This is a genomic window from Streptomyces sp. NPDC059743 (assembly GCF_042732975.1).
GTDB lineage: Bacteria > Actinomycetota > Actinomycetes > Streptomycetales > Streptomycetaceae > Streptomyces.
Genome location: NZ_JBHWGS010000007.1, coordinates 57,672 through 115,342, shown reverse-complemented (window position 1 = coordinate 115,342; position 57,671 = coordinate 57,672). Strand labels below are relative to the sequence as shown.

General features: G+C 69.2%; 41 protein-coding genes (1 of these 41 only partly in view). 9 read left to right on the top strand and 32 right to left on the bottom strand.

Annotated elements, in window-relative coordinates; genetic code table 11:
- Nucleotides 1–2,336, top strand: the 3' portion of a protein-coding gene (locus ACFV6H_RS15045) for a DNA topoisomerase (ATP-hydrolyzing) subunit A (RefSeq protein WP_384985389.1). The gene continues 115 nt to the left of window position 1, outside the view; the window shows 2,336 of its 2,451 coding nt (coding positions 116–2,451); the start codon falls outside the window, past its left edge; the stop codon is at nucleotides 2,334–2,336.
- A 46-nt stretch (nucleotides 2,337–2,382) separates the two neighbouring features.
- Here the strand turns inward: ACFV6H_RS15045 and ACFV6H_RS15040 are convergent, their stop codons facing one another.
- From ACFV6H_RS15040 to ACFV6H_RS15010, 7 genes are all read right to left on the bottom strand, one after another.
- The gene (locus tag ACFV6H_RS15040; protein ID WP_385541744.1) at nucleotides 2,383–3,552 is read right to left on the bottom strand and encodes a CobW family GTP-binding protein; all 1,170 of its coding nucleotides are present in this window, start codon (nucleotides 3,550–3,552) and stop codon (nucleotides 2,383–2,385) included.
- 250 nt (nucleotides 3,553–3,802) lie between these two features.
- Nucleotides 3,803–5,395 (bottom strand): glycoside hydrolase family 13 protein, encoded by a 1,593-nt coding sequence (locus tag ACFV6H_RS15035; protein WP_385541742.1) that lies wholly within the window; start codon nucleotides 5,393–5,395, stop codon nucleotides 3,803–3,805.
- Between the two features lie 76 nt (nucleotides 5,396–5,471).
- On the bottom strand, nucleotides 5,472–6,422 hold the full coding sequence (locus tag ACFV6H_RS15030) for a carbohydrate ABC transporter permease (protein WP_093590712.1): 951 nt from the start codon (nucleotides 6,420–6,422) through the stop codon (nucleotides 5,472–5,474).
- 15 nt (nucleotides 6,423–6,437) lie between these two features.
- On the bottom strand, nucleotides 6,438–7,394 hold the full coding sequence (locus ACFV6H_RS15025; protein WP_385541740.1) for a carbohydrate ABC transporter permease: 957 nt from the start codon (nucleotides 7,392–7,394) through the stop codon (nucleotides 6,438–6,440).
- A 13-nt stretch (nucleotides 7,395–7,407) separates the two neighbouring features.
- The gene (locus ACFV6H_RS15020; RefSeq protein ID WP_385541738.1) at nucleotides 7,408–8,757 is read right to left on the bottom strand and encodes an ABC transporter substrate-binding protein; all 1,350 of its coding nucleotides are present in this window, start codon (nucleotides 8,755–8,757) and stop codon (nucleotides 7,408–7,410) included.
- Nucleotides 8,758–9,109: 352 nt separating this feature from the next.
- A complete protein-coding gene (locus ACFV6H_RS15015) occupies nucleotides 9,110–10,147 on the bottom strand; it encodes a LacI family DNA-binding transcriptional regulator (RefSeq protein WP_384788302.1) in 1,038 nt (345 codons plus the stop codon).
- Between the two features lie 135 nt (nucleotides 10,148–10,282).
- Nucleotides 10,283–14,569: a discoidin domain-containing protein gene (locus ACFV6H_RS15010; RefSeq protein ID WP_385541735.1), complete on the bottom strand. Its 4,287-nt coding sequence runs from the start codon at nucleotides 14,567–14,569 to the stop codon at nucleotides 10,283–10,285.
- Between the two features lie 320 nt (nucleotides 14,570–14,889).
- Here ACFV6H_RS15010 and ACFV6H_RS15005 point away from each other — a divergent pair, with 320 nt between their 5' ends.
- On the top strand, nucleotides 14,890–16,569 hold the full coding sequence (locus tag ACFV6H_RS15005; RefSeq protein ID WP_385541733.1) for an ATP-binding protein: 1,680 nt from the start codon (nucleotides 14,890–14,892) through the stop codon (nucleotides 16,567–16,569).
- Entirely contained in the window at nucleotides 16,566–17,243 is a 678-nt protein-coding gene (locus tag ACFV6H_RS15000) for a response regulator (protein WP_385541731.1), read from the top strand. Before ACFV6H_RS15005 ends, ACFV6H_RS15000 begins: the two co-directional genes overlap by 4 nt.
- A 44-nt stretch (nucleotides 17,244–17,287) precedes the next feature.
- Here the strand turns inward: ACFV6H_RS15000 and ACFV6H_RS14995 are convergent, their stop codons facing one another.
- The 6 genes from ACFV6H_RS14995 to ACFV6H_RS14970 form a co-directional block, all read right to left on the bottom strand.
- Nucleotides 17,288–18,880 carry a cation acetate symporter gene (locus tag ACFV6H_RS14995; protein ID WP_385541730.1) on the bottom strand — a complete coding sequence of 531 codons (1,593 nt, stop codon included), beginning with the start codon at nucleotides 18,878–18,880 and terminating at the stop codon, nucleotides 17,288–17,290.
- Nucleotides 18,877–19,383 (bottom strand): DUF485 domain-containing protein, encoded by a 507-nt coding sequence (locus tag ACFV6H_RS14990; protein WP_385541728.1) that lies wholly within the window; start codon nucleotides 19,381–19,383, stop codon nucleotides 18,877–18,879. The genes ACFV6H_RS14995 and ACFV6H_RS14990 overlap by 4 nt, the downstream gene beginning before the upstream one ends.
- A gap of 97 nt (nucleotides 19,384–19,480) precedes the next feature.
- Nucleotides 19,481–20,149, bottom strand: coding sequence for a response regulator (locus ACFV6H_RS14985; protein ID WP_384985357.1), 669 nt, complete (start codon nucleotides 20,147–20,149; stop codon nucleotides 19,481–19,483).
- Nucleotides 20,146–21,423 (bottom strand): sensor histidine kinase, encoded by a 1,278-nt coding sequence (locus tag ACFV6H_RS14980; RefSeq protein ID WP_385541726.1) that lies wholly within the window; start codon nucleotides 21,421–21,423, stop codon nucleotides 20,146–20,148. Before ACFV6H_RS14980 ends, ACFV6H_RS14985 begins: the two co-directional genes overlap by 4 nt.
- Nucleotides 21,420–21,929, bottom strand: a complete 510-nt coding sequence (locus ACFV6H_RS14975; RefSeq protein ID WP_385541724.1) for a DUF1453 domain-containing protein — start codon at nucleotides 21,927–21,929, stop codon at nucleotides 21,420–21,422. Before ACFV6H_RS14975 ends, ACFV6H_RS14980 begins: the two co-directional genes overlap by 4 nt.
- A gap of 183 nt (nucleotides 21,930–22,112) precedes the next feature.
- Nucleotides 22,113–24,239, bottom strand: coding sequence for a type IIA DNA topoisomerase subunit B (locus ACFV6H_RS14970; protein WP_385541722.1), 2,127 nt, complete (start codon nucleotides 24,237–24,239; stop codon nucleotides 22,113–22,115).
- Between the two features lie 457 nt (nucleotides 24,240–24,696).
- Here ACFV6H_RS14970 and ACFV6H_RS14965 point away from each other — a divergent pair, with 457 nt between their 5' ends.
- Complete coding sequence (locus tag ACFV6H_RS14965) at nucleotides 24,697–24,927, top strand: hypothetical protein (RefSeq protein WP_046495432.1); 231 nt, start codon at nucleotides 24,697–24,699, stop codon at nucleotides 24,925–24,927.
- An 89-nt stretch (nucleotides 24,928–25,016) separates the two neighbouring features.
- Here the strand turns inward: ACFV6H_RS14965 and ACFV6H_RS14960 are convergent, their stop codons facing one another.
- The 7 genes from ACFV6H_RS14960 to ACFV6H_RS14930 all read right to left on the bottom strand — a co-directional run bounded on the left by ACFV6H_RS14960 (nucleotide 25,017) and on the right by ACFV6H_RS14930 (nucleotide 35,497).
- Nucleotides 25,017–25,865 carry a serine protease gene (locus ACFV6H_RS14960; RefSeq protein ID WP_384788334.1) on the bottom strand — a complete coding sequence of 283 codons (849 nt, stop codon included), beginning with the start codon at nucleotides 25,863–25,865 and terminating at the stop codon, nucleotides 25,017–25,019.
- Between the two features lie 160 nt (nucleotides 25,866–26,025).
- Complete coding sequence (locus tag ACFV6H_RS14955; RefSeq protein WP_093602808.1) at nucleotides 26,026–27,579, bottom strand: RNA polymerase sigma factor; 1,554 nt, start codon at nucleotides 27,577–27,579, stop codon at nucleotides 26,026–26,028.
- Nucleotides 27,580–27,920: 341 nt separating this feature from the next.
- Nucleotides 27,921–28,808: a FadR/GntR family transcriptional regulator gene (locus ACFV6H_RS14950; protein WP_161230499.1), complete on the bottom strand. Its 888-nt coding sequence runs from the start codon at nucleotides 28,806–28,808 to the stop codon at nucleotides 27,921–27,923.
- Nucleotides 28,809–28,923: 115 nt separating this feature from the next.
- On the bottom strand, nucleotides 28,924–30,960 hold the full coding sequence (locus tag ACFV6H_RS14945) for an ATP-binding cassette domain-containing protein (protein WP_385541719.1): 2,037 nt from the start codon (nucleotides 30,958–30,960) through the stop codon (nucleotides 28,924–28,926).
- Nucleotides 30,961–31,151: 191 nt separating this feature from the next.
- The gene (locus ACFV6H_RS14940) at nucleotides 31,152–31,916 is read right to left on the bottom strand and encodes an NUDIX domain-containing protein (RefSeq protein ID WP_093602814.1); all 765 of its coding nucleotides are present in this window, start codon (nucleotides 31,914–31,916) and stop codon (nucleotides 31,152–31,154) included.
- Nucleotides 31,917–32,055: 139 nt separating this feature from the next.
- The gene (locus ACFV6H_RS14935) at nucleotides 32,056–34,092 is read right to left on the bottom strand and encodes a glycogen debranching N-terminal domain-containing protein (RefSeq protein WP_385541717.1); all 2,037 of its coding nucleotides are present in this window, start codon (nucleotides 34,090–34,092) and stop codon (nucleotides 32,056–32,058) included.
- Nucleotides 34,093–34,207: 115 nt separating this feature from the next.
- Nucleotides 34,208–35,497 carry a DUF4192 domain-containing protein gene (locus ACFV6H_RS14930; RefSeq protein WP_385541715.1) on the bottom strand — a complete coding sequence of 430 codons (1,290 nt, stop codon included), beginning with the start codon at nucleotides 35,495–35,497 and terminating at the stop codon, nucleotides 34,208–34,210.
- 110 nt (nucleotides 35,498–35,607) lie between these two features.
- Between ACFV6H_RS14930 and ACFV6H_RS14925 the strand changes: the two genes are divergently transcribed.
- Complete coding sequence (locus ACFV6H_RS14925; RefSeq protein ID WP_385541713.1) at nucleotides 35,608–37,779, top strand: RecQ family ATP-dependent DNA helicase; 2,172 nt, start codon at nucleotides 35,608–35,610, stop codon at nucleotides 37,777–37,779.
- Nucleotides 37,780–37,992: 213 nt separating this feature from the next.
- Nucleotides 37,993–38,622 carry a hypothetical protein gene (locus ACFV6H_RS14920; protein ID WP_384985333.1) on the top strand — a complete coding sequence of 210 codons (630 nt, stop codon included), beginning with the start codon at nucleotides 37,993–37,995 and terminating at the stop codon, nucleotides 38,620–38,622.
- A 164-nt stretch (nucleotides 38,623–38,786) separates the two neighbouring features.
- On the opposite strand, the gene ACFV6H_RS14915 is transcribed toward ACFV6H_RS14920, so the two are convergent.
- The 3 genes from ACFV6H_RS14915 to ACFV6H_RS14905 form a co-directional block, all read right to left on the bottom strand.
- Nucleotides 38,787–39,425, bottom strand: a complete 639-nt coding sequence (locus tag ACFV6H_RS14915) for a hypothetical protein (protein ID WP_385541711.1) — start codon at nucleotides 39,423–39,425, stop codon at nucleotides 38,787–38,789.
- 153 nt (nucleotides 39,426–39,578) lie between these two features.
- Nucleotides 39,579–40,289 (bottom strand): ribonuclease HII, encoded by a 711-nt coding sequence (locus ACFV6H_RS14910; protein ID WP_384985327.1) that lies wholly within the window; start codon nucleotides 40,287–40,289, stop codon nucleotides 39,579–39,581.
- 105 nt (nucleotides 40,290–40,394) lie between these two features.
- Nucleotides 40,395–41,021 carry a TetR/AcrR family transcriptional regulator gene (locus ACFV6H_RS14905; protein WP_385541708.1) on the bottom strand — a complete coding sequence of 209 codons (627 nt, stop codon included), beginning with the start codon at nucleotides 41,019–41,021 and terminating at the stop codon, nucleotides 40,395–40,397.
- A gap of 136 nt (nucleotides 41,022–41,157) precedes the next feature.
- Here ACFV6H_RS14905 and ACFV6H_RS14900 point away from each other — a divergent pair, with 136 nt between their 5' ends.
- Nucleotides 41,158–42,714, top strand: coding sequence for an MFS transporter (locus ACFV6H_RS14900; protein WP_385541706.1), 1,557 nt, complete (start codon nucleotides 41,158–41,160; stop codon nucleotides 42,712–42,714).
- Between the two features lie 102 nt (nucleotides 42,715–42,816).
- Here the strand turns inward: ACFV6H_RS14900 and ACFV6H_RS14895 are convergent, their stop codons facing one another.
- From ACFV6H_RS14895 to ACFV6H_RS14880, 4 genes are all read right to left on the bottom strand, one after another.
- Nucleotides 42,817–44,514 (bottom strand): DUF4173 domain-containing protein, encoded by a 1,698-nt coding sequence (locus tag ACFV6H_RS14895; RefSeq protein ID WP_385541705.1) that lies wholly within the window; start codon nucleotides 44,512–44,514, stop codon nucleotides 42,817–42,819.
- Between the two features lie 182 nt (nucleotides 44,515–44,696).
- A complete protein-coding gene (locus tag ACFV6H_RS14890; protein ID WP_385541703.1) occupies nucleotides 44,697–45,626 on the bottom strand; it encodes an ADP-ribosylglycohydrolase family protein in 930 nt (309 codons plus the stop codon).
- A gap of 62 nt (nucleotides 45,627–45,688) precedes the next feature.
- Nucleotides 45,689–46,348 (bottom strand): histidine phosphatase family protein, encoded by a 660-nt coding sequence (locus ACFV6H_RS14885; RefSeq protein ID WP_093598553.1) that lies wholly within the window; start codon nucleotides 46,346–46,348, stop codon nucleotides 45,689–45,691.
- 105 nt (nucleotides 46,349–46,453) lie between these two features.
- The gene (locus ACFV6H_RS14880) at nucleotides 46,454–47,059 is read right to left on the bottom strand and encodes a YdbC family protein (RefSeq protein ID WP_093598550.1); all 606 of its coding nucleotides are present in this window, start codon (nucleotides 47,057–47,059) and stop codon (nucleotides 46,454–46,456) included.
- Between the two features lie 205 nt (nucleotides 47,060–47,264).
- Between ACFV6H_RS14880 and ACFV6H_RS14875 the strand changes: the two genes are divergently transcribed.
- The gene (locus ACFV6H_RS14875) at nucleotides 47,265–47,792 is read left to right on the top strand and encodes a TerD family protein (RefSeq protein WP_202450142.1); all 528 of its coding nucleotides are present in this window, start codon (nucleotides 47,265–47,267) and stop codon (nucleotides 47,790–47,792) included.
- A 132-nt stretch (nucleotides 47,793–47,924) separates the two neighbouring features.
- On the opposite strand, the gene ACFV6H_RS14870 is transcribed toward ACFV6H_RS14875, so the two are convergent.
- Nucleotides 47,925–50,831, bottom strand: coding sequence for a vitamin B12-dependent ribonucleotide reductase (locus ACFV6H_RS14870; RefSeq protein ID WP_385541700.1), 2,907 nt, complete (start codon nucleotides 50,829–50,831; stop codon nucleotides 47,925–47,927).
- 145 nt (nucleotides 50,832–50,976) lie between these two features.
- A complete protein-coding gene (nrdR, locus tag ACFV6H_RS14865) occupies nucleotides 50,977–51,486 on the bottom strand; it encodes a transcriptional regulator NrdR (RefSeq protein WP_093598544.1) in 510 nt (169 codons plus the stop codon).
- A 491-nt stretch (nucleotides 51,487–51,977) separates the two neighbouring features.
- On the opposite strand from nrdR, the gene lexA reads away from it, so the two are divergent.
- The gene (lexA, locus tag ACFV6H_RS14860) at nucleotides 51,978–52,763 is read left to right on the top strand and encodes a transcriptional repressor LexA (protein ID WP_066946872.1); all 786 of its coding nucleotides are present in this window, start codon (nucleotides 51,978–51,980) and stop codon (nucleotides 52,761–52,763) included.
- A 96-nt stretch (nucleotides 52,764–52,859) separates the two neighbouring features.
- On the opposite strand, the gene ACFV6H_RS14855 is transcribed toward lexA, so the two are convergent.
- The 3 genes from ACFV6H_RS14855 to ACFV6H_RS14845 all read right to left on the bottom strand — a co-directional run bounded on the left by ACFV6H_RS14855 (nucleotide 52,860) and on the right by ACFV6H_RS14845 (nucleotide 57,650).
- Nucleotides 52,860–54,830 carry an ATP-dependent DNA helicase gene (locus ACFV6H_RS14855; protein WP_385541697.1) on the bottom strand — a complete coding sequence of 657 codons (1,971 nt, stop codon included), beginning with the start codon at nucleotides 54,828–54,830 and terminating at the stop codon, nucleotides 52,860–52,862.
- Nucleotides 54,831–54,868: 38 nt separating this feature from the next.
- Nucleotides 54,869–56,650: an IucA/IucC family protein gene (locus tag ACFV6H_RS14850; RefSeq protein WP_385542098.1), complete on the bottom strand. Its 1,782-nt coding sequence runs from the start codon at nucleotides 56,648–56,650 to the stop codon at nucleotides 54,869–54,871.
- A 250-nt stretch (nucleotides 56,651–56,900) separates the two neighbouring features.
- A complete protein-coding gene (locus tag ACFV6H_RS14845) occupies nucleotides 56,901–57,650 on the bottom strand; it encodes a GNAT family N-acetyltransferase (RefSeq protein WP_385541695.1) in 750 nt (249 codons plus the stop codon).
- Nucleotides 57,651–57,671: the final 21 nt, after the last annotated feature.

The window sequence follows — 57,671 nt, the reverse complement described above, 5'->3', positions numbered from 1 at the left end:
TCTACTCCCGGGCCCTGCCGGACGCCCGGGACGGCATGAAGCCGGTGCACCGCCGCATCGTCTACCAGATGAACGAGATGGGCCTGCGTCCCGACCGCGGGTATGTGAAGTGCGCGCGTGTCATCGGCGAGGTGATGGGCAAGCTCCACCCGCACGGCGACGCGTCGATCTACGATGCCCTGGTCCGGATGGCACAGCCGTTCTCGATGCGGCTGCCGCTGGTCGACGGTCATGGCAACTTCGGCTCGCTCGGCAATGACGATCCGCCGGCCGCGATGCGTTACACCGAGTGCCGGATGGCCGACGCCACGTCACTGATGACGGAGTCGATCGACGAGGACACCGTCGATTTCGAGCCGAATTACGACGGCCAGGAGCGAGAACCGGTCACACTTCCCGCCGCGTATCCCAACCTCCTCGTCAACGGCGCCTCCGGTATCGCGGTCGGTATGGCCACGAACATGCCGCCGCACAATCTGGGCGAGGTCGTGGCGGCGGCCCGCCATCTGATCAAGCATCCGGCCGCGGACCTGGAGACGCTGATGCGTTTCGTGCCGGGTCCCGATCTGCCGACCGGCGGCCGGATCGTCGGGCTGACGGGCATCAAGGACGCGTACGAGAACGGGCGGGGCACCTTCAAGATCCGGGCCACCGCGACGGTGGAGGACGTCACTCCGCGCCGCAAGGGCCTGGTCATCACGGAACTGCCCTTCACGGTCGGTCCCGAGAAGGTGATCGCGAAGATCAAGGATCTGGTCTCCGCCAAGAAGCTGCAGGGCATCGCGGATGTCAAGGACCTCACGGACCGCTCGCACGGACTGCGTCTGGTCATCGAGATCAAGAACGGCTTCGTGCCCGAGGCGGTGCTGGAGCAGCTCTACAAGCTGACGCCGATGGAGGAGTCCTTCGGTATCAACAATGTGGCGCTGGTGGACGGCCAGCCGCTGACGCTCGGGCTGAAGGAGCTGCTGGAGGTCTATCTGGACCACCGGTTCAATGTGGTGCGCCGCAGGAGCGAGTTCCGCAGGACCAAGCGGCGCGACCGGCTGCATCTGGTCGAGGGCCTGCTCGTCGCGCTCATCGACATCGACGAGGTCATCCGGCTGATCCGGTCCAGCGACAATTCGGCGCAGGCCAAGGAGCGGCTGATCGAGCACTTCTCGCTGAGCGACGTCCAGACGCAGTACATCCTGGACACGCCGCTGCGCCGGCTCACCCGCTTCGACCGGATCGAGCTGGAGAGCGAGCGGGACCGGCTCAACGGCGAGATCGACGAGCTGACCGGGATCCTGGACTCGGACACCGAGCTGCGCAAGCTGGTCTCGTCCGAACTGGCCGCGGTGGCGAAGAAGTTCGGCACTCCGCGGCGCACGGTGCTGCTGGAGTCGGCCGGTTCGTCGGTGGCCGCGGTGCCGCTGGAGGTCGCGGACGACCCGTGCCGGGTGCTGCTCTCCTCGACCGGCCTGCTGGCCCGTACGGTCAACGGCGAGCCGCTGGAGGGCGGCGACGGCAGGCGCGTCAAGCACGATGTGATCATCTCGGCCGTGCCCGCGACGGCGCGCGGCGATATCGGCGCGGTGACCTCGGCCGGACGGCTGCTGCGGATCTCCGTGATCGATCTGCCACAGCTCCCGGACACCGCCTCGGCGCCGAATCTCTCGGGCGGAGCTCCGGTCCCGGAGTTCCTCGCGCTGGAGGACGACGAGGAGCTGGTCTGTCTGACCACGCTCGACGAGTCGTCACCGGGCCTCGCGCTGGGCACGCTCCAGGGCGTGGTCAAGCGGGTGGTCCCCGACTATCCGGCCAACAAGGACGAGTTGGAGGTCATCACCCTCAAGGAGGGCGACCGTATCGTCGGCGGAGCGGAGCTGCGCACGGGCGAGGAGGATCTGGTCTTCATCACCTCCGACGCCCAACTGCTGCGCTATCAGGCCTCGCAGGTACGGCCGCAGGGCCGGGCCGCGGGCGGTATGGCCGGTGTCAAGCTGACCGAGGACGCCACGGTGATCTCCTTCACGGCGGTGGATCCGGCGGCGGACGCCGTGGTCTTCACGGTCACCGGCTCGCACGGCACGCTGGACGACTCGGTGCGTACGGCCAAGCTCACTCCGTTCGACCAGTACCCGCGCAAGGGCAGGGCGACGGGCGGTGTGCGCTGTCACCGGTTCCTGAAGGGCGAGGACATGCTGGCGCTGGCCTGGGCGGGAGCGAGCCCGGCGCGCGCGGCGCAGAAGAACGGCGCGCCGGTGGAGCTGCCGGATCCCGATCCGCGCCGGGACGGTTCGGGTACGCCGTTCACGCTGGAGGTGGACGCGCTGGCCGGGCCCGCGCACTGACGGAGGAGGGCCCGGATCCCGCTCTGGCCACCTTTTACGGCCACCGCTACGGCCAGTCGGGAGCCGGGCCTTCGGGCTCGGCTCCGGGCTCCGGCTCGGCTCCGGGCTCGGACACGTCGGGTACGTACCGCAGGACGCCCCACATCGCCCGGTCGTCGGCGGGAGCGTCCTCCGGTCCGGACTCCTCGCACACCGCCAGCTCCTTGAGCAGCGCGTCGCCGTCGATGCCGGAGCCGATCAGCACGAGCTGCGTACGGCGCTCCTCACCGCGCGCCCAGGGCGCCGGATAGAAGCGCAGAAACCGGCCGACCGCGTGCAGGGTATAGCGATTGCCCGGATCGAACGCGCCGAAGTCGACAAATCCCTTGATCCGGTAGAGCCCTTCGGGCCGGGAGTCGAGGAACTCCATGAGCCGGCGCGGGTCCATCGGTGCCCGTGCGGTGTACGAGACGCTCTCGTACCGCGCGTGGAGATGGCCCTCATGGCCCTCATGGCCCTCATGACCGTCGTGACCGTCGTGACCGTCGTGGGCATCGTGGCTCTCATGCGGCTCCTCCGCATACTCCGCGTACAGATCCTCGAAGGAGAGCTGCCGGACCTTCTCCTCCTCCGCCGGTACGGCGGCCGGGTCGAACAGCAGCTCCGGATCGATCCGTCCGTATGAGGCGGAGACCACCGGTGTCCCTGACGCGAGTCCGCCGATGGCGGCCAGGACGCGCCGCCGCTCCTCCTCCGCCACCCGGTCGGTCTTGTTCAGGACCACGAGATCGGCGATCGCGAGATGCCGGTCGATCTCGGGATGACGCTCCCGCGTCGCGTCGAACTCGGCCGCGTCGACGACCTGGACCAGTCCTCCGTACACCGTGCCCGGATGGTCCCCGGCGAGGAGCATCCGGACGAGTTCCTGCGGCTCGGCCAGTCCGCTCGCCTCGATGACGATGATGTCGATCCGGGCGGCGGGCCTGCTGAGCCGCTCCAGATAGCTGTCGAGTTCGCTCGCGTCGACGGCGCAGCACAGACAGCCGTTGCCGAGCGAGACCGTCGAACCGACCTGCCCGGCGACCGTCATGGCATCGATCTCGATGGCACCGAAGTCATTGACGACCACCGCGATCCGCCGGCCCGCGCGGCGGCGCAGAAGATGGTTGAGCAAGGTCGTCTTGCCGGATCCCAGAAAGCCGGTGAGTACGACCACCGGGATCTGCTGCCTGCTCACGAATGCGCCTCCGTGCCGCGTCGAGGTCGAGTCGAGCGGATGTCCTGGAGTCCTCCGCCCGCTCCAGGATATGGGCGCACCGGCCGGCCACCCGGGCCGCGGCGAAGTCGGCACGGCCGGTGGTACAACGGCCCCACCCGCCCCCGGTGGTACAACGGCCCCCGCCCGCCCGGGGACCTGCCCGGAGCGGGGAGGCTCTGAGCGGACGGATCCCGGACGGACGGGAGGCGGCGGGCCGGCCGGCCCCGGGTCAGCCTTGCAGCCAGGCCGCCGTGTCCCGAGGCAGGCGGGCGTCGTCGGTCAGCGGGCCGCTGAGGAGCAGGACGCCCGTGTGGGACGGGAGTCCGGCCGGCTCCTCGCCGAGGTTGACCACGCAGATCAGCCCGTCCGTACGGCTGAAGGCCAGCACCCCGGGGCCGGCCTCCAGCCAGCTCATCGGTCCGTCGCCGAAGCCCGGTACGGTACGGCGCAGCCGCAGGGCCTCGCGGTACAGCGTGAGCATCGAGCCGGGATCGCCCGACTGGAGATCGGCCGCGTACGAGGACCATGACTCGGGCTGCGGAAGCCACGGTTCGGTCTCCGAGCCGAAGCCCGCGTACGGCGCGTCGGCCGTCCACGGCAGCGGCACCCGGCAGCCGTCGCGGCCCGGATCCGTACCGCCGGAGCGGAAGTGCATCGGGTCCTGGATCCGGTCGAGCGGTATCTCCGCCTCGGGCAGTCCCAGCTCCTCGCCCTGGTAGAGATAGACGGCGCCCGGCAGCGCCAGGGAGAGCAGCGCCGCGGCGCGGGCCCGCCGCGTGCCCAGCTCCGTGTCGGTCGGGGTCCCGAACTCCTTGGCCGCGAAATCGAAGCCGCTGGCCTCGCGTCCGTACCGGGTGACGGTACGGGTCACATCGTGGTTGCAGAGCACCCAGGTGGCCGGAGCGCCGACCGGCGCGTGCTCGGCGACCGTCGTGTCGATCGCGGAGCGCAGCAGTTCCGGATCCCAGGGGCAGGCCAGGAAGGTGAAGTTGAACGCGGTGTGCAGTTCGTCCGGGCGCAGATACCGTACGAAGCGCTCGGTGTCGGGCAGCCACACCTCGCCGACGAAGATCGCGTCGTACTCGTCGGCGATGGCACGCCAGGACCGGTAGATGTCGTGCAGTTCGTCCCGGTCGACAAAGGGATGCGGATCGCGCCCGACGGTGAAGTCCGGCAGGGCCGGGTCCTTGGCGAGCAGCGCGGCCGAGTCGATCCGTACGCCCGCGACACCGCGTTCGAACCAGAAGCGCAGGACGTCCTCGTGCTCCTGACGTACCGCGGGATGGGCCCAGTTGAGGTCGGGCTGCTCGGTGGCGAAGAGATGCAGATACCACTCACCGTCGTCGAGTCGCGTCCAGGGCGTGCCGCCGAACTCGGAGATCCAGTCGTTCGGCGGGATCTCACCGTTCTCGCCGCGCCCGGTCCTGAAGTGGAACAGATCGCGCTCGGGGCTGCCGGGGCCCGCCGCCACCGCCGCCTTGAACCAGACGTGCTGGTCGGAGACATGGTTGGGCACGACATCGATGATCGTACGGATACCGCGCTCACGCGCCTCGGCGATGAGCTTCTCGGCCTCCGCGAGGGTGCCGAACGCCGGGTCGATGGTGCGGTAGTCCGCGACGTCGTAGCCGCCGTCGGCGAGCGGCGAGAGATACCAGGGCGTGAACCAGAGGGCGTCGACGCCCAGTTCCACGAGATACGGCAGCCTGGCCCGTACACCCGCGAGATCACCGGTGCCGTCACCGTCACCGTCGGCGAAGCTGCGTACGTAGACCTGGTAGATGGCGGCATTCCGCCACCAGTTCTTGTCGGCGGGCTCCATAGGGGCAGGGGAGGGCTGTCTCACAGTGCGAAGCCTTCTGCGTTGAGGTGAGGGGGGTGGGCCGGCGCGGGGCTGGTCAGCCCTTGGTACTGCCGGCGCTGATGCCGGCGATGATGTGCCGCTGGAACACCAGGAACATCAGGACCATCGGAATGCTGGCGATCACCATGGCGGCGATCAGCACCGAGAGCGGGATGTTCTGGGAGAGCTGGACGAGCGCCACACTGATGGGCTGCTTGTCGGTGTCCGAGAAGACCATCAGCGGCCAGAGGAAGTCCTGCCAGACGGCCACCAGCGCGAAGATGGACACCACGCCGAGCACCGGTCTGGACATGGGCAGCAGGATCGACCAGAGCGTACGGAGCTTTCCGGCGCCGTCGATCTCCGCGGCCTCCAGCACATCGCGCGGGATCTGGTCGAAGAACCGCTTGAGGAGATAGAGGTTGAAGGCGTTGGCGACGGCCGGGAGCCAGATGCCGAGCGGATCGTTGAGCAGACTGGTGTGGATCAGCGGCAGATCGGCGATGGTCAGATACTTCGGTACGAGCAGTGCCTGGGCCGGGACCATCAGGGTGGCCAGGATGCCGCCCAGGATGATCTTCCCGAACGCCGGCCGCAGTTTGGACAGGGCGTAGGCCGCCGCCGTACAGAAGACGAGCTGGAGGATCCAGGCACCGGCGGCCTGCACCACCGTGTTCCACAGATGCGTCGGGAGCTGCATCAGATCCCAGGCGTCGGTGTACGCGGTGAGGGACCAGGACTTCGGGACCAGTGTCGGCGGTGTCTGGACCAGCTCGTCGGGAGACTTCATGGCGCCCGAGGCCATCCAGTACACCGGGAACAGGAAGGCCAGGACGAAGGCGAGGACGACTCCGCTGAAAACGATCCAGTAGAGCGTCCTGCCCCGGGTGCTCGCGAGCGCGAGCGGCGAGACAAGAGTCCGTACGGACGAGCCGTCCGTCTTCCGCCGGGTGGCTCCTTCGGCCGCGGGAGGTGCCTGCCGGGGAGGCGGCGCGATCTGGGTCATGGCGCTGCGCTCCTCTCAGTCGTCGGTGCGGGTGAGCCGCAGATAGAGGGCGGAGAAGAGACTGAGCACGATGAGCAGCATCACGCTCAGGGCGCAGGCCCCGCCGAAGTCGTTGTAGAGGAAGGCGTACTTGTAGATGAGATAGAGAACGGTGACGGTGGAGTTCTCGGGACCGCCGCCGGTGATCACGAAGGGCTCGGTGAACACCTGCATCGTGGCGATGATCTGAAGCAGCATCAGCATCAGGATGATGAAACGCGTCTGCGGGATGGTCACATGGCGTACGCGCTGCCAGATGTTGGCGCCGTCCAGCTCCGCCGCCTCGTACAGCTCACCGGGGATTCCCTGGAGCGCGGCGAGATAGATGAGGACCGTGCCGCCCATGTTCGCCCAGGTGGCGACGATGACCAGGGACAGCAGCGCGGTGTCCGCGCCGTTGGTCCAGTTCGAGGTGGGCAGATGCAGGAAGCGCAGTGCCTCGTTGGCGAGGCCGGCGCCCGGATCGTAGAACCACTTCCACAGCAGGGCGCTGACCACCGGCGGGATCATCACCGGGAGATAGACGACCACGCGGAAGAACGATTTCGCGTGGCGCAGCTCGTTGAGGACGAGCGCCATCACGAACGGCACCGCGAAGCCGATGAGCAGGGCGATCAGGGTGAAGGTGAGCGTGTTGCGCCAGGCCGCCCCGAACTCCGGGTCCTGGAAGACCTGGGTGAAGTTGTCGGTCCCGACCCACTCGGGAGCGGATCCGGGGGTGTACTTCTGGAAGGCGATGATCACCGCGCGGATCGCCGGGTACCAGGAGAACAGCGCGAAGCAGAGCAGGCCGCCGATCAGGAAGCCGTAGGCGCGGACCTGGTGGGAGAGCCGGCGCGCGAGCGGGCTCGCGGACCGGCGGCCCGCCGGGCGCGGCCCCGGGGTGGCGGGCGGCGCGTCGGCGGACCGGTGGGGGGCCTGGGCAGTCTTCATCGGTGCGTCAGCCTCAGCCTCGGGCCAGGATTCCGTCGATCTTGGACTGCGCGTCCTTCAGCAGTCCGTCGATGTCGGCGTCCTTCTTGGTGAGGACCGCGGAGACCGCTCCGTCGAGGACCGAGTAGATCTGCTGGGCCTTCGGCGGCTCCAGCTTGGCGGTGAGCTGCTGGCTGCCGTCGAGGAAGGACTGGTAGTTCTCCACCGGCACATTGGCGTACTGCTTCTTCAGCTCCTGGTCCTTGGCGTCCGTGGCGCCCGTCCAGAGCCGGGGCTCGGGCAGGCCGACCGGGGCCTTCAGATCGGCCGCGCGCTTCCAGTTGTTGAGGCCGGTGCCGGGGCCGATGGTCTGGTACTCCAGCCACTTCAGACCGGCCTTGATCTGCTCCGGGGAGGCCTTCTTGCTGAACATGTAGCCGTCGCCGCCGATGAGCGTGCCCTTGCCGCCGGGCATCGGGGCGAGCGCGAGGTCCTCGTACTTGCCGCCCTTCTCCTTGACCAGGATCGGGATGTTGTCCGGAGCGGAGATGTACATGCCGAGCTTGCCGGAGCCCATCATCTGCTGGACGTCGTTGAGGATCAGGAGCTGCTTGGTGCCCATGGAGTTGTCGGTCCAACGCATGTCCTTCAGCGTCTGGAGCACGGCCTTGCCCTCCGGGCTGTCGACGGCCGCCGACTTGCCGTCCGGGCTGACGACATCGCCGCCCTGGGAGTACATCTCCGCGGTGAAGTGCCAGCCGCCCTGGTTCTGCGCGCTGTAGTCGGCGTATCCCACATAGCCCTTGCCCAGGCCCGCGATCTTCTTGGCGGCGGCGCGGACCTCTTCCCAGGTGGCCGGCGGCTTGGTGGGATCGAGACCGGCCTGCTCGAAGAGCTTCTTGTTGTAGAGGAGGCCCATCGAGTAGTTGGTGCGCGGAACGCCGTAAACCTTGCCGTCGACGGTGTAGACGTCGCGCAGCGACTGCTGGATGTCGCTGTAGCCCTTGACGTCCTTCACATAGGACGTGATGTCCGCGGCCTGGTTGATGTCGACCACGTGCTTGGCGTCCGTGAAGTACGTGTAGAAGACGTCTTCCATCTGGCCGCCGGCGAGCTTGGCGTCGAAGGTCTTGGGGTCCTGGCACGGGAAGGCGTCGCGGCCGACGACATCGATGGTCGGGTTCGTCTTCTCGAACGCCTTGATGTCGTCCTCGAAGCTCTGCCGGTCGATCTTGGCGCTCTTCGGAGGCATGCAGTTGACGGTGATACGCGTCTTGCCCCCCGCGGTGTCCTCGCTGTCCGAGCCGCACGCGGCCAGTCCAGTCAGGGCGAGCGCGGAGGCTATGGCTGCGGTACAGGTACGGCGGAACCCGGAGCTTCTCATCGGTGGGACCCCTCTTGCGGCAGGAGCGTGGCAAACCCACAGCTTCATCGCTGTGTGGCGGCGCTCACTCAACCACTAACCACGGATGTCCGCAATATGTCGCCCCGATTTCGCAAATACTTGACAGCGAGCTGCATGTGCCGGTTACATCCCGCACAGGCCTTCCCACATGGCGGGACGTGCGCGAACACCGACGGGGACGTGCGAAGACGCCGACGGAGAAGTGCGCAGACGCCGGCCAGGAGCCGCGCGGACGCCGACGGAGGCGAGCGCAAACGCGGACGGGGCCCGCCAAGGGGCCCCGTCCGGGAGTCGTTCCGCCGGCCCGCGCGAGGCGGGTCCGGGTGGCCGCTCAGGCGTCGGCAGCCGCCTCGGCCGCCGCCTGGCGCGGCGCCTGCGCCGTGGAGCCGCGTACCACCAGCTCCGGCTCGAACAGCAGCTCGCCGGGAGGTACGGCACCGCCCTGGATCTGGGCGTTCAGCATCTCGACGGCCGCCCGGCCCATGGCCTCGATGGGCTGGCGCACGGTGGTCAGCGGCGGCTCGGTGCAGTTCATGAAGGCGGAGTCGTCGAAGCCGACGACGGACACCTCGCGCGGTACGTCGAGACCGCGCCGGCGAGCGGCCCGTACGGCTCCCAGGGCCAGCGGATCGCTGGCGCAGATGATTCCGGTGACACCGCGGTCCAGCAGGCGCGAGGCCGCCGCCTGGCCGCCCTCCAGGGAGAACATGGTCCGTTCGATGTACGCGTCGGGAAGCTGTGTCTTGGCGGCCCGCGCCGCCGCGAGCGCGGCGGCGAGCTTGCGCCGGGACGGCACATGGTCGGACGGGCCGAGCACCAGGCCGATGCGCTCGTGGCCGAGCGAGGCGAGATGGCGCCAGGCCTGTTCGACTGCGACGGCGTCGTCGCAGGAGATACAGGGGAAGTCGAGATTCTCGATCGGCGCGTTGATCAGCACCACCGGGATCTTGCGCTCGGCGAGCTGGCGGTAGTGGTCGTGCGGCGCGTCCGCCTGCGCGAACAGTCCGCCCGCGAAGACCACTCCGGACACCTGCTGCTGAAGCAGCAGCTCCACATAGTCCGCCTCGGAGACTCCGCCCTTGGTCTGGGTACAGAGCACGGGCGTGAGGCCCTGCTGGGCCAGCGCTCCGCCGATCACCTCGGCGAACGCGGGGAAGATAGGATTCTGCAGTTCCGGCAGCACCAGGCCGACCAGCCGGGCGCGCTCTCCGCGAAGCTGCGTCGGCCGCTCGTAGCCGAGAACGTCCAGCGCGGTCAGCACCGACTGCCGCGTGGCCTGCGAAACTCCGGGCTTGCCGTTGAGCACTCGGCTGACCGTGGCCTCGCTGACCCCAACCTTCTTCGCCACCTGAGCAAGTCGTCGCGTCATACACGCAAGACTATCGCAAGGGATGCAAGCTACTTGCTCACGAGCGTAAAGAGGGTGGCAGAGGCGGTGCCGACCGGACGGATCCGGCCGACACCACCCTGCTCACCGGGCGGGCCTCTGTGGGCCGCCGGTCCTCTACGGGTTGATGTTGATCCTGAAGGTGGACGTCGTGTTCCGCACGTCCACGGCGTTGTTGTTGAGTGTCAGACCGTTGAAGGTGACCTCGCCGACGGCCGGCCCCTGGCCCGACTCCGGCATCTCGTTCGCCCACAGTCCGAAGCCGGACTTGGCGTCGAAGGCGTCACCGCTCTTACGGGCGCCGGTGATCGAGATGTCGCTGAGGATGGTGTCCTTGATCGGGAACTGCGGCTGACCGCCCACATAGTTGGTCTGGAACATGATGCCGCTGTAGGTCGGATCGACGATGTCGACATTGTTGATCCGGATGCCCTGGAACACCTTGGACGCCGAGAACAGCCAGATTCCTGGGAAGGTCTGGCTGCCCCAGAAGTGACCGCCGGACCGGACGATCGAGACGTTCTCGATCGTCGTGGGTTCGGTCCCGAAGCCGTTCATCGCATAGCCGAAGTCCAGCGAGCTCACCGTGATGCCCGAGTAAACGAGGGTGTCCGCGATATGGATGTTGCGGAACGTGTTGCGGTAGCCGCCGTAGACGGCGAGGCCCGCGGCACGCCACACCAGCGTCGCCGAGAGGTTCTCGTAGACGTTGTTGAACATGTCCGCGCCGCCCGCGTCGATCGCCGAGAAGAGCGCGAAGGCGTCGTCACCGGTGGCCCGCGCGTCATTGTTGACGACGTGGTTGTCCGTCGAGCCGTTGGTCATATTGATGCCGTCGGCGAACGTGTTGCGGATACGGGAGTTGCTGATCGTGATCCGGTCCGCGTTGGCGCCCCAGTAGAGGCAGACCGTGTGCTCGTTCCAGATGTTGTCGATCGTGATGTCGGTCACATTGGACAGATCGAAGACCTTGCCTGGCCCGTCGATACGCGAGGTGTAGTTGCCGAAGAAGGCGAAGTTCGCGAAGGACGAGCCCTTCGCCGCCGCCTCCACCCGGAAGCCCGCGTCCGTGTTGTCCTGGGTCGACGGAGCGAAGAACCTGGAGAACCAGGGACCCGCGCCGACCACCTTGACCGGCTTGCCGTAGACCTGGAACTTGCTGGACGTCTGGTAGTCACCGGCCGGCAGATAGACACCGACGAGCTTGCCGGTGGTGTCCATCCGCACCCGGTCCAGCGCGTTCTGCACATCCTGATGCGTGAATCCGGCCGGCACCGTGTAGGTGGCCGGGTCCGGGTTCGCGACCGCGGTGGCCTGCTCCAGGTTGACGAAGTCGATCGCGTACGTGTGCGCGTTGGCCGCGTCCTTCTGGAGACGGATCTTGCTGCCCGCGGGAACGGTCCTGCCCAGCAGGACATTGGCCTCGTCATAGATATGACGGGGACCGCCGGCGCCCGGCGAGTTGCCCGGGCCGGTCTCGTTGCCGTACAGCCAGGCGTACTTCGAGGTGAGGTCGATGGCCTTGAGGAAGGTGCCGTCGACATAGATGTTCAGGCTGGAGTTGATCCCGCCACCGCCGGGCGCGTCCGGGATGGAGAACCGGGTGACCAGCGTGTTCGTGCTGGCCCTGGTGGTGAACTCGACGTAGTTGCCGGTGTTGTTGAGCGTGACGGCCTTACGGCCGGACGCCTCGCCCGCGACATCGCCGACGGTCCGGTTGGGACCGACGACCTGCGCGCCGCCACCCGCGACACCGTCCTCCGCCTCGTACATGTCGTACGGCATATTGGCGCCGCGCCCGACGAAGAGAGGCTGTGAGCTGGTGTTGTTCGCGCGCTTGACCGGCAGCTCGTTGGCGTCGTCGGCGAGGACCACCTTCACCGTGTACGAGCCGTTGGCGGCCGTCCAGGTGCCGAGGCCTACCGGCGCCGAGGTCGCGCCCGCCGCGATGGTGCCGTTGTAGGTGCCGGTCAGGGTCCTGACCGTGGCGCCCGTCGAGTTCAGCACCGTCAGCGTGATGCCATGGGCACCGGCCGCCGAGGCCACCGTGCCCTGGTTCTTGATCGCCACCGAGAAGGAGACCGTGTCACCGGCCGCGGGGCTGGACGGCGAGGTGGAGACGGCGGAGGCGATCAGGTCCGAGCTGGCGACCGGCCGCACCACCAGCGGGCTCGTAGCGGTGTAGGTGTTGTTGGTCTCGTTCTGCTCGATGATCTGGTTGGCCGGGTCCGCGACAGCGCTGAGCTGGTACGAACCGGCGTCACGCGCACCGATGTCCGCGGTGACCGTGGCCGAGGCTCCGGCCGCGAGCGCGCCCACGGAACCGGTGCCGACCTTGGTGCCGCCGAGCCGGAACTCGACCGAACCGGCCGGGGAAGCGAGCGCTCCGGAGTTGCGTACGGTCGCCGACAGCGTGATCGGGTCGGACTCGACCGGCGAGGCCGGGGACGCGCTGAGCGCGGTGATCTCCAGATCCGGGTTGGGCGCCGGGTTGCCGATCACCTGGAACTCCGCCACCTGGCCCGCTCCGGCACCGGTGTTGGAGGTGAACCTGAGCTGGACGTCGGCGACGCGCGCGCTGACCGGGATGGTCACGAGGTTGCCGGTCGCCGGGGAGAAGGCGTAGTCCTTGGCGGCCACCAGGCTGGTGAAGCCGGTGGCGTTCTGCTCACGGCCCAGCACCTGGATGTTCTGGGTCCGCGGACCCCAGCTGCTGTCCGGGTTGAGCTTGACCACGACGTTCTCGGTGTCGGCGTTGGCACCCAGCTTCACCGTGAGGGTGTTGGGGTAGCTGCCGCCCGCGCCCTCCCAGTAGGTGGTGAGGCTGTTGTCGTTGGCGTTCTCCGCGACAAAGGTGAAGACCGTGGAGGACGCGCTGATCGGCTTGCCGATGGCGAGGTTCGATCCCGTGCCGGAGCTGCCGTTCCTGGTCACCGTGTTGCTGTTGCCCGAGACATTGCCCGCCGCGTCCTTGGCCCGTACGTAGTACGAGACCGTGGTGCCCGCGGACTGGGTGTCCGTGTACGTGGTGACATTGCCCGCCACGCTCGTCCGCAGGACGTTGTTGGCGTAGATGTCGTAGCCCGTGACGCCTCGGTTGTCCGTCGACGCGCCCCAGGTCAGCCTGATCTGGCCGGAGGACGGTTCGGTGAAGGCGAGATTGGCCGGGATGGTCGGCGCCTGGGTGTCACCGGTGTCTCCCTGCCGGGTGACCGTGTTGCTGTTGGCCGAGACATTGCCGGCCGCGTCCTTGGCCCGTACGTAGTACGAGACGGTCGACCCGGCCGGCTGGGTGTCCGTGAAGGTCGTGACCGTGCCCGCGACGCTGGTCCGCAGCTCGTTGTTGGCGTAGATGTCGTAGCCGGTGACGCCCGTGTCATCGGTCGACGGCCGCCACGCCAGCCGGATCTGGCCGGTGGCCGGCTCGGTGTAGGTCAGCTCGGTGGGCGCGGTCGGCGCCTGCGTGTCACCGGTCTCGGGGCCGTAGATCTCCAGCTCGGAGAGCTGGCCGCCGGGCTGCCCGGTGTTCGCCGTGATCAGCACCCGGACATAGCGCGTGCTGGTGGTGTCGAAGGAGATCGTCACCGTCTGCGCGCCCGCCGGGCTGAAGGTGTACGCCTTCGAGGCCGTCAGGTCCGAGAAGGTGGAGTTGTTGGCGCTGCCCTGGATCTTCAGCGTCTGGTCCCTGGCTCCCCAGCCGTCCGGCAGCCGCAGCACCACCTGGTTGACGCCCACGGAGGAGCCGAGGTCGGCCTGGATCCACTGCGGGAAGGCGTTGTTCGTGCTCTCCCAGTAGGTGGCCTTGTTGCCGTCGTTGGCGTTGCCGGGCCCGTAGACCTGGGTGAAGCTGCTCGCGGTCAGCGTCTTGCCGGCGGCCAGATTGACCGAGGCAGCCGCGGCGGCGTGCACCTCCAGCTCGGCGAGCTGGGCCTTCTTCCCGGCCGTGTTGGCGGTGAAGTTCGCCCGCACGAACCGCGCCTTGGTCGCCGGGAAGGCGACGGTCACCTTGTTGCCCTGGCCCTTGCTGAAGCTGTACGTGGCCGAGCTCTTCAGCGTGGCGAAGCTGGTCCCGTCGGCGCTGCCCTGGATGGACAGGGTCTGCTTACGGCTCTCCCACCCTGCGGGGAGCTTCAGCACCACCTGGTCGACGCGCTTGCTGGAGCCCAGGTCCGACTGCACCCACTGAGGGCCCTTGCCGTTGCCCTCCCAGTACGTCGACTGGTTCCCGTCCGTCACATTGCGGGCCTTGGTGTCGCCCGTACTGGCACTCGTCGCCGCGGTCCGCCCCGCGGCGATGTTGGGACCGTCGGCCGCGGCAGCGGTGAGCGACGGCCAGCCCATCATCAAAAGACTGGTGGCTATGGCGGTGGAGAGAACCCGCCATCTCCGGCGTAGCGATCTCATGGATCCCCGATCTTCGGCCTCGGCGCGGGGGCGGCGAGGGCGCGGCTCTGACTGCCTGCCGGTGTGGCAAGCATTTCTGCACTGATGAACAGGGTCTTTTGCGTTTTGCGGTCAGAGAGTTGCAGAGAACTGCCAGTCCGTCCACCGCTGAGACAGAACCAAATCCCGTGGTTCGCCTCCTGAGTTGACACCTGCTGTGCTGCGCCGGCCTGTTTTTGGCCGCTCATCAGGGAAACGTAAGTGATCTGCAAACCTTGCGACGGATTTGCGTAACTGTGGAAATTTCGGAAAGGCCCGTCCGCCCTCTACCGTTCCTCACCATGAGCGCCGGACCGGGCACCTCGGAGAGACGACGGCGATTCGGCTGGCCTCGCCGGGTCTTCTCGCAGGTGCTGCTGATGCAGCTCGCCATCGCCGCGGGCGTCACCGTGCTGGCCACGGGGCTCTTTCTGGCGCCCTTCAGCAAGGAGCTGGACGACCAGGCGATGAGCCGGGCGCTGGCGATCGCCGAGACCACCGCCTCCGCGGAGGTCGCCGACGATCTGCTGGCCTCACGGCCGACGCCCGGCGGTCCCGTCCAGGCCGAGGCCGAACGCATCAGACGCGCCACCGGCGCCGAGTATGTGGTGATCATGGACAGACGCGGGATCCGCTGGTCGCATACCGATATCGGCCAGATCGGCAAGGTCGTCTCCACCGATCCCAGCGCGGCGCTCGCGGGCGCGCATATACGGGAGATCGACAGCGGCACACTCGGCCGCTCCGCCCGGGGCAAGGTCCCGCTGCGCGACCGTACGGGCACCATCGTCGGGGCCGTCTCGGTCGGTATCGCGTACGACAGCGTCCGCGACCGGCTGCTCGCCGCGATCCCCGGGCTGCTCGCCTACGCGGGCGGAGCGCTGGCGGCGGGAGCGCTCGCCGCCTATCTGATCTCCCGGCGGCTCCAGCGGCAGACCCATGATCTGGCCTTCTCGGACATCTCGGCGCTGCTCACCGAGCGTGAGGCGATGCTGCACAGCCTGCGGGAGGGCGTCGTGGCGCTGAACGGGAGCGGCCGGATCCGGCTGATCAACGACGAGGCGCAGCGGCTGCTGGGACTCGGTCCCGATGCCATCGGACGGCCGCTGGACGAGGTGCTCGGGGCCGGACGCACCACCGAGGTGCTGACCGGATGTGTGCTGGGCGAGGATCTGCTCGCCGTACGGGGCAGCCGGGTCCTGGTCGCCAACCGGATGCCGACCGACGACGGCGGCGCCGTCGTCACCCTCCGCGACCGTACGGAGCTGGAGCAGTTGGGCCGCGAGCTGGACGCGACGCGCGGACTGATCGACGCCCTGCGGGCCCAGGACCATGAGCACGCGAACCGGATGCACACGCTGCTCGGGCTGCTGGAGCTGGACCTGCACGAGGAGGCGGTGGAGTTCGTCAACGAGGTCGTCGGCGTGCACCGGGCCACCGCCGAGCAGATCACCGAGCGCATCCACGATCCGCTGCCGGCCGCGCTGCTGGTCGGCAAGGCCACGGTCGCCGCCGAGCGCGGTGTCTCGCTGCGGCTCTCGTCCCGCACGCTGCTGCCCGACCGGCTGGTGGATCCGCAGGGCCTGGTGACGGTCGTCGGCAATCTGGTGGACAACGCGCTGGACGCGGCGGCCGGCTCCGAGGACCCGCGGATCGAGGTGGAACTGCGCGCCGAAGGCCGTACGGTCGTTCTTGTGATCTCCGACAGCGGTCCCGGTGTGCCCGCCGCCCACCGTGAACTCGTCTTCTCCGAGGGCTGGTCGACCAAGGAGCTGCCGGCCCACGGCAAGCGCGGTCTGGGACTCGCCCTGGTACGCAGACTCGCCGAGCGGCAGGGCGGCAGGGCGCGGGTCGGCGAGTCCGCGCAGGGCGGCGCCGAGTTCACCGTCGTACTGCCGGAGGCCCTGACCGCAGAGGCGGAAGCGGACGACGCAGACGACGGCGCCGAAGACCCGATGAGCGCGGCCGGGGAGACACGATGATCGACGTACTGATCGTGGACGACGACCTCCGGGTCGCGGCGATCAATACGGCCTATGTGGCCAAGGTGGCGGGCTTCCGGGTGGTGGCACAGGCCCACTCGGCCGCCGAGGCGCTCGGCCGGATCTCCGAGCACAGCGTCGATCTGATCCTGCTCGATCACCATCTGCCGGACGAGAACGGACTCGCGGTGGTACGGGAGTTGCGGCGGCTCGGTCATCAGACCGATGTGATCATGGTGACGGCGGCGCGCGATGTCGCCACCGTGCAGGCCGCGATGCGCCATGGCGCACTTCAATACCTGGTCAAACCATTCAATTTCGCCGGTCTACGGGCCAAGCTGGAGGCGTACGCGGCCCTGCGCCGCACTCTGGACGGCGGCGGCGAGGCCGATCAGTCGGAGGTGGACCGGATGTTCGGGGCGCTCTCCGCCGCGAGTGCTCCGGCCTTGCCCAAGGGCCACTCCCCCACCACGGCCGCGCTGGTGCGCCGGACGCTGATGAGCGCCGACGGTCCGCTGTCGGCCCAGGAGATCGCGGAGAACGCGGGGATGAGCCGGCAGACCGCGCAGCGCTATCTCAAGCTGCTGGAGCGGACCGGTCGGGTACGGCTCACACTCCGGTACGGCGAGACAGGGCGTCCCGAACACCGCTACACCTGGGCGGCGGGCGTCTGACGGAGGCCGCGACTCCGGACGGGCGGGCTCCGAGCAGCGGGCTCTCAGACCGCTCCCGCGCCCGTCAGCGAACGGACCTCGGTCTCCGCGTACGTGGCCTCGTCGGGCGGCTCGGACGAGGTGACCGTACCGATCCAGCCCGCGAGGAAGCCCAGCGGAATGGAGATCACGCCCGGGTTCTGGAGCGGGAACACCTTGAAGTCCAGGCCGGGGAACACCGCCTCGGGACTGCCCGAGACCACGGGTGAGAGCACCACCAGCACCACGGCCGGAATCAGCCCGCCGTACACCGACCAGACCGCGCCTCGTGTGGTGAAGTTCCGCCAGAACAGCGAGTACAGCAGTACGGGCAGATTGGCGGAGGCGGCGACCGCGAACGCCAGCCCGACCAGGAAGGCGACATTCAGCTCCTGCGCCAGCAGACTGAGCGCGATCGCCACCGCGCCGATACCGGCCGCCGCCAGCCGGGCCACCGCCACCTCGCTCCGCCGCTTGGCGTGCCTGCGCCTGAGCGAGGTGTAGAGATCGTGGGCGACGGAGGCCGAGGAGGCGAGTGTGATGCCCGCGACGACGGCCAGGATGGTGGCGAAGGCGATGGCCGCGACGACCGCGAAGAGAACCGTTCCGCCTGTTGATCCCGCGCCACCGCCGAGATCGAGCGCCAGCAGCGGAACCGCCGTGTTTCCCGCGGCGTTCGAGGCACGGACCGCGTCCGAGCCGACCAGCGCTGCCGCGCCGAACCCGAGCACGATCGTCATCAGATAGAAGCCGCCGATCAGACCGATGGCCCAGACGACCGAATGACGCGCGGCACGCGCGGTCGGCACGGTGTAGAAGCGGGAGAGGATGTGCGGCAGCCCGGCCGTGCCCAGGACCAGTGCCAGTCCCAGGCTGATGAAGTCGAGGCGCGCGGTCCAGTTGCTGCCGTACTTGAGACCGGGAGCGAGGAACTCCCTGCCGTGGCCGCTGTGCGCGACGGCGGTGTTCAGCAGCCCGTTGACATCGCCGTGGAAACGGACCAGGACGAGCACGGTCAACGTGATCGCTCCGGCCATCAGCAGCACGGCCTTGACGATCTGGATCCAGGTGGTGGCTCGCATCCCGCCGAGGGAGACATAGACGACCATGAGCGCGCCCACACCGATCACGGTCCAGGTGCGCGCCGACGCGCTCGTACCGCCGAGCAGCAGCGCGACCAGGCTGCCCGCGCCGACCATCTGCGCCACCAGATAGAGCACGGAGACGGTGACCGAGGAGGTGCCCGCCGCGATCCTGACCGGCCGTTCGCTCATCCTGGCCGCGACGACATCGGCAAGGGTGAACCGGCCGCAGTTCCGTACGAGTTCGGCGACCAGGAACAGCACGACCAGCCAGGCGACCAGAAAGCCGACCGAGTAGAGCATGCCGTCGTAGCCGAACAGCGCGATCAGTCCGGAGATCCCGAGAAAGGAGGCGGCGGACATATAGTCGCCCGCGATCGCGAATCCGTTCTCCATCGGCGAGAACAGCCGGCCGCCCGCGTAGAACTCCTCGGCGGAGCCATGGCGGTTGCGGCTCACCCAGGTGGTGATGCCCAGAGTGACCGCGACGAACGCGCTGAACAGCACCAGCGCCAGCGTCTGATGGTCGCCGGTCACCGGACGCTCCCTCGTACCGCCGCACTCCCCGGCGCCGTCTCCTCGGAGCGATCCTGGGACCGCTCCTGGTCGAACACGCTCCAGCGCAGTTCCAGCGCGGCCCGGTCCCGGCGCAGCCGGGCATGGCGCGCGTACGCCCAGGTCAGCAGGAACGTGGAGAGAAACTGGCCGAGGCCGGCCACCATCGCGACATTCACCGCTCCCACCACCGGTCTCGCCATCAGCCCGGGCGCGGTCGTCGCGGCCACGACATACGCGAAGTACCAGAGGAAGAAGGCGACCGAGGCCGGGACGACAAACCTCCGGTAGCGGCTCCTGACCTCCTGGAACGCGGCACTGCGCTGAACCCGCGGATAGATCTCGGAGGCCGGGTGCCCGCCCGGCGGGACAGGCATCGTGGGCATTCCGGAACCGGCGGGCTCGCCCCAGTCCGAGGCCAGCGCTTCGTACCACGGGTCGTCGAGCCGCATCGCTGCGGCCTCACGCCCTTCCTGCTTCTCCACCGGTCAACTCTCCTTGTCAGCGAACCGTTTCGGCCGCGTAGCAAGGATGGTCGGAGGCACGGGATCCCGGACTCGTCTCCGCCCCGACTTCACCCCATCAGGTGACGGTTGTCCCGGGTGGCGGGATGAGTCCTCGTTGGTAGGCGTATCGCACGGCCTGCGCGCGGTCGCGCACTCCCGTCTTGGCGAAGAGATTGTTGATATGGGTCTTCACCGTGGCCGCGCCGATGTGCAGTCGCTGCGCGATCTCCTTGTTGGAGAGCCCTTCGGCGACCAGGGAGAGCACCTCGGCCTCCCGCGCGGTCAGCCCGTCGGGCAACTCCACGGGCGCGGGCGCGGCGAGCGGCGCGGTGACCCGTTCCAGCAGTCTGCGCTGCACGGCGGGCGCCAGTCCCGCCTGGCCCGCCAGTACGTCCTCCACGGCCCGGACGATCTCCTCGCCCTGCGCGTCCTTGGTCAGATAGCCACGGGCGCCCGCCCGGAGCGCGGCGAAGAGCGAATCGTCGTCGGCGTAGGTCGTGAGCACCACGACCTGGGTTCCCGGGTGCTCGGCGCGGATACGGCGGGTGGCCTCCACGCCGTCGCAGCGGGGCATCCGCAGATCCATCAGGACGACATCGGGACCGAGTTCGGCGACAAGCGCCACCGCCTCCTCGCCGTCCTTCGCCGCGCCGACGACCTCGATGCCCGGCAGCAGCCCGAGCAGCATCACGATGCCCTCACGCACCACGGCCTGGTCGTCGGCCACGATCACGCGGGCCGTCATGCGGGCACTCGCAGACGCACGGTAAAACCCTTCCCTTCGCGGCCTTCGGACCTCACAGGACTCTCGGAACCGTCCGAGCCCGTCTCGGAGCCCTCCGAGCCGCCCTCGGAGCCACCAGGACCGCCAGGGCCACCGGGACCGGCCTCCAGAGTGCCGCCGAGCAGTTCGGCGCGCTCCCTCATCCCCAGCAGACCGTACCCGGAGCCGGAGACCGCCAGCCCTGCCGGGCCCGCTCCGTTCCCACCGGAGTCCTTCCCGCCGGAGTCCCTTATGTCCAGCGTCACCTCGTCCATGCCATACGTGAGCACGATCCGTACGCGCGCGCCCGGCGCGTGCTTCCGTACGTTGGTGAGCGCCTCCTGCGCCACCCTGCGCACCGTCTGCGAGGCCTCCGCGGGCAGCGGCCTCGGCGCTCCCTCGACCGCGACCTCGGCGCCTTCCATGGCGGCCAGCTCACGGAGATGATCACCGAGCGGAGCCATCTCACCGCGCAGGGCGGAGAGCGCCTGCCGGGTCTCGGAGAGCCCTTCGCGCGCCATGGAACGCGCGGCGACGACGCGCTCCAGTATCTGGTCGCGGAACGGTGCCGGCGGTTCCCGCTCTATCCGCAGCCGGGCCGCCTCCAGATGCACAAGCTGCGCGGAGAGGCTGTGCGCCAGGACGTCATGGATGTCCCGGGCTATCCTCGCCCGCTCGGCGAGGGCCGCCGACTCGGCCTCGGCTGCACGGGCGGCCCGCTCCTGCGCCAGCAGCCGCTGCGCGCTGCCGCGCGCCTCCGCGTCGAGCCGCAGCACATAGCCGCCGAGGAGCAGTCCCGCGGTGCTGAGCGACGTGGTCAGCCAGGCGTCCGGGTTGACCACGGCGAATCCGCCGAGAGCGAGACAGCTGGTGGGCAGGGCTGCGGCGAGCGGCAGCCGTTCCATGGCGGTGATGGCACAGCCGCACCACAGCACGACCGCGGCGATCTCGAATCCGCTCTGGCGCGCGGCGAGAGCTCCGCCCATCAGTGCCATCAGCAGCACGACCGACGGCCAGAGCTGATGCCGCAGGGTGGTGCGGTAGAAGGCCCAGGCGCAGAAGACGAGGGCGAACGTGGCGGCCACGGCCACGGCCGCCGCCCAGCCCTCCACATGGCGCCGGCTGAAAGTCGACCAGAGCAGGGCCGCCAGAGTGAGCATTCGGATGGACCGGGCCAGCCATCGCCGTGCCTCGGTACGGCCGTGCCGAGTGAGGGCCTCCCGGGAGGGCCAGTTCGTCCAGGCGTCGGCTGTCACACACGGTCCTTCCACGGCGCGGCGGCTGTCCCGTCACCGTACGACGGGTGTACGGCACGGGCCCGCCACACCAGCATGCCTCTGCGGACCAGCACGGAGGCGGCGAGTGCGAGCAGCAGCGCTCCGGAGCCCTGGTGGACACCTATCAGCGCGCCGATGCCCATCAGCCCGGCCCGCAGGGCTATCCCGCCGATCCAGACCGCGACCGTGGCCCCGGTGCCCTTCGTCCACACGGAGCCGTCCTCGGCGGTCCAGAGCCGGCCGGTCCAGGCCCAGCCCGCGCCCATCACCAGTCCCACCACCAGCTCGGCTCCGAGCAGCAGCACCGACAGCGAGCGGTCGTGCGCGTCTATCAGGCCCGGCTGGCTCAGGGCGACGACCGCCAGGACGACGGGCAGCACCAGCCAGCCGCGCCCGCCGATGGTGATCCGCTGTGGCCTGAACTGGCGCACGGCGACCAGCGCGACAGCGGCGACGATCACGAGAATGTCGATGGGCGAGGACATGCGGTGCCTCCGGGGACGAAGAAGTTCAGCGACTTCGACGTTACGGAGAAGCGTCAGGTCAGAGCATCGGCGCAAGGGTTGATCAAAGGTGGAAACGCGGTCTCCACCCGTGGGTGGAGACCGCGCTGGGCAGGTCGTGCTGGGCAGATCACGCTCGGCAGGTCGCGCCTGGGAGATCGCGGCTCAGGCGTCGATGCGCGAGCGGTCCAGGGTCGCCGCGGAGCTGGTGATGAACTCCTTGCGGGGCGCCACCTCATTGCCCATCAGCAGATCGAAGATCTGCTCGGACGACTCCAGGTCGCCGATGTTGATCCGCCGCAGGGTGCGGTGGCGCGGATCCATCGTGGTCTCCGCGAGCTGGTCGGCGTCCATCTCGCCCAGGCCCTTGTAGCGCTGGATGGAGTCCTTGAATCGGATGTTCTTGCGCTGGTACTCCAGCAGCGTCTGCCGCAGTTCGCTGTCCGAGTACGTGTACACATACTTGTCCTGGCCCCGCTTGGGCTGCACCAGCTCGATCCGGTGCAGCGGCGGTACGGCGGCGAAGACCCGGCCCGCCTCCACCATCGGCCGCATATAGCGCTGGAAGAGCGTGAGCAGCAGACAGCGGATATGGGCGCCGTCGACATCGGCGTCGACCAGGAGCACGATCTTGCCGTAGCGGGCCGCGTCGATGTCGAACGTACGGCCCGAGCCCGCTCCTATGACCTGGATGATCGCCCCGCACTCGGCGTTCTTGAGCATGTCCGAGACGGACGACTTCTGGACATTGAGGATCTTGCCCCGGATCGGCAGCAGCGCCTGGAACTCGCTGTTCCTGGCGAGCTTGGCCGTACCGAGCGCGGAGTCTCCCTCCACGATGAACAGCTCGCTGCGGTCCACGTCGTCGCTGCGGCAGTCGGCGAGCTTGGCCGGCAGCGAGGAGGACTCCAGCGCGGTCTTCCTGCGCTGCGCCTCCTTGTGCTGGCGGGCCGCGATCCGTGTACGGGCGGCGGCGACGGCCTTCTCCAGCACAGCCCGTGCCTGCGCCTTGGCGTCGCGCTTCGTCGACGTCAGGAATTCCTTGAGTTCCTTGGCCACGACATTGGAGACGATCCGGTTGGCTGCGGAGGTGCCCAGGACCTCCTTGGTCTGGCCCTCGAACTGCGGCTCCGCGAGCCGCACCGTGACCACGGCGGTCAGGCCCTCCAGGGCGTCGTCCTTGACGATGTCGTCCTCGGCGACCCGCAGCATCTTGGCCGAGCGCAGCACCTCGTTGACCGTCCTGGTCAGCGAGCGCTCGAAGCCGCTCACATGCGTACCGCCCTTGGGCGTCGCGATGATGTTCACGAACGACTTGACCGCGGTCTCGTACCCGGTGCCCCAGCGCAGCGCGATGTCGACGCCCAGCTCCCGGGTGACCTCGGTCGGTGTCATGTGCCCGCGGTCGTCCAGGACCGGCACGGTCTCCTTGAAGATGCCCTGGCCGGTCAGCCGCAGCACGTCGCAGACGGCCTTGTCCTGCGCCAGATATTCGCAGAACTCGCTGATGCCGCCGTCGAAACGGAAGGTCTCCTCGACCGTGCCGTTGCCCTCGCTCTCGCCGGCCGCCCGCTCGTCCCTGACGACGATGGTCAGTCCGGGAACCAGGAAGGCGGTCTGGCGGGCGCGCTGGTGGAGCGTCTCCAGGGAGAGCTTGGCGTCCTTGAGGAAGATCTGCCGGTCGGCCCAGTAGCGCACGCGCGTGCCCGTCCGGGTCCTGGGCACCCGCTTGCCCTTGATCAGCCCGTTCGCCGGGTCGAAGGGACTGTCGGGTCCCGGCTCGGTGAAGATGCCGGGGACTCCGCGCCGGAAGCTGATCGAGTGGGTGGCGCTGTTGCGGTCCACCTCGACATCGAGCCGGGCGGAGAGCGCGTTCACCACCGAGGCGCCCACGCCGTGCAGACCGCCGGAGGCGGCATACGAGCCGCCGCCGAACTTTCCGCCGGCGTGCAGCTTGGTCATGACGACCTCGATGCCGGACAGGCCGGTCTTGGGCTCGACATCGACCGGAATGCCCCGGCCGTTGTCCTTGACCTCGACCGAGCCGTCCTCGTGGAGGATCACCTCGATGTGGTCGCAGTACCCGCCCAGGGCCTCGTCGACGGAGTTGTCGATGATCTCCCAGAGGCAGTGCATCAGACCGCGGCTGTCGGTCGAGCCGATATACATTCCGGGTCGCTTGCGGACCGCTTCGAGCCCCTCAAGGACGAGCAGGTGCCGCGCGGTGTAGTTGGAGCCGTCACGGTCTGCGGTCAGCAGCGCAGTGGACGGCACGGACGTCTCGGCGGTCACGCGGTTCGCTCCTCGCTGAATTTGAGATGTGGCCCCGTGGGGTAAAGGCCCGGCGTCTGTCACCGGTCAGAGGGTACAGAGGCCTGGTAGAGCCGTTGTCACGCCACCCACGCGATTTCTTATGCTAGTCCACGGTCGCATAGGTGTTCGATCCCTCGTCGGGGTGAAGCACACATCACGTTCCCTTCCAGGCATGAACCATTTAGGCTCCGGGCACGTCCTCATCAACAACCGGCAAGCCAGCCGGCGAGGGCGCTCCCCACTGACAAGCACTGTCAAGCAACGCGAAACCCGTAGAGCGAAGCCAAGCGAAGCGATACGGCCCATTCGCCGCCAACCGCCAGCAGCCAGCCACCCGGAAAGAAGTTTTCAAGGAAAAGCCGAGAGCGGGAACGTTTTCGGCCTGGTTGGATGTTGACCCTGGTACGACAGCTCGTCGAGCTAGAGAAGAGGCGACGTGACTACTGTTCTGACCCCCGCGAGCCCGCTGACCGCGGCTGACCGCTGCGACCGCTGCGGCGCGCAGGCCTATCTGCGCGTCGTCCTGATCAGCGGTGGTGAACTGCTCTTCTGCGCCCACCACGGACGTAAGTTCGAGCCGGAACTCAAGAAGATCGCCGCGGAAATACAGGATGAGACCGACCGACTGACGGCCGTGCCGGCCGGCGGCGGTGAAGAGGAGCGCTGACACCTCGCATCCACGACGAGCCAAGGGTCGGTCCTGACCGGCCGACGGGCGGCCACTCCCGCTGAGCGCGGGGTGGCCGCCTGTTCTCGTCACCGTGGGACGTTTGCCCCCACCGCGGTGGCGACCGCCCTGACCTCGGTGGTGATCCGGGTGTAGACCCCGGGACTGTCCGAGCGTCCACAGCCGCTGCCCCAGGAGACCAGCCCGATAAGGCGTCCCTGGGCCACCAGCGGCCCTCCGCTGTCGCCCTGGCAGGCGTCATGCCCGCCCGCGGGATCGCCCGCACAGAGCATCGTGGAGGGCTCGTAGCGGCCACCTGAGCCGCCTGAGTACGCCCGCGAGCAGTTCGCATCGGGCAGGACCGTCACCGGCGCGGAGCGCAGCGTGCTCGCGTAGTCGCCGTCACCGGAGGTGTCGCCCCAGCCGTAGACGGCGGCGGCGGTCCCGGGCTCCGCGGCGGAGTCCCCCGGCTCGGCCGGCCGGATCGCGTACCTCCTGGGCAGCGCGCGCTCCAGCGTCAGCACGGCCAGATCCGCCGCGTTGGTGCCCGGGTCGTACGCCGGATCGACCTGGACGGACCGTACGGAGACGACATGCCCGCCCTTGGCGCGCAGCCGGTCCCGTCCTGCGATGATCCTGAGGTCGCGCACCTGTCCCGGAGGCCCTCCGAGCACATCCGGGCTCATACAGTGGGCGGCCGTCAGCACTTTCGTCGGAGCCACCACCACACCCCCGCAGAACTGGCCCGCCCGCGTACCGCCGAAGCGGTCACGGCTGGACACGGCCACGACCCAGGGGCTGTCGGCGGCCCGGACCGGCTGACCACCGATGACCACACTCTCGGCGACGGCGGGCGGCGGCGAGAGAAGCGGCGGCAGGACCCCCGCCGCGATCGCGGCCACTCCTCCCGTCAGCACTCGGGCAAGCGAATGACGCATACGGGCTCCTGACTCTCCGGTGAAGACGTATCTACCCAGAGTCATCCTCCCGTGCCCGTCCCGCACCCCGCGCACGAGGCGAAGGCCCGGATCCGTGGTGGCATCCGGGCCTTCGAACGCGCTTCAGTGCGCCCCTGAAAGAGACCTGATCGAGATGGTCCTAATCGAGATAGTCGCGCAGGACCTGCGAACGCGACGGGTGGCGCAGCTTCGACATGGTCTTGGACTCGATCTGACGAATACGCTCCCGCGTCACGCCGTAGACCTTGCCGATCTCGTCCAGCGTCTTGGGCTGGCCGTCCGTGAGGCCGAAGCGCATGGAGACCACGCCCGCCTCACGCTCAGAGAGGGTGTCGAGCACCGAGTGGAGCTGCTCCTGGAGCAGTGTGAAGCTGACGGCGTCGGCCGGGACGACCGCCTCGGAGTCCTCGATGAGGTCTCCGAACTCGCTGTCGCCGTCCTCGCCCAGCGGAGTGTGCAGGGAGATCGGCTCACGGCCGTACTTCTGGACCTCGATGACCTTCTCGGGGGTCATGTCGAGCTCCTTGGCCAGCTCCTCCGGCGTGGGCTCACGGCCCAGGTCCTGGAGCATCTGGCGCTGGACACGCGCGAGCTTGTTGATGACCTCGACCATGTGCACCGGGATACGGATGGTGCGGGCCTGGTCGGCCATGGCGCGGGTGATCGCCTGACGGATCCACCAGGTGGCGTACGTGGAGAACTTGTAGCCCTTGGTGTAGTCGAACTTCTCGACCGCACGGATCAGACCGAGATTGCCCTCCTGGATCAGATCCAGGAAGAGCATGCCGCGGCCGGTGTAGCGCTTGGCCAGCGAGACCACGAGGCGGAGGTTGGCCTCCAGCAGATGGTTCTTGGCGCGTCGGCCGTCCTCCGCGATGATCTCCAGCTCGCGCTTGAGCTTGGGCGCGAGCTTGTCGGAGTTGGCCAGCTTGTCCTCGGCGAAGAGTCCGGCCTCGATGCGCTTGGCGAGTTCGACCTCCTGCTCGGCGTTGAGGAGCGGGACCTTGCCGATCTGCTTCAGATAGTCCTTGACCGGGTCGGCGGTGGCACCGGCGACGGCGACCTGCTGGGCCGGCGCGTCGTCCTCATCGTCGTCGGAGAGTACGAAGCCCTTGTTCTCGCCCTCGGTCTCCTCCTCCTCGACCTTGCCGCCCTGGATCTCATCGGTCGGCTCCTCGCCGTCCGCGACCTCGTCGGCGTCCTTCTTGCCCGCCACGGTCTTCTTGGCGGTCGTCTTCTTGGCGGCGGTCTTCTTGACCGTCGCCTTCTTGGCCACGGTCTTCTTCGCGGCGGTCTTCTTGGCGGGTACGACGGCCTCGTCGGCCGCCGTGTCCACACTCTCCACCGCGGGAGCTGCGGTGGCTGCCGCGACAGTCTTCGCCGTGGCCGTCTTGGTCGCGACAGTCTTGGTGGCGGTGCGCTTGACCGGGCTCTTCGCTGCGACGCTCTTGCGGGTGCGCTTCGGCGACTCCGCGGCACTGACCATCAGCGTCACACCCTCTTCCTCGAGGATCTGGTTGAGGCTGCGCAGAACATTCTTCCACTGGGTTGGCGGAATCTGGTCGGCCTCGAAGGCCCGACGCACGTCATCGCCGGCGATCTGCCCATCAGCCTTTCCCCGCTCGATGAGCGCCATCACAGACTCGGACTCGGCGATCTCCGGCGGGAGCGTACGGGATGTGCTGGCCGACACGAACAACCTCTCGGAACGATGGAAACGGCTTCCGGCCCCGCCCAGGATCGGGCCGGAGCCGACGACCGTCGGCTGGGGATGTGCCGACGGCGCGGGTTAGGACCTCAGAGGGTGAATACAGCGCCACGCACGGCGGTCGTATTCCCTCCTCGGCTGTCACCTCTTAGGTCATCGCCCTGCCTCGAGGAGTGTTACGCCCAATCCACGTGGCCCGAGTCACACCTCATTTGCGACAAAGCGACCAGAAGCGGGATCTAAGCCCCCACAATCGCATCGCCGGACCCTCCGGGTCCGGCGACACACGATGCGTACATCCCCGTACGTCCTGGCTGCGGCGGCGCTCAGTGCTCGCGCGGCGCGGGGACGACGCGCTCCACCTCGGGCTGCACGGTGAGCAGTTGACGCATGGCCGATTCCGCGGCGTGCGCGTCACCGGTGGCGAGGGCGTCGGCGATCCGCGTGTGGTGGGCGAGCGAGGCCTCGGTGGGACGGTCGCATCCGGTGACCGGACCGCCGGAGACCTGGAGGGCGGCGGAAACGATGCCGGAGAGATGCTCCAGCATGCGGTTGCCGGCGAGCTGGATCAGCAGGGAGTGATATTCGGCGTCCGCACGCGCGAAGGTGATCGAGTCACCCTGGGCGAGGGCATGGCCCATGATCTCCACCATGTCGGTGAGCCGCTGCTGGACCTCCGCCCGGCCGTGGCCGGCCGCCAGACGTGCCGCGAGGGGCTCGATCGTCCAGCGCAGCTCGGTCAGCTCACGGCGCTGGTCGTCACGCTGCGGCCCGAAAGCCCGCCACTCGATGATGTCGGGGTCGAGCAGATTCCAGTCACTCACCGGCCGGACACGGGTACCTACATTGGGCCGGGCACTCACGAGGCCCTTGGCCTCCAGCACACGAAGCGACTCCCGCACCACGGTGCGGGAGACCTCGAAGCGCTGGCCGATCTCCTCGGGTACGAGCGGCCGGTCGGCGCCCAGATCTCCGGAGACGATCATCTGGCCGAGCTGCTGGACGAGTTGGCCGTGCAGTCCGCGGCCTCGGCTGCTCGTCGTACGCCGTCCCACCCGGCCCAAATCGGTGTCGGCGCCCTCCCAGACGGGGGCTGCCGCGCGGTCGGCGCCGGGCGCCTCCGCGAAGGGGTAGCGGTCGAGTTCACCCGGGTCGGCGAGGCCGGAGTCGACGGAACGGGCGGCGGTCATCATGGTGTGCGCAAGGGTACTCACGCATCCTTTGTCGGCGTTGCTTCCACGAGCCTTGAGGTCTTTGCTGAAAAGCACACGAAAGGGTGATCGGCGCTCGCCCTTCGATTGACGCCTTATCGGAAAGAAGCGGGCTTTCTCAGGGGACTTGTGGGCAGGAGGGCATACTCCGGTCTTTCCTCGGTCGCCAACGGGCCCTGCGGCGACGGCCGGTGAGCAGATATGCACAGAGAAGGACTGAAAGTGACAACGTCAGCGCCGCCGCGACCGGTTGAGCCATGAGTCTGACCGCGACCATCAGCCAGCGGTCGACCTGGCCCGGCCACTGAAGCCACGTCAGTTCACGGAGTCTGCCCGGGAGTCCGGCCATCGAACGCGCGGACGGACCGGAGAGCGCCACCTGAAGCAGAGGCACGACCAGGGTCGGTACGGCGATGACGGCGGCCACTCCGGCGACCGCGGCCCGGAAGACTCCGGCGGCGAGCAGCCCCGCCCAGGCGGAGCCGACGGCGAGACCGGCCCAGCCGGTACCGAGCGCCAACCAGTTGTCCGGTACGGGCGCGACACCGGCGCCGTACGCAAGACGCAGGACTCCGAAGTCGGCGACCACCGCCAGCAGTGTGAGCAGCAGGGCCGAGGCCGCCATCACCACGGACTTGGCGAGCAGCAGCCCGAGACGGCGGGGGACGGTGCCGCGCGCGTCGGCGAGCGCGGGGTAGCGGAACTCGTGGCCGAACGAGAGCGCTCCGAGCAGTCCGGCACCGAGCGCGGCGGGCGGCAGCGGCAGAAGGCCCGGCCAGGCCGAGAGTAGACCGGGCAGCGAGGTCCTGCCGCTGTGGGCGAGGGTCACGGCGAGAACCGTGGACGCGACAAGGACGGCGGCCACGATCAGATAGGTGCTGGGAACACCGAGCATGCGGCGGAGTTCATAACGCACCGGTCTGAGCGGGCTGCGGACCGGGCGCGCCGACAGCGGCGGCGGCAGCGGGCCGAGAGCGTCGGGCGCGGGCTCGGCCCGGAGTTCGGTGTGCGGACCGGTGTGTGTCTCGGCGTCGGGAGCGACGTGCGGCGCGGTCTGCGGCGTGGCGTGCGGCGCCGTGTGCGGGGTGGTCACCGCCTCGGTCGGTGTCGTGTCCGCCTCGGCCCGTGCCTGCCGTGGCGTGAAGGCCCGCGCCGGGCCCGGTACGGAGACGGTGCGGAAGGAAGAACCGGGGCCTGAGCCTGAGCCGGGGCTTGAGCCGGGGCCAGGCACCGGAACGGAGACGGCGGCCGGGACCGGTGCGAGCCGGGGAACCGGACCCGGGCCTGTGTCACCGAACTCGTCGGCGAGCTGATGGACGAGGATGCCGTGCCGGAAGGCAGCCTCACCGATCTCGGGGCATGTGCTGCCGAAGACGGTGAGCCGGCTGCCCGCCTCGGTGACCACTTCGACGGAGCGTCTACTCGCGCGGGCCTCACGGCTCAGCACATCGGCGAGACGCGCGGCGTGCGGTGTCCTGACCGCGACGCGCGGACGCAGCCTGGTACGGGCGAAGGCGGCTCCGTCCTGGTCGGCGACAAGGCGGCCGTCGTCGATGGTGACGACATGATCGGCGGTGCGGGCGGCCTCCTTGGGATCGTCGGTGGTGTACAGAACGGTGCCGCCCTGGGCCGCGTGCGCGCTGAGCAGCCCGAACAGCCAACTGGTCTCGCGAAGCGAGAGTCCTCCGGACGGCGCGTCGAGTAGCAGCGTGTGCGGGTCGCCCAACAGCGCGGTGGCGAGCCCGAGTCTGCGCTCCATACCGAGCGAGAGCGTGCCGAGACGTTCGTCGCGCAGCCCTTGGAGACCCACGACGTCGAGAAGTTCGTCGGCGCGCGAGGCGGGGACGCCCACGGCGGCGCCGAGCATCCTGAGCTGGCCCCTGACCGTGCGTCCGGGATGGCCTGGCACATCGCCGAGGAGTACGCCGATCTCACGTGCCGGATGGGCGATGCGATGGAGCGGACGGCCGCGGAAGTAGGTGATCCCTCGGCCGGGTTGGAGTTCGAGCATCAGCCTGAGGGCTGTCGTCTTGCCCGCGCCGGAGGCACCGAGAAGCGCGGTGACGGAGCCGGGCCGGGCCTCGAAGGTCAGATCGTCCACGGCGGAGGTGAGGTCTCGACGGGGGGTGCTGGTCAGTCCAATGGCCTGGAGCATCGCTTCTCCCGCGGGGTGAGACCGCTCGGCGGCAGGGTGAGTACCGCAGCAAGATAACGCTATATGTCCGACTTGTAGCGCAGGGCTGCCCACCCGGGTGTCTTAAGTCCGGGCACCCGGTCCCGTCGGCCGGACGACTGACGGCCCCTCAGGCCGCCGCTGCCCCATCTCCGTCGCTGTCTCTGACCCCCTCAGACCTCGGGACGCAGCATCGGCGGGTTGAGTACAGTCGCTCCGCCGGCCCGGAAGAGCTGAGCGGGCCGACCGCCCTGCCGGGTGGTGGTGCCTCCGGACGGGACCAGGAATCCCGGCGTCCCTGTCACCTTGCGATGGAAGTTACGTGGGTCGAGCGCCACGCCCCACACCGCCTCGTACACCCGGCGCAGCTCGCCGACGGTGAACTCGGACGGGCAGAACGCGGTGGCGAGCGAGGAGTACTCGATCTTGGAACGGGCCCGCTCGACACCGTCCGCGAGGATCCGCCCATGGTCGAAGGCGAGCTGTGCGGGCTGTCCGTCCTCGCGGACGAAACCACTCTCCTGGTTGAGCAGTGCCTCGACGGGAGCCCAGCGCGCGCTGTTGGCGTCGCCGCCCGCGCGCGGGGCCGGAAGGTCGGGCGAGAGCGCCAGATGGGCGACGCTGACCACCCGCATCCGTGGGTCCCGTTTGGGATCTCCATAGGTGGCGAGCTGTTCCAGATGGGCCCCGTTCCCGGGCGCCGGTGCCTTGGGATCGTGCGCGCAGAGCCCGGTCTCCTCGGACAGTTCCCGTGCCGCCGCGTCGGCGAGATCCTCGTCGGCCCTGACAAAGCCGCCGGGCAGCGCCCACCGGCCCTGGAATGGCGGCTCTCCGCGCCGTACGACCAGCGCGCAGAGCGCGTGGCGCCGCACGGTGAGCACGACCAGGTCGACAGTGACGGCAAAAGCGGGAAAAGCCGACGGGTCGTAGGGCGACATGCCGCGATCATAGTCGTCTGCCTGACGATAAACACTCCTTCGGTCATGCCCACTGATTACTTCTTTCGCTCACCCGGCCGTCCTATGTCCGAGGCATGTCCGGGTCGAACGAAACACGCTCGCCCGGCTCCACCAAGGCTCATCCGTCGCCGCCGCCGAGTTGGAGACCGCTCGCCGCTTCCTCCACCATCCCGAGCCCAAGTCGGCTGACCCGTACGGAGAAGGGCTCACCCGCGACCCGCAGCCCGCTGAGCCGGACCGCTCCGAGCGGGGCCGAGCGGACCGGGTGGAGCGCGACCGTGCCACCGGGCGCGTCAGGGCGGATACCGACAAGTGCGGTCAGCAGATGGATGCCCGCCGCAGCGGCCACGGCGGCCGGACGGCACGCCGCGGGATGCGGCACGGGCGCGCCTCCGGCGGTGCGCTGCTCTCCCGCGTACATCTCCGGCAGCCGATGGCCGAAGGCCTCCGCCGCGTCCAGCACGCCGCGCAGCAGGGACACGGCTTCCTTCCCATGTCCGGCCGTCGCCAGACCGGCGACGGCGACGGCCGTCTCATGGACCCGCACCGCACCCGCGCGATGACCGAACGGATTGTGTCCCGGCTCCCGGGCGCCAAGGCCCCGCAGCCCCCAGCCGGAGTCCAGTGCGGGACTGCCGAGCACACGGGCCAGCTGCTCGGTCCGCACCCGGTCCAGCAGCCCCGGGGCCGCTCTGCCCTCGCCGAGCAGACCGGTGTCCAGGAGATGGGCGAAGCTGCCGCTCGGATACGGAAGCAGCTGGCCGTCGCGGAGACGCGCCGCGGCCGGACGGCCGCCCGCGCGGTCCTCGATCCAGAACGTCTCCGCGAACCGCAGCCGCAGCGCGCCCGCCCACTCGCGCCACTCGTCGGCCCCCGGCCGTCCACAGGCGTCCAGCAGATCGGCTCCCAGCAGGGCCGCGCGGTGTGCGTGGGCCTGGGTCTCCACACGCTGGGGCCCGGCGGGGCCCGGCTCCCCCAGCAGCTCGCCACCGTCCGCGGCGGAGCGCAGCCAGTGCAGACAGCGCTCCGCCGCCGGCAGCAGCTCGGCCAGCTCGCTTTCGGGAAGCCCCCAGCGGTGTGCCTCGGCAAGGACCACGGGGAAGGCGAGCGTCGCCTCCACTCCGGTACAGCTCGGCGGCAGATAAGGGCCGGCGTCCCGCAGCGGCCCGGGAAGCCGTCCGAAGTCCCGTCCTTTTCCCGTGAACTGGCCCCGGGCGACCGCGCGCAGCGTGCCCGCGGCCAGCCGGGTGCCGAGCGGAAGCGCCATCCGTACCGCCCAGAGCGCCTCGGCGGCGGGCGGTCCGCAGCGCCAGGGCACACCGGCGGCGGGATGAAGATCAGCGGGACCGCCCGGCCCTCGCACCAGCAGCCCCCGGAGATCGCCGAGGCTCGCGGCGAACAGCGCCTCCACTCGGGAATCGTCCCCCTCGGCCGCCGCCTCCGGCAGTGGATTGCCCCCGGTCCGGCCCGTCGGCCGGACAGGCCGGCCGGAGCGGATCCGCAGCTCGATCGTGCGGGCGGCTCCGGGCCCCAGCTCCACCTCCCAGCGCAGCAGTCCCGCCGAGGCCAGCGCGTCCTGGGGCGCCGGGGACGCGGTGACGACGGCAGATCCGCCACCGGGCGCGGACCAGCGCAACCCCGCGGTGTGGACGGCCGCGGGCAGTTCGGGTCCGGCCCGGCCGGCTCCGATCGCGGCCAGTTCCGCGAGGTCGCTGCCGAAGAAGATCTCCACCGGGAATCTGCGGATCCGGCGGGCCGAGCTGTGCAGCGTGATCCGTTCGGTGCCGTCGGCGTCCCGTACCCGTTCGACACTGATCTCCGGGTCGGGCCCGGCATCGTCGGGAGTGCGGACCACCGCCAGGAACCGCGCCCGGTCGGCGGCGACCAGCCTGCCCTGGACCGAAAGAGGCTCCTGTCCGGCAATCCGCAGCCGACAGCGGGAGAGCAGACGTCTGCCGGACTGGTAGAAGCCCTCGATCCCTTCGCCGGTGAGCTGTCCGTGCTCGGCCGAGACCGCGAGGCACGGCAGCGCGACACAGAGCAGGACATGGTGCGCGGCGGGCGGTCCGGCACATGGCACGGCCTTTCTCCGCCCGGCCCCGGAGGAGGTGGCTCGCGGTGGCTCGCTGTTCGGAGGAGGGGCGGTGAGGGCCATGGGTGGTCTGCTCTGCCTTCTGTGCTCTCCGGAGGGCCGCCGTCTCTGCGGCGACGCGGCTCGTACGACTCCGCCACAGAGGTGAACGCCCGCCCGGCCGACCTGGTCACGGCCGTCATCGCCCGCTCCTGCTGCCGCGCCTGCCATGACGCCGGGGCGCACGGCCCCGCGCCGCCGTCCCACCGGGATGCGCCGCGGGCGGCAGCGCCTTGCGTGGCACGGGCGGTCGCACCGAACGCTGCGTGGGCCGCCCTTCCTTGCCGCGCGCGCCCGGCAGAGCGCGCGCGGCACGCTCCTGACGGAGACAGCGGCGCAGCGTCTCGGGATCGAGTCCTTCGTTGCAGGCCTGGTGGAGCAGTTGCGCGAAGACATATCGTGGGTCGAGGCGCAGGGCGAGTCCCAGGGCGACCCGGGCGGCGGGCTCGTCACCGGTGGACCAGGCGACCCAGCCGGCCAGGGTGAGCGGTGCGGTCGCGTGTTCCGCGTACGGGCCGACACAGCGGCGGGAGAGAGCGCGCCAGAGCCGCAGGGCGGGCCCGGCCTGCGCGCCCTCCATCCACTCCGCGGCCCGGTCCCGTGTCTCCCGGTCCTGGAGCCCGAGGATGACAGCGGCTGCCTCGTCATGGCTGATGAGCCGGTCGTCCTCCACGTCCATGTCGGCTTCTCCCTTGCGCGGCGCCTCCCCGAGCCGCTTCATGAGCGTGCGCGCCGTCCGCAGTGTCTCCACACCGACCTGTTCCCGGCTGCCTCCGATGAGGATCTTCGGCACAAGGGCCGCGCCCGCCCGGTCCAGCGCCTGCTCCTGGTCCACGGCGGCGGATGTCTGCCAGGGCGACAGGCGCGCCTCCATCTCACGCAGCGATCCGCGTACCTGGACACCGGCGTAGGTGGCCGCCGCGGCCATCACCGACGTACCGGGCAGGGCCAGCCCCGTTCCCTCCGGCGGACAGCAGCGGGCATCGGGACAGCAGTAGGACCAGAAACGGCCGTCGGAGATACAGAGCACTTCGTACACGGGCACATCGAGGCTCCCGCACGCGGTGCGCAGCCCCTGCGCAAGCGGGCGGAGCCGCTCCATCACCTGCCGGCCCGTCCCACCCTCCGCCGGATCCTGGCAGAGGAAGACGACGATGCCGTCCGGGCGGGAGCCGCGCCGCGCGCTTCCTTCGATCAGAGACTCGGCGAGCTGCTCGGCCACCGGCTGCCACTCCTGCGGCGAGCGCGGGATGCCGAGCCTGAGGCGCCCGCCGAAGCGCCCGTGATCGCCATGGAGCGCGACCATGACGACGGAGTCGGTGGGATGGAAACCGAGCAAGTACGGGAGGGCGTCGGCGAGTTCCGCGGGACTGCGCAGGGTGATCTGCTGGCGGTCGGCGGATCCGGTCGGTTCGTGGTGCTTGTTCATGGCTCGACCGTCCCGCAGCGGGCCATATCCCGCGACCCCTGTGGATAACGTTATCCACAGGCTGGTGGCCTCATTCGCGCTTTGTCCGGGCCATCAGGTTGCATGGGGGCATGACCAACGCAGACCGCGCAGCCCTCCGGACCTCGGCAGATTCCGTACTCGCCCGCCTCGTCGGGGACACCACCGGCACCGCCCGGCTGCGCGAGGACCAGTGGCGGGCCATCGAGGCGCTCGTCGCCGACCGACGCAGAGCGCTGGTGGTCCAGCGGACGGGATGGGGCAAGTCCGCGGTCTATTTCGTGGCGACCTCGCTGCTGCGGGAGCGCGGCGCGGGCCCGACCGTGATCGTCTCGCCGTTGCTCGCGCTGATGCGCAATCAGGTGGAGGCCGCCGCCCGCGCCGGGATCAGGGCCCGGACGATCAACTCGTCGAACGCGGAGGAATGGGACACGATCCAGGACGAGGTGGCCGCGGGCGAGGTCGATGTCCTGCTGGTCAGCCCGGAGCGGCTGAACAATCCGGACTTTCGCGACCAGGTCCTGCCCAGGCTCGCCGCGGCGACGGGACTGCTGGTGGTGGACGAGGCGCACTGCATCTCGGACTGGGGCCATGACTTCCGTCCGGACTACCGGCGGCTGCGCACGATGCTCGCGGAGCTGCCGTCCGGTGTTCCGGTCCTCGCCACCACGGCCACGGCGAACTCTCGGGTGACCGCCGATGTCGCCGAGCAGTTGGGCACGGGAGCGGGGACGGACGCGCTCGTGCTGCGCGGGCCGCTGGACCGGGAGAGTCTCAGTCTCCATGTGCTCCGGCTGCCGGACGCGGCGCACCGGCTGGCGTGGCTGGCCGATCATCTCGGCGAACTGCCCGGCTCCGGGATCATCTATACGCTCACGGTCGCGGCTGCCGAGGAGGTCACGGCGTATCTGCGGCAGTGCGGGCACACGGTCGCCTCGTACACCGGACGCACGGAGAACGCCGACCGTCAGCAGGCCGAGGACGATCTGCTGGCGAACCGGGTGAAGGCGCTGGTCGCCACCTCCGCGCTGGGCATGGGGTTCGACAAGCCCGACCTCGGATTCGTGGTGCATCTCGGCTCGCCCTCCTCCCCCATCGCCTACTACCAGCAGGTGGGCCGTGCCGGCCGTGGGGTGGAGCATGCCGAGGTGCTGCTGCTGCCCGGCAGGGAGGACGAAGCGATCTGGCAGTATTTCGCGTCGGTCGCCTTCCCGCCCGAGGAGCTGGTCCGCCGCACGCTCGATGTCCTGGGCCGGGCCGAGCGGCCGTTGTCGCTGCCCGCGCTCGAACCGCTGGTCGAGCTGCGGCGTACGCGTCTGGAGACGATGCTCAAGGTCCTCGATGTGGACGGGGCCGTGCACCGGGTGAAGGGCGGCTGGACCGCCACGGGCCGGCCATGGGTGTACGACACCGAGCGTTACGCCTGGGTGTCGCGTCAGCGCGAGACCGAACAGCAGGCGATGCGCGACTACGCGTCGACGGACGGCTGCCGGATGGAGTTTCTGCGGCGGCAGTTGGACGACGAGGAGGCTGTCCCGTGCGGCCGTTGCGACAACTGCGCGGGGACACGGTTCGAGGAGAAGGTGACCGCCGCTGCCCTCGACGCCGCGCGTGGTGAGCTGGGCAGGCCCGGTGTGGAGGTGGAGCCGCGCAAGATGTGGCCGACCGGGCTCTCGGCGGTCGGTGTCGATCTCAAGGGACGTATCCCGCCGGGCGAACAGTCCTCCTCCGGGCGGGCGTTGGGACGGCTGTCGGACATCGGCTGGGGCAACAGGCTGCGGCCGATGCTGGCGGCCCACGCCCCGGACGGCCCGGTGCCCGACGATGTGGTGAACGCGGTGGTGAGTGTGCTCGCCGACTGGGCCAAGGGACCGGGTGGCTGGGCCTCCGGCGCGGCCGACGCACCGCCTCGGCCCGTCGGAGTCGTCACCGTGGCCTCGCGGAGCCGGCCCCGGCTCGTCGGCTCGCTCGGCGACCAGATCTCACGGATCGGCAGGATGCCGCTGCTCGGCACAGTCGAGTACGGGCCAGTGGCGGCCGACGCCCATGTCTCCCGTACCAACAGCGCACAGCGGGTGCGCGCCCTGCACGAAGCGCTGACCGTACCCGCCGAGCTGGCCGGCGCGCTCACGTCGGCGGGCGGTCCCGTGCTGCTCGTCGACGATCTCTCGGACAGTGGCTGGACTCTCGCGGTGGCCGCCCGGCTGCTGCGAAAGGCCGGGGCGGATGGGGTGTTTCCGCTGGTCCTCGCCGTTCAGGCATGACATGGAGCATCAGCTGTACGGCTGCGACCAGGGATATGACCGCCATAACTGCCCATTCCAGTCAACGGCGCCAATTGCTCGTTGCCGCACGCCCCCGCGCCAAGGAGAATTGACACCAACCCGCACGGTCGCTCGCGGTCCGCAAGGGCTGTGCCGAGGTGCGCCCCCGTCCGACTCTGCCCGTACTGTGGGCGCGTATGCGAAGGGAGGATCGTGACCTTCGGATTCGCTCCGTCCGCAGCCACTTCGATCAACGGGCCGGCGGGTTCCGCCAACCGTCTCGCCAGGATGCTCGAACTCGACGAATGGGCGGCAGCGGGGATTCCGCTGCTGCGCAATCCGCGTGAGGTGGTCAGCGGTCTGCACAGCAGACACCGGCCGACTCCGGCGACCGCGGTCGTGGCCGTCCTCGATCATGAGGAACGGCTCGCCGCGAGCGCCTCGTTCGTCCCACGGGCGGCGCCGGTGGACGGCTGGGAGTTCCGCAACGCGCTGCTGGCACATCTACGCCGTGTCATCCCGCACGATCTGCGCCGTCGCACGCCCATACGTACCGCCGTACTGCTCTACTGCCGTGAGGGTGACGAGCGGTGGACGGAGGAGGACGGAGCCTGGATGTGGGGACTGCGGGACGCCTGCACTCTGCACGGGCTGCGGTGCGGCGCGTACATCACGCTGACGCGTAGCGGCTGGCAGGTGCTGGGCGAGGACCGTGGAGGCCGTCGGCCCAACTCCATGTCCCCGCCGGCCGATCTGGCGGAGACGGTGCTCGAGGCCGCTGCTTCGCCGGTGCGCGGAGGCGGTGTCGGCGTCGAGGCGCTCCGGCGCACGGCCGCCCGCTGAGGCGGGAGCGGGAGCAGACGTACGGCCGCATAGTCCGTGTGCGGGCGCACCACAGCGGCCCGGCCACCCCCTGAACGGGCAGCCGGGTCACGACCGGGACGTACGGACGCACAGACGCGGGCGTCAACGCCCGCGCACCACACGCCGTACGGCTGTCGTACGGCTCAGACCCCCGCGCCGAGCACGGCGTTGATCCGCTCGGAGTCACCGCACACGACCAGCAGCGCGGTGGCCCGCTCGCGGGCCGGCGGCAGCACCTGGGCGACGACGGCGTCACCGCCTCCGTTGACGGCGACGACCACGACGGGCCGGGACTGCGCACGGGCGACAGCGGCGGCGTCGGCGAAGAACACGTCTTCGCGGGCGTCGTGCTGGGCCCAGTAGGAGGTTTCACCGAAGGACAGCTCATGGGTGGCCCACGGGTGCTGTTCCCCGGTGGTGAGGACCAGGATGTCGCCCGGCGCCCGACCCGAGTCGAGCAGCAGGTCGACGGCCTCTTCCGCGGCATCGAGCGCGCCGCTCGCCGGAGCCGGGATCAGCTGGATCTGAGGAGCGGAAGGAGTGGTGGGCCCGGACGCCTTGGGCTGCCCGGCGGAGCTCTGCGAGCGCTGCGCCGGCGGCGCGGGCCTCGCGGGACCGGGTCCCGGGCGACCGGGACGCGGTGTGGCCGCGGAGCGCGGCCCGGGTACGGGACGCGGACCGGGTACAGGACGAGGGGTCGGCGCGGTGCGGCCGGTGGCCGGGGTGGCGCTGGGACCCTGGGCTCTCTCGTGAATCTGAGGCTCCTGGGGGATGAGAGGCATGGCTGGATGTCTATCAAACGCCGACGCCAGAGGCATCGGCGGGTGGGCGCATTCTCGGCCCGGCCCACGGCCAGGGGGCACGCGGGCGAAGAGGTCACCGGATGTTCCAGAAGTCGGACGGATCGGAAGTCGGACGTACCGGAGTCGGACGTGTCAGAAGTCGAAGCCGAGTTGGCCCCCGCTTTCCATGGCCCCGGCCCCCGCGGGGATCCGGATCTTCTTGAGGTGCCGCCACCGTGGCAGCGAGTCGAGATAGGCCCACGAGAGCCGGTGGTGCGGTGTCGGCCCCCGCTCCTCCAGCGCCGCCTTGTGCACCGGTGAGGGATACCCGGCGTTGGCACCGAAAGCGAAAGGAACGTACTCCTCGGACGCCACGCCCAGTTCGGCCATCAGCGCGTCCCTGCGCACCTTGGCGATGACCGAGGCCGCCGCCACCGAGACACAGGACTGGTCGCCCTTGATGACCGTACGCACCTGCCAGGGCCCTCCGAGATAGTCGTGCTTGCCGTCGAGGATCACCGCGTCGGGCCGTACCGGCAGCGCCTCAAGGGCGCGTACGGCGGCGAGCCTGAGTGCCGCGGTCATTCCCAGGGCGTCGATCTCCTCCGGAGAGGCATGCCCGAGTGCATGCGCGGTGACCCACTTCTCCAGCTCACCGGCCAGCTCCGTACGGCGCTTGGGGCTGATCAGCTTGGAGTCGGTGAGACCGGCCGGCGGTCTGCGCAGTCCGGTGATGGCGGCGCACACCGTGACCGGGCCGGCCCACGCTCCGCGTCCGACTTCGTCGACGCCGGCGATGATTCTGGCGTCGGTGGTGGCGCGCAGCGAGCGCTCAACGGTGTGCGTGGGTGGTTCGTACGGCATGGCACCTGCAAGGTTACGCCGCCGGAACGCCGTGCGACAGACCGGGTACCGGCCGTCCTCAACAGCCTTGTCCGGAGCCTTTTCCGGTCCGCCGCGCAGGGCGCCTCAACCAGTGCGCGACCGGACAAGGGGCACCATCACCTGATCGATCATCTCGGCGATCTCGCCATCGGTCCATTCGCTTCCGCACACCTTGGAACGGAACATCATCAGAGCCGGGATCACATCGCAGATCAGTACGCCGGTGGCGTCCGGACGTACATCGCCGCGCCGGATCCCGCGCTTCACCACGTCTCCAAAGAGCCGGTAGGACGGCTCGATGACGCCCTTGAGGATCAGCCCGTGGAAGCGTTCGGCGCTCGCCGCGTCGCATTCGTGAAGGACCGAACGGAGCGCGAATCCGGGCCGTGAGTACATCGCGTCCCGTACCAGCCGGCAGAGCTCGTACAGATCCTCGCGCACATTCCCATAATCGGGCGCCTCGTCGAGCGTGGGCAGCCCCGCCTGGAGCGCGTCGGCGACCAGATCCTCCTTGGAAGGCCAGCGGCGGTACACCGCGGCCTTGCCGGTCTGGGCCCCGGCGGCGACGCCTTCCATGGTCAGCCCGTTCCAGCCGACCGTACTCAACTGCTCCAGGGCGGCTTCGAGGATCGCCCGCTCCAGCACGGGCCCACGACGCCGCAACGCCGCCGACTGCGACCGAGCGGTGGCCGCGGAGCGTGAGGAAACCATCAGTAACTCTCCATAGGGGGCTGACACTCCGGAACGGCAGCTTCAGTGAACGCTTGCGTTCCCTGAAGGGGACTCACTACCGTGAACTCAACAGTGAACGGGTGCGTTCACTAATTCACCTGTGGGGGATCCAGCAGTGACAACCTCTCAACTCGGAACACGGAACGAACCACCGGGCGCGGCCCGTCGGAGCGGGCGCCCAGGGATCGCCCTCACCGTCATCGCGGCCTGTCAACTCATGGTCGTACTCGACGCGACCATTGTGAATATCGCGCTTCCGCATATCCAGGACGCTCTCAGCTTCTCGACCACGGATCTCTCCTGGGTCCTGAGCGCCTACACCCTGACCTTCGGCGGTCTGCTGCTGCTCGGCGGCCGGGCCGGCGACATCCTGGGCCGTCGCCGGGTCTTCATGACCGGCATCCTGCTCTTCACCCTGGCGTCCCTTCTGGGCGGTTTCGCCCAGGAGCCCTGGCAGTTGCTCGCCGCCCGTGCGCTCCAGGGAGTGGGCGGCGCGATCGCCTCGCCCACCTCGCTCGCCCTGATCACCACCACCTTCCCCGAGGGACCCGAGCGGAACAGGGCGTTCGGCGTCTTCGCCGCCGTCTCCGCGGGCGGTGGCGCGATAGGGCTGCTGGCGGGCGGCATGCTCACCGAGTGGCTCGACTGGCGCTGGGTCTTCTTCGTCAACGTACCGATCGGTGTGCTGATCGCGGTCCTCGCGCCGATGTACATCAATGAGTCCGAGCGCCATCCGGGACGCTTCGACATCGCGGGCGCCGCGACGTCCACGCTGGGTATGGCGTCGCTGGTGTACGGATTCATCCGGGCCTCCGAGGAGGGCTGGCGGGACTCGCTCACGCTGGGCGCGTTCGCGGCCTCGGTGGTGCTGCTCGCGATGTTCGTGGTGATCGAGTCGCGGGCGAAGGAGCCCATCACACCGCTCAGGATGTTCGCCGACCGGAACCGGTCGGGTACGTACGTCATCATGCTGAGCCTGGCCGCCGCGATGTTCGGCATGTTCTTCTTCATCGTCCTTTTCGTACAGAACGTGCTCGGATACAGCCCGATCCGGTCCGGTCTGGCCTTCCTGCCCGTAACGGTCGCGATCATCGTGGGCGCGGGACTGTCGCAGCGGTTCCTTCCGGTGCTCGGTCCCAAGCCGTTCATGGTGACCGGTTCGGCCATCACCGGCCTCGGCCTCTTCTGGCAGACGCTCATCACTCCGGACAGTTCGTATCTGGGCGGCGTGCTCGGGCCGCTGCTGCTCTTCGGCTTCGGTATGGGGCTGAACTTCGTCACGCTCACCTTGACCGCCGTCTCGGGCGTCGCGCAGCACGAGGCGGGCGCGGCCTCCGGACTGCTCAACGCGAGCCAGCAGGTGGGAGGCTCGCTGGGGCTCTCGATCCTGGTCACCGTCTTCGGTACGGCCAGCCGCAACGAAGCGGAGAAGCAACTGCCGTCGTTCATGGCGGAGGCGAGCCCGGCGCAGAAGGCGGAGCTGGCGAAGACCCAAGAGCTGCCGGGGCGCTGGGGACATGAGGTGCTGACACAGGGCATCTCGACGGCTTTCATCGCGGCGGTGGCCATGGTGGCGGTCGCGCTGCTGACGGCGGCGCTGGTGATCCGGGTACGCAAGAGCGATCTGGAGGCACTCAGCGGCAAGGCGGAGGCAGCGGGTCCGGTGGCCTAGCCACCGGACCCGGTACGGCACGCGCGTACGCGTAGTCCCGTACGCGCGTGCCGTACGTAGGGACCGTACGCGTCGGCCGTACGCGCGTGCCGTACGGAACCGTCACAGCCCGTTGACGTCGATGCCACCGCGGTACTCGATCCAGTCACCCGTCCCCCGGCACTCAGGCGAGTCCGTGACCTCCCGCTTCGCCAGAATGTCGCGAGCCCTCCGCTCGCTCCGGTTTGTCGCGTACCAGGGCTCGCCGTCGGACCGGGCCAGATTCTCCGCGATCCCGGCGAGAGCGCAGGAGCGCAGCGGCTCGGGCAACCGGTCCAGTGCCGGTACGACATCGCTGGACAGCTCCTGGAAGTACTCGACGTCGAGCTTGTGCACGCGCTCGTACCGGTCCACATTGCTCTCCGCGACGAGCGCGTCCGGCGAGAGCAGCCCGAAGGTGAGCACGGCCGCCGCGGCACTGGCGGCGACGGCGCGCGGCAGCCACCGTCCGCCCACGGCGCCCGCCACCAGGATCAGGACGATCACCAGAGCGAGCCACAGTTCCATCGCCGCCACCGAGACGCGCAGCCGTGTCAGTCCGTACGCCTCGACGTAGAGATCCATCCGGCGCAGCGCGGAGGCGGTCACGACGAGTGTGAGCACACAGAGGACGCCGAGCACGGCCCGGACCAGCACGCTGTCGCGGGCACCGTCGCGCGGGGCCCATCGGCGGGCCAGCCCGATGACGAGAAGAACGAGGAGAGTGACCCAGAGCAGTTGCCAGAAGCCCTGGCGGGCATATTCGGAACGAGTCAGTCCGGTCTTCTCGAAGACCTTGCGGTAACCGCCGAACAGCACGGCGAGCTGGACGGCGATGAAGACCGCGAAGAGCAGATTGAGAACGATCAGCGGAAACGCCCACTCCATCCTGCCGCGGGCCCGGCCGGGACGTACGGTGATCCGGTCCCAGCGCAGAGGCGCCGCCGCCGTGTGCGCGGCGGCGAGGGCGCCGAGGAGTCCGACGGCGAACAGCAGGAAGCGCCATGGTCCGTCGGCGCCCGACACATCGGGAGTCAGACCGCCGAGCAGATCGGCGAAGGCCGCGTCGGCGCCCGCGAACAGCGCGCCGAACACGAACAGCAGCACCACGGCGACGACGAGCCCACGGATCAGCGGCATCAGCTGCTTCCGCGAGCCTCCGGTGCGCTCGCGCAGACCGCGCAGGGCCCACACCCCGCCGTTGCCGATCGAGCCGAGCAGACCGAACGGGCCGAACACCACACCCGGCCAGGTGCGGGAGCCGTGCAGCGCCAGCGAACCGAGCGCCGGCGCGGAGACGATGGCCAGGAACGTCGGCAGACCGGCGTCGTTGAGTGCGGGAACGGCGAGCAGCGCGACGCCGCCGAAGGCCCAGACCAGAGTCCAGGGACGCGGTCGGCGACCGGCGTTCTGGGCGGCGAAGTAGGCGGCGAGAGCGGCGGGGACCGCCACGATCAGCAGATTCAGACCCACTCCGTCGCCCAGCAGCAGGGCGCTGAGCAGGGCGGTCGCCAGGACCGACCAGAGTGTGCCGGCGCCGATCGGGGCCGGCGTGACGGGACTGACCTCAGTGAGCCAGACGGGCGGCTCGGGCCGCTGAGGCTGCCACTGCTGCCAGTCGGGCGCCGTCGCGCTCCGCGGCTCCTGGCCGCCGCCCGTTCTCCGTTCGCTTGACGCGACTTCCCGTTCGCTCGGCCCGGCTTTCCGTTCGCTGCCCGTCTTCGGCTCGTGGCCCTGGTCCGGCTCCTCGGCCGGCGCGGGTATGGACGGTGTATCTGTCACGGGACCCCCTCCCGACCGGGCCCTGCGCGGCGGAGTGGCGCGTACGGCCCGGTGTCTCGTCGGCACGCCCGTCGAAGATCATCAAGACGGCGTGGCGGAAAGAGTAACCACGTGGACAAGGCCGTCCCGCAGTTCTCAGGTGCCCCTGTGGCAGGACCGTGACAAACAAATGCCGGCAGTGGTCAGCCGGTTACGGCGTCGGACAGCCATCCCGGCAGCTCCTCCGTACGCTCGGACCACTCCCGCGGCGGTGCTCCGGCGCTCCCGGCCGCGATCACTCCTCCGACGATGGCGCAGTTCGTGTCGACATCGCCGCCCACCTGGGCCGTCGCCCAGAAGCCCCGCTCGAAGTCACCGAGGGCACGGGCCGCCGACCAGAGGGCGAACGGCACGGTGTCATGCGCGCTGGTGCGCCGTCCGCAGCCGAGGACGGCAGCGACGGTGCCCGCGTCCTCGTAGTCGAGCATGTCCCGTGCCCGGCGCAGTCCCGCGCCCACCGCGCTGCGCGGTACGAGCGCCACCACACCGTCGAGCAGGGCCTCGGGCGTGGGCGGGCCCGCCGGATCGGCGGCGAGCGCTGCTGCGGCGGCCACCGCCATCGCACCCACCACGGCCTCACGGTGCTGATGGGTGGTGTACGCGGAGATCTCGGCCTGGCGCGTGGCCTGCTCCGGGTCGTCGGCGTACCAGGCGCCGAGCGGCGCGATACGCATGGCCGCTCCGTTGCCCCACGAGCCCTGGCCGTTGAAGAGCCCGGCCGCCAGCTCGCGCCAGTCGCCGCCCTCCCGGATCAGCCGGAGCATCCGGTTCACGGCCGGACCGTAACCGCGGTCGAAGTCATGGCGCTCGGCGAAGGAGCGCGCGAGCGTGTCCTGGTCGATACGGCCGAGCGCGCCCAGTACGGCCAGGACCGACGCGCCCATCTCGGTGTCGTCCGTCCACTGCCAGCGGCCCGGCGGCAGCTCCCGCAGCTTCAGCAAGGGATAGTTCGACGGTACGAAGAACTGGGAGCCCAGCGCGTCTCCCACGGACAGTCCGCGCAGACTGGCCAGGGCGCGTTCATAGCGCCGGTCGGGTACGGCGGGCGTGGCGGGTATGGATCGGGCGGTCATCGCAGAGTCCAGCTGGTCATCGCACCATCACTCTATCGGGTGCTGTCCAGAGCTATCCCGTGCTATCCGGTGCGGCCGTACGGTTCCGGAGTGCGCCAGCGTTCGAACGGCCTGTCCAGGGTGTACCGGCCGTCCGCGCCGAGCAGCAGCGTCCGCGTCTCCGCGTTGCCCGGGTTCGACAGCGACTCGAACTCCGCGACCGACCAGTGGAACCACCGCATACAGAACAGCCGCATGGTCAGTCCATGCGTCACCAGCAGCACGTTCTCCGGCGAGTCGGGCGCCTCGAAGCTCCGGTACAGGGACTCCAGGAAGGCGCCGACCCGGTCGTACACATCGGCGCCCGACTCGCCCTGTGCGAACCGGTAGAAGAAGTGCCCGTAGGCGTCGCGATAGCTCTTCTGGAGGCGTACGTCGTCCCGGTCCTGCCAGTTCCCCCAGTCCTGCTCGCGCAGCCGCGGCTCCTCCCTTATCCGCACCAGCTCCGGATCGAGACCGAAGGCCCGGAACGTCTCATGCGTACGTCGATAAGGCGAGACATAGACACTGACCTGCTCCCGGCCGAACATCTCGCGCAGCCGGGCACCGGTCTCCTCGGCCTGCCGCCGGCCCTTCTCGGTGAGTCTCAGGGCATGGTCGGGCTCGCGTTCGTACACCGTGTCATCTGCGTTGCCCTCCGACTCTCCGTGCCGGACAAGGACGATGCGCCGCGGTCGTGCCATGACCCGACCCTAGATCGGTGCCGGGGAGCGGCGCCGACCGGGGCGTGCCAGCGTGGCATATGACCGCCGGACGCCTCCGTACCACCGCTTGGCGCGCGGGGTGCGTCACACCGTCCAGGTCGATTCAAGATCGACGACATCTCCGGCCAGCGCCGCCACATCCGCCGCCGTCTGCGCGCGCAGCGTCAGCCGCTCCACCCGTTCGACCCGGTACTTCCCGTGCTCCGCCGCGGACTGCCACATCGAGAGCACGATGAACTCATGGCCGGGCGCCTCTCCGAACAGTCCGCGCACCATCCCGGGCGATCCCGCCATCGCGGGATTCCAGACCTTCTCCTGCATCAGCGCGAAGTGCTCGACACGGTCCTCGTGGACCTTGCAGTGCGCGACGCGGACCACATCCGCGTCGGTGAAGCGTGGCTCGAAGCCGGTCTTCACATCAAAACGGTAATCGAACAGTTTGGCCTGGACGTCCCTGTATGTCCCCGACTGTGCGGCGGCCAGCCGGTCGTGGGAGCGCGCCATGAACGAGTCGTAGAACGCGCGGCTCTCCCAAAACGCGAAGACGTGGGCCACACCCGGCTTCGTCCGGCTCCAGCCCCCGCTCTGCCCCCGGAATCCCGGCTCACCGAGCAACCCCGCCCATTTCCGCTGCCCGCGTTCAAAACCTCGTCGGTCGACCACGGTGCAGCGCGTCCACTTGACCAGCACCGCGCCATCGTACGGCGCGGAGCGTGGCGCGGGTCACGCTCCGGCGGAGTGCGCCCTACCCGGCTCGGCGGTACGAACACGGGGCCCGGCGAGTATCGGCCAACGTGGCGTCAACTGGACAGATCGCGCCGCCTGTTGTCGGTGCCCCGGTCTAGCCTTGCGTGCAAGGCCCGGAGATCCGGCCCGGTTGCGAAGAGGGGGAAGACTGGTGAGCAGTCTCAACAGAGGAGTGGCGAAGGTCGAGGTCACGCTCAAATGGGACCCCAGTCCTTTGGGCGCGCCTCCGCACGATCTCGATATCGTCGCGGCGACTTATACGTCGAAGGACCCGAGCGACAAGCCAGCCTATCTGGTCCACTTCGGAAGCCGCTCACCGGACGGCACAATCACTCTGGACCGGGACAGCCAGACCGGCCAGGGCTTCGGCGCCGACGAGGAGATGACGCTGGAGCTGGACCGGCTGGCGGTCGCGTATCACCGTGTGGTGGTGGGCGTGGTCATTCAACAGCGCCATGGACGCAGGACGTTCGCCGACATAGCCGGCCCTCAGCTCCGCGTTCTGGAGGGATACACCGAGCTAGCGAAGCACGACTTCACGGGTGTCCCCGACGCCACCGCGGCGACTCTCGCGCAATTCACGCGGGACTCCTCGGGTGCGTGGCAGTTCCACACGGCGGTACGCGGCTTCGACACCGACCCACAGTCCTTCGGCGCCCTGATGGGCACCGCCTGACAGGCTCGATGGCACAAACAAGGTGGCGCGACAAAGGGGACCGACCACGGCCGATCCCCTTCACCAATCACCACTCGGACTACGCCGACGGCCGGCACCGCCCGGCCCGAAGACCGGGCGGTGCTACCGGTATCAGCTGCAGCCGCTCGTGGAGCCGCAGCCCTCGCAGATGTAGCAGGATCCCGCCCGCTGCATCTTCGTGCCGCAGGAGAAGCAGAGCGGTGCGTCGGCGCTGATGCCGAGTTGCATCTCGACCAGTTCGGCCGAGGTGTGCGCCTCCTTGGGGGCCGGGATCGCGGCCGGGCCTGCGACCTCGGCCGCGGAGACCGCCTTCAGCGGCTCCGGTGTGCGCGGCACGGACTGGACGAGGCTCTCGGCGTCCAGCGTCTCGTCGTCAAGGGACGGCTCGTACGAACCGGTGTCGAGATGGCGCTGGCGCTCCTCGGCCGAGTGGATCCCGAGGGCCGAGCGGGTCTCGAAGGGCAGGAAGTCCAGCGCGAGCCTGCGGAAGATGTAGTCGACGATCGACTGCGCCATCCGTACGTCCGGGTCGTCCGTCATACCGGCCGGCTCGAACCGCATATTGGTGAACTTGGAGACATACGTCTCCAGCGGCACACCGTACTGAAGACCGACCGAGACGGCGATCGAGAAGGCGTCCATCATGCCCGCGAGAGTCGAGCCCTGCTTGGACATCTTGAGGAAGACCTCGCCGAGACCGTCGTCCGGATAGGAGTTGGCGGTCATATAGCCCTCGGCGCCGCCCACCGTGAAGGAGGTGGTGAGACCGGGACGGCCCTTGGGGAGACGCTTGCGGACCGGGCGGTACTCGATGACCTTCTCCACCGCCTGACGGATGGTGTCCTCGGCCTTCTCCGCGACCTTCCCCTGCACCTCCTTCTCCTTCTTCTTCGCGGAGAGCGGCTGCCCGACCTTGCAGTTGTCGCGGTAGATCGCGAGCGCCTTGACGCCCATCTTCCACGCCTCGAAGTAGACCTCTTCGACGTCCTCGACGGTGGCGCTCTCCGGGAGGTTCACCGTCTTGGACAGCGCGCCGCTGATCCACGGCTGGATGGCCGCCATCATGCGGACATGGCCCATCGCGGAGATGGAGCGCTCGCCCATCGCGCAGTCGAAGACCTCGTAGTGCTCGGTCTTCAGACCGGGCGCGTCGATCACATTGCCGTGCTCGGCGATATGGGCGACGATCGCCTCGATCTGCTCCGGCTGGTAGCCGAGGCGGCGCAGCGCCTGCGGCACCGTGCCGTTGACGATCTGCATCGAGCCGCCGCCGACCAGCTTCTTGAACTTGACCAGGGCGAGGTCGGGCTCCAGCCCGGTGGTGTCGCAGGACATCGCGAGACCGATGGTGCCGGTGGGCGCGATGACCGAGGCCTGGGCGTTGCGGAAGCCGTTCTTCTCGCCGAGACGGAGGACGTCCTGCCAGGCCTCCGTGGCGGCGGCCCAGACCGGGGTGTCCAGATCGTCGATACGGACGGCCGTGGCGTTGGCGTCGGAGTGCTGCTTCATGACGCGCTTGTGCGGCTCGGCGTTGCGGGCGTAACCGTCGTACGGACCGACGACCGCGGCCAGTTCGGCGGAGCGCCGGTAGGAGGTGCCCGTCATCAGCGAGGTGATGGCGCCGGCCAGGGACCGGCCGCCGTCGGAGTCGTACGCGTGGCCCGTGGCCATCAGCAGGGCGCCGAGGTTGGCGTAGCCGATGCCGAGCTGGCGGAAGGCGCGGGTGTTCTCACCGATCTTCTGCGTGGGGAAGTCCGCGAAGCAGATGGAGATGTCCATCGCGGTGATGACCAGCTCGACGACCTTGGCGAAGCGCTCGGACTCGAAGGACTGGCTGCCCTTGCCGTCGTCCTTGAGGAACTTCATCAGGTTCAGGGAGGCCAGATTGCACGAGGTGTTGTCCAGGTGCATGTACTCACTGCACGGGTTCGAGCCGTTGATCCGGCCGGACTCGGGGCAGGTGTGCCAGCGGTTGATCGTGTCGTCGTACTGAATGCCCGGGTCGGCACAGGCCCATGCCGCCTCCGCCATCTTGCGGAAGAGCTCCTTGGCCTCGACCTCTTCGATGACATCACCGGTCATCCGGGCACGCAGCCCGAACTTGTCGCCGTTCTCGACGGCCTTCATGAACTCGTCGTTCACACGGACCGAGTTGTTGGCGTTCTGGTACTGGACGGACGTGATGTCGTCGCCGCCCAGATCCATGTCGAAGCCCGCGTCCCGCAGGGCACGGATCTTCTCCTCTTCCTTGACCTTGGTCTGGATGAAGTCCTCGATGTCGGGGTGGTCGACATCGAGGATGACCATCTTGGCCGCGCGCCGCGTGGCGCCACCGGACTTGATCGTTCCCGCGGACGCGTCGGCGCCGCGCATGAAGGAGACCGGGCCCGAGGCATTGCCGCCGGAGGAGAGCAGTTCCTTGGAGGAACGGATCCTGGAGAGGTTCAGACCGGCGCCCGAGCCGCCCTTGAAGATCATCCCCTCTTCCTTGTACCAGTCCAGGATCGAGTCCATGGAGTCGTCGACGGAGAGGATGAAGCAGGCCGAGACCTGCTGCGGCTGCGGAGTGCCGACGTTGAACCACACCGGCGAGTTGAAGCTGAAGACCTGGTGCAGGAGGGCGTACGCCAGCTCGTGCTCGAAGATCTCGGCGTCGGCGGGCGCGGCGAAGTACTGGTAGTCCTCGCCGGCCTTGCGGTAGGTCTTCACGATCCGGTCGATGAGCTGCCGCAGACCGGTCTCGCGCTGCGGAGTGCCGACGGCCCCGCGGAAGTACTTGCTGGTGACGATGTTGACCGCGTTCAGCGACCAGAAGTCGGGGAACTCGACGCCACGCTGCTCGAAATTGACCGAGCCGTCGCGCCAATTGGTCATGACGACATCACGGCGCTCCCAGACCACCTCGTCGTACGGATGCACGCCGGGTGTCGTGTGGATCCGCTCGATACGCAGCCCCTTGCCGGCCTTGGTCCCCTTGGTTCGGGAACCTCGTGCCGGGCCGCTCGTCGTCTCTGTCATGCCGCCTCCCATATACGTACAAAAACGCCCTGAAGTGCCATGCTCTTCCCGTGGCACGGGGTGTGTGTCGAAAATGCCTCGGGTGCGCGCGGGGCGCCCGTGACAGGTCTTGGTTGCCGCGGAGCGGCCGGACGGGACCGGCCGGTCAGTCCGCGACGGTGGCGGGCACGGGGACCTCGTGGGTCCCGCCGGCGCCGCACTTGTCTGCGGGAGGCCGCTCGCGCAGTTCCGCGATGGCGGCCTCGAAGTCTTCGAGCGAGTCGAACGCCCGGTACACGGATGCGAAGCGCAGGTACGCGACGAGGTCGAGCTCCTGCAGTGGGCCGAGTATGGCCAGCCCCACGTCGTGGGTGGTCAGCTCGGCGCTTCCGGTGGCGCGCAGCGCTTCCTCGACCCGCTGGCCGAGCTGGGCGAGGGCGTCCTCGGTGACCGGCCGTCCCTGGCACGCCTTGCGCACACCGGAGATGACCTTGGTACGGCTGAAGGGCTCGGTCACACCGCTGCGCTTGATCACCATCAGCGAGGCGGTCTCCACCGTCGTGAAACGGCGGGAGCAGTCGGGACACTGCCGACGGCGCCGGATCGACGTCCCGTCGTCGGTGGTGCGGCTGTCGACGACACGGCTGTCGGGGTGCCTGCAGAAGGGACAGTACATGGCTCCCAACCCTCCTTCACGGCGTGACTGAATAGCCCCGTCAGGGCCCGGAAAGAGCCCCTCGAAGCAACCCCCAGCATAGGCGATGGCCTCGGCCGACCGAGACCAGGGACCACAACTTCTGGGTGGCTGCGACAATCCAACCACTAGATCTGGGGTTTGACCGCATCCTAGGCCCTGGCGCGTGTCGTATACGGAGGCGGGTCCCGCGCAGCCGCGCGGACCGGCCACGAGAGTACGGGAAGGGCGCGGCGGCGCAGGTTCCGGCCCGCCCGGTGGAAGACTCGAACCGCGCCCCGGACCACGGCTCCACGGCCGTGAACGGTACCGTGACGAGCGGGCCGCATACGGCCACAGACAGGGCCCATACACCTAGCCGAAGACTTACGACAGGCGCTCTACGATTTTTCACTCGAACGTGTGTTTGGCGCAACCTTTCGAAAGCTACTACCGTTGTCCAGCTAGGGAGAACATTTCGAGAGGGGCCCGACGTGACCACCACCGCAGACAGCGCCACCATCACTGCCCAGGACCGCTCCCAGAGCCGACTCGAGCCGGTGCATGCCATGAATGACGCGATCATGAACCCGGAGGGGCCCAAGCCCACCCGGTCACTGCCCGGCCGGCCTCCCGGAATCAGGGCGGACAGCTCCGGCCTCACGGACCGGCAGCGGAGGGTCATCGAGGTCATCCGCGACTCCGTCCAGCGGCGCGGCTATCCGCCCTCGATGCGGGAGATCGGCCAGGCCGTGGGCCTCTCCAGCACCTCGTCGGTCGCCCATCAGCTCATGGCTCTGGAGCGCAAGGGCTTTCTGCGCCGCGACCCGCACCGGCCCAGGGCGTACGAGGTACGCGGATCGGACCAGCCGAGCACCCAGCAGACGGACACGACCGGCAAGCCCGCCGCCTCGTATGTCCCGCTGGTCGGCCGGATCGCCGCGGGCGGACCGATCCTCGCCGAGGAGTCGGTCGAGGATGTCTTCCCGCTCCCCCGCCAGCTGGTCGGGGACGGAGAGCTGTTCGTCCTCAAGGTCGTCGGCGATTCGATGATCGAGGCCGCGATCTGTGACGGTGACTGGGTGACGGTCCGCCGCCAGCCGGTCGCGGAGAACGGTGACATCGTCGCCGCGATGCTGGACGGTGAGGCCACGGTCAAGCGCTTCCGCCGCGAGGACGGCCATGTCTGGCTGCTCCCGCACAACGCGGCATATCAACCGATCCCCGGTGATGAGGCGACGATCCTCGGCAAGGTGGTCGCGGTCCTGCGCCGGGTGTGACGATTCCACCGGCTCCGACCGGGCCCCGGGACTCCCTGCGCCGGTCCCGGGGCCTGCTTCACGCCCTGAACGAGCAGGCCCCGGTGCCTACGACGACTACTCTCCGGCGGCCTGGGCCACGGCATCGATCGCCGCGAGGGACCGCCGTACCTGATCACGGTCCGTGGTGTACCAGAAATCGGGCAGTGAGGCGCGCAGAAAGCTGCCGTACCGGGCATTGGCCAGCCTCGGATCGAGCACGGCCACCACGCCGCGGTCCCCGGTCGCCCGTACGAGCCGTCCGGCGCCCTGGGCCATGAGCAGGGCGGCATGCGTCGCGGCCACCGCCATAAACCCATTGCCGCCTGCTTCCTCCACCGCCTTCTGGCGCGCGCTCATCAGCGGATCGTCAGGGCGCGGGAAGGGAATGCGGTCCATCACCACAAGCTGAGAGCTGGGCCCCGGCACATCGACGCCCTGCCACAGCGAGAGCGTGCCGAACAGACAGGTCCTCGGATCGGCGGCGAACGCCTTGATCAGCTCGCCGAGCGTCTCCTCGCCCTGGAGCAGAATCGGCACATCCATCCTGCCGCGCAGCTCTTCCGCCGCGGCCTGGGCGGCCCGCATCGAGGAGAAGAGCCCGAGCGTACGGCCGCCCGCCGCCTCCACCAGCTCCGCCAGCTCATCCATCATGTCGCCGCGCGAGCCCTCCCGTCCCGGTGTGGCGAGATGGCGCGCGACATAAAGAATGCCCTGCTTGCGGTAGTCGAACGGCGAGCCGACATCGATGCCCTTCCACTGCGGAATGTCGTCCCCTTCCGTACCTTCCGGCGCCAGACCGAGCGAGGCGCCCACTCCATTGAAGTCACCACCGAGCTTGAGCGTGGCGGAGGTGAGGACGACGGAGCGGTCGGCGAAGAGCTTCTCCCGCAGCAGTCCCGACACCGAGAGCGGTGCGACCCGGAGGGAGGCGCCGAACCGGTCGTGCCGCTCGTACCAGACGACGTCGTACTCCGAGCCGTTGGCGATCCGCTCCGCCACCGCGTGGACGGACTCGACGGACGCCAGCGCCTGCTTCCGTACGACGTCCTCGTCCTGTACGGACTTGTCGCGTGTCGAGCCCAGTGCCGAGATGACCGTACGGGCCGCGTCGCGCAGCGCCATCAGGGCATAGCCGAGATCCTCCGGGATCTCTTCGAGCCGACCGGGAAGGGCCAGCTCCATCAGCCGCTCGAAGGTCTCGGCCGCCGTCTGGAGAGCGTCCGCCGCCTTCTCGTTCACCAGCTTCGCCGAGCGGCGCACCGCGCGATGCACCTGTCCGGGAGTCAGCTCGCCCGTGGCGACTCCGGTGACCCGTGAGACCAGCTCATGGGCCTCGTCGACGATCAGCACCTCATGCTCGGGCAGCACCGGCGCGCCCTCAATGGAGTCGATCGCGAGGAGCGCGTGGTTGGTGACGACAACCTCGGCGAGCTTGGCGCGCTCCCGCGCCTGCTCGGCGAAGCACTCCATGCCGTAGGCGCATTTCGTGGCGCCCAGGCACTCCCGGGACGAGACGGAGACCTGGGACCAGGCACGGTCCGAGACACCGGGCGTCAGATCGTCGCGATCGCCCGTCTCCGTCTCGTCCGCCCAGTCCCGCATCCGCAGCAGGTCCTGGCCCAGCTTGCTGCTGGGCGCCGCCGCCTCGAACTGATCGAAGAGGCCCTCTTCCTCGTCCTGCGGCACGCCTTCGCGCAGCCTGTGCAGACAGAGATAGTTGGAACGGCCCTTGAGCATGGCGAATTCCGGACGTCTGCGCAGCAGCGGATGCAGCGCGTCGACCGTGCGCGGAAGGTCACGCTCCACGAGCTGGCGCTGCAACGCCAGGGTGGCCGTGGCCACCACGACCCGCTCGCCGTGTGCCAGCGCGGGCACGAGATAGCCCAGCGACTTGCCGGTGCCGGTGCCGGCCTGGACGAGCAGATGGGACGGGGCGTCGATGGCTTCGGCGACGGCCTCGGCCATGGTGACCTGGCCTGGCCGTTCCACGCCGCCGACGGAGCTGACGGCGGCGTGGAGGAGCTCGGGGAGTGATGGCTTCGTCATAGCCCGACCACCCTACGGGTCGCCACTGACAACAGCGATCACTCGTCCTGTCGTCCGGCCGCCAGCGGATTGGGAACCGTACCGTGCACGGCGGCATGCGGCCGGTGGGCGCGGTCACGGTAACCGTCGAGATGGAGCCGGTTGCGGTTGAGGCAGAGACGCTCGATACGAGGTGTGAGCAGGTCGAATGTCTCGAAGCGCTGCTTCAGCTCCGGGAACCGGGCCTGGTGGCGCAGGATCTCCGCCCGTACGAGGGACCAGAACTCCTTCTCCGGCAGCCCGAGTTGGTCCTCGCACAGCGGTGCCAGATAGCGGAAGACGCCGACGAAGAGCCCTGAATGGATGAACTGGATGAGGAAGGACGGCTCCTCGGTAAGGAGGACGTCCTTCACATCCGCGGGCATCGCGTCGTGCTCGGGCAGCGGCTGGGCGCTGATGTTCACATCGTCGACGAAGTCCTTGATCGCCAGCCGTACCGGGACGTCCTGGTCGTCGAAGACGACGATGGCGTTCTCACCGTGCGGCGAGAAGACCGTTCCGTAGCGGTAGAGGAAGTGCAGCAGAGGCGGCAGCAGCGCCGAGAAGAGCCGCTGGAGCCAGCGGGCGGGCGGCAGACCGGAACGGGCGACGAGTTCGGCGGTGAACGCTCTGCCCTCGGGATCCGTATGGATGAGGGAGGCGAGCGTACGGGCGCGCTCACCGGTGGCGAGCCGGGTCTGGAGAGGCTCGCGCCAGATCGCGCCGAGCAGTTCCTTGTACTGGTACGGAACCTCCGGGAGGTGATCGTAGAGCGGGTGCTCGACCGTCACGGAGGCGACTTCGCCGAGCAGGATGACACCGCACTCGTCGCGCAGGAAGGCGTCGGCGTCCCGTATTCCATGGACCCACGCGGTGACGGCGGGTGCGGCGAGCGTGCGCTCGGTGGGCAGTCCGCGCCAGACAAGGGTGTTGAGGATGGACAAGGGCAGCTTGACCGTGTGCCGGTCGGGACGTGCGATGTTCAGGAAGGTACGGATGGACTGCTGCGGCAGCCGCAGATCGCCGTCGGTGGGGAGCGGAACGATCGCTCCCCGGGCTATGGCAGGAGCGTAGAGCGGGAGCAGGATCTCCTCCCACTGCCAGGGATGCACAGGGAGATAGAGATAGGTGGCGGGATCGAGGCCGCGGTCCCGGAGGACGGAGTCGAAGCGCTCACGGACGGCGGAGTCGAGTTCGCGGCCGTAGAGCAGGTCGGGCGTGCGCAGCGCGGATACGCCCCGGTAGGTGGCGAGGGTGGTGCTGACCGCGATCCAGGGGAGCCGGGCCGGAGTACGGGCCTCGGGCGCCCAGCGCGCGGCGTCGGTGGCGGAGAAGCCGACGCGGCCCTTGTTGAGGACGATCCAGGGATGGCCGGTCTGGTGTCCTTCGAGGTCGGCGTAGTCGAGATCGGCGAGGCGCGCGGCGGTGAGGGCGGTGTGGTCGAGTCTGGCGTCGGCGGCGAGCGTCGTGGTGAGTTCGCGGACGAGATGGCCGAGGGTCTCGCCGTCGAGTCCGAGCAGCCCTCTGGCGAGCGGCAGAAAGCAGAGCGGGTCGGTGAAGGGCTGGTTCCGGTACTCGACGGAGCCCGGTTCGACGCGCCAGTCGCCGTAGGCACCGCGTGTGGCGCGGAAGGTGAACGTTTCTCCGTTGTCGAGCGTGAGGGCGTACCGGCCGTCGACGGCGCCGGGGACGGGCGCGGGCTCGATGATCTGCTCGTACGCGAATTCGCCGAGGAGTTTGGCGAGGAGACGGCCGGCCGCCCGGTCCCAGGCCCGGGCGTTCAGCTCGGGCGGCGAGAACAGCGGAGTGAGGGCGGTGGAGTCGGCGGTGGCGGAGCCGGGAGCGGCCGAGGAATCGGGAGCGGCTGACGAGTCGCGAGCGGCTGACGAGTCGGGAGCGGTGAGGGAGTCGTGGACGGCGGTGGCGTCGTGGACGGCAGGGGAGTCATGGGTGGCAGGTGACTTCGGCACAAGGACTCCTCGGGATGGAACCGATGGGGATCGAGCGGTGCAGGTAAGGCGATCGAGTGGTGTGGGTGACGCAGCGGATCGTTCAGAGCAGGTCGCGAAGAGCGCGGTCGCGGACCATGAGAGCGGCTCGCTTGTCGGGCAGGTCGACCTCCGCCGAGAAGCGGAAGCCGGCGCTGAGGAAGGCGGAGACGGAAGGTGTGTTGCGCAGGTCGGGCTCGGCGACAACGCGCGCGCAGCGAGGACGGTGATCGAGGATGAGATCGGAGACGGCCCTGAGGAGGGCGGTGCCGACACCGCGACCGCGGTCGGCGACGCCACCCAGCAGCAGATGGATTCCGGTGTCGTGCGGGCGGGCGGGGTAGTGGCGCGCGAGAGGATCGAGGTCGGCGCGGTAGATCTCCCAGTAGCTCATCGGAACGCCGGCAAGGGCACCGAGACAGGGGACACTGCGGCCGTCGCCGTCGAGCTGAGGGCGCAGATGGGCGGCGGTGACGGACTCCGGACCCGCCAGCTCCCAGAATGCCGCGACCGCGGGATCGTTCATCCAGCGGCTGACCAGCGACACATCACGCTCGATACGGACCGGGACGAGCTGGAAGACACCGGCCGGGGTCGCGGCGGGACCCCAGCCGGCGGGACTGTCGAGCAGATCGCCGGCCGGGGCGGCGCCGGGCGACGGCTCCAGGGCCGTCGGCCCGTCCTCTCCGAACAGCGCGATGAGCTCGTCGGGCAGCCGCAGGTCGAGGGTGTCCTCGGTGCCCCCGCCAGTTCTCGGCGTGAAGCTGGCTCCGGAGCCGGCTCCGGTATCGGCGCTCGCATCGGTGGGAGGCACTGGGCGCTCTCCTCTCAGCAG

Excerpts from the sequence above, each read along its gene's own strand:
- ACFV6H_RS15010 (WP_385541735.1), bottom strand. The coding sequence starts at position 14,569 with ATGAGATCGCTACGCCGGAGATGGCGGGTTCTCTCCACCGCCATAGCC.
- ACFV6H_RS14975 (WP_385541724.1), bottom strand. The coding sequence starts at position 21,929 with ATGTCCTCGCCCATCGACATTCTCGTGATCGTCGCCGCTGTCGCGCTG.
- nrdR (WP_093598544.1), bottom strand. The coding sequence starts at position 51,486 with ATGTACTGTCCCTTCTGCAGGCACCCCGACAGCCGTGTCGTCGACAGC.
- ACFV6H_RS14945 (WP_385541719.1), bottom strand. The coding sequence starts at position 30,960 with ATGCTCCAGGCCATTGGACTGACCAGCACCCCCCGTCGAGACCTCACC.
- ACFV6H_RS14855 (WP_385541697.1), bottom strand. The coding sequence starts at position 54,830 with ATGACGAAGCCATCACTCCCCGAGCTCCTCCACGCCGCCGTCAGCTCC.
- ACFV6H_RS14930 (WP_385541715.1), bottom strand. The coding sequence starts at position 35,497 with ATGAACAAGCACCACGAACCGACCGGATCCGCCGACCGCCAGCAGATC.
- ACFV6H_RS14935 (WP_385541717.1), bottom strand. The coding sequence starts at position 34,092 with ATGGCCCTCACCGCCCCTCCTCCGAACAGCGAGCCACCGCGAGCCACC.
- ACFV6H_RS14985 (WP_384985357.1), bottom strand. The coding sequence starts at position 20,149 with ATGACGGCCCGCGTGATCGTGGCCGACGACCAGGCCGTGGTGCGTGAG.
- ACFV6H_RS14905 (WP_385541708.1), bottom strand. The coding sequence starts at position 41,021 with ATGGTTTCCTCACGCTCCGCGGCCACCGCTCGGTCGCAGTCGGCGGCG.
- ACFV6H_RS15035 (WP_385541742.1), bottom strand. The coding sequence starts at position 5,395 with ATGGAGCCCGCCGACAAGAACTGGTGGCGGAATGCCGCCATCTACCAG.
- ACFV6H_RS14940 (WP_093602814.1), bottom strand. The coding sequence starts at position 31,916 with ATGTCGCCCTACGACCCGTCGGCTTTTCCCGCTTTTGCCGTCACTGTC.
- ACFV6H_RS14960 (WP_384788334.1), bottom strand. The coding sequence starts at position 25,865 with ATGCGTCATTCGCTTGCCCGAGTGCTGACGGGAGGAGTGGCCGCGATC.
- ACFV6H_RS14890 (WP_385541703.1), bottom strand. The coding sequence starts at position 45,626 with ATGACCGCCCGATCCATACCCGCCACGCCCGCCGTACCCGACCGGCGC.
- ACFV6H_RS14885 (WP_093598553.1), bottom strand. The coding sequence starts at position 46,348 with ATGGCACGACCGCGGCGCATCGTCCTTGTCCGGCACGGAGAGTCGGAG.
- ACFV6H_RS14915 (WP_385541711.1), bottom strand. The coding sequence starts at position 39,425 with ATGCCTCTCATCCCCCAGGAGCCTCAGATTCACGAGAGAGCCCAGGGT.
- ACFV6H_RS15000 (WP_385541731.1), top strand. The coding sequence starts at position 16,566 with ATGATCGACGTACTGATCGTGGACGACGACCTCCGGGTCGCGGCGATC.
- ACFV6H_RS15020 (WP_385541738.1), bottom strand. The coding sequence starts at position 8,757 with ATGAGAAGCTCCGGGTTCCGCCGTACCTGTACCGCAGCCATAGCCTCC.
- ACFV6H_RS14870 (WP_385541700.1), bottom strand. The coding sequence starts at position 50,831 with ATGACAGAGACGACGAGCGGCCCGGCACGAGGTTCCCGAACCAAGGGG.
- ACFV6H_RS15025 (WP_385541740.1), bottom strand. The coding sequence starts at position 7,394 with ATGAAGACTGCCCAGGCCCCCCACCGGTCCGCCGACGCGCCGCCCGCC.
- ACFV6H_RS14910 (WP_384985327.1), bottom strand. The coding sequence starts at position 40,289 with ATGCCGTACGAACCACCCACGCACACCGTTGAGCGCTCGCTGCGCGCC.
- ACFV6H_RS15015 (WP_384788302.1), bottom strand. The coding sequence starts at position 10,147 with ATGACGCGACGACTTGCTCAGGTGGCGAAGAAGGTTGGGGTCAGCGAG.
- ACFV6H_RS14925 (WP_385541713.1), top strand. The coding sequence starts at position 35,608 with ATGACCAACGCAGACCGCGCAGCCCTCCGGACCTCGGCAGATTCCGTA.
- ACFV6H_RS15005 (WP_385541733.1), top strand. The coding sequence starts at position 14,890 with ATGAGCGCCGGACCGGGCACCTCGGAGAGACGACGGCGATTCGGCTGG.
- ACFV6H_RS15030 (WP_093590712.1), bottom strand. The coding sequence starts at position 6,422 with ATGACCCAGATCGCGCCGCCTCCCCGGCAGGCACCTCCCGCGGCCGAA.